Consider the following 54,896-nt stretch of genomic DNA (forward strand, 5'->3'; position numbering starts at 1 on the left):
GTGCGCACGGTCTTCGAGGAAAACAAGGACTGGTGGAACAAGGCCGGCAAGGTCGGCAACGTGACCGAAGTCGTGTTCACGCCGATCAAGCAGAACGCCACGCGCACCGCCGCGCTGTTGTCCGGCGAGATCGACTTCGTGCTGGATCCGGCCGCGCAAGACCTGGACCGCCTGCGTCAGTCGCAGAAGGTCGTCGAGGGCAACGAATACCGCACCATCTACCTGGGCCTGGACCAGAAGCGTCCGGAGCTGCAGTACTCCAACATCAAGGGCAAGAACCCGTTCCAGGACGTGCGCGTGCGCGAAGCGCTGTACCGTGCCATCGACGTCGACGCCATCAAGCGCGCCGTGATGCGCGGCCTGTCGGCGCCCACCGGCACGATGATCGCGCCGCAGGTGCATGGCTGGGCCGAATCGCTGCACAAGCGCGTGCCCTACGATCCGGAAAAGGCCCGCGCCCTGCTGAAGGAAGCCGGCTACGACGGCACGCTGAACTTCACGCTGGACTGCCCGAACAACCGCTACATCAACGACGAAGCCATCTGTCAGGCCGTCGTCGGCATGTGGGCCAAGGTCGGCGTCAAGGCCACCATGAATGCCATGCCGCGTTCCACCTACTTCCCGAAGGTGCAGTCGTTCGACACCAGCGCCTACCTGTTCGGCTGGGGCGTGCCCACGTTCGACGCCATGTACACGCTGCAGAACCTGATCCGCACCAAGGGCGAGGGCGCGGACGGCATGTACAACCTGGGCAACTACAGCAACAAGGAACTGGACGTCATCATCGACCGGATCAAGACCGAGACCGATCCGAAGAAGCGCGACGCCGACATCATCACCGTGCTGGAAGGGCACGCCAAGGACTTCGGGCACATCCCGCTGCATGATCAGGTCATCCCCTGGGCCATGCGCAAGAACGTCACGGTCATCCACCGTGCCGACAACCGCCTCGTTGCCGATTGGGTCAAGGTTGACTGATCCAGGCTAACCAGACGGCGGGACCTACCCGGTTCCGCCGTCTTGCTTTTTTCCGCCTATGTTCGCTTTCATACTGCGTCGCCTGTTGCAGGCCGTAGCGGTGATGCTCACCGTCGCGCTACTGGCCTTCGTGCTTTTTCAATACGTCGGCGACCCTGTCACCATCATGCTGGGACAGGACGCCACCGATGCCGAGCGCATCGAACTGCGTGAACGCCTGGGCCTGAACGAGCCCGCCATCGTTCAATTCGGCCATTTCGTGGCCAACGCCGTGCAGGGCAATTTCGGCATCTCCCTGCGCCAGAGCGAACCCGTTTCCACCCTGCTGAAATCCCGCCTGCCCGCCACGCTTGAGCTGTCGATGGTGGCTGCCTTGCTGGCGCTGGTCGTGGGTGTGCCGCTGGGCGTGTACACCGCGCTCAAGCGCAACAGTCTCGTCTCGCAGATGCTGCTGGCCGGGTCGCTGCTGGGCGTGTCGCTGCCGACCTTCCTGATCGGCATCCTGCTGATCCTGGTGTTCTCGGTGCAACTGGGCTGGCTGCCCAGCTATGGGCGCGGCGATACCGTCAGCCTGGGCTGGTGGACCTCGGGCCTGTTCACCGCCACGGGCTGGAAGCATCTCATCCTGCCGTCCATCACGTTGTCGCTCTTCCAGATGACGCTGGTGCTGCGGCTGGTGCGCTCCGAAATGCTGGAGGTCCTGCGCTCGGACTACATCAAGTTCGCGCGCGCCCGGGGCCTGAAGCGCCGCGCCATCCACTTCGGCCACGCGCTCAAGAACACGATGGTGCCCGTCATCACCATCACCGGCCTGCAGCTGGGCGGCATCATCGCCTTCGCCATCGTGACCGAGACCGTGTTCCAGTGGCCGGGCATGGGCCTGCTTTTCATCCAGGCCGTCCAATTCGCCGACGTGCCGGTGATGGCCGCGTACCTGTGCCTGATCGCGCTGGTGTTCGTGGTCATCAACCTGATCGTCGATCTTCTGTATTTCGTCGTGGACCCGCGGCTGCGTTCCGGGCTGACTCGCGGCGGGGGGGCTCACTGATGCGCGCCGTATTCAAACGCTGGTGGGACAGCGACATTGCCTGGGCCTGGCGCCGGGCGCCCGTGGCCATCGTGGCCACCCTGTTGCTCGCGGCCCTCCTGATCGGCTCCTTCGGGGCCGGCTGGGTCGCGCCGCACAATCCGTTCGACCTGACCAAGGTCGAACTGCTGGACGCGCTGTTGCCGCCGGCCTGGGAGCCCAACGGGCAGGCCACCTACCTGCTGGGCACCGACAGCCAGGGCCGCGACCTGTACTCGGCCATCCTGTACGGCACGCGCGTGTCGCTGCTGATCGGCCTGGCCTCGGTGCTGCTGTCCATGCTGATCGGCATCGTGCTCGGGCTGGTGTCGGGTTATGCCGGCGGCCGCATCGACGCCTTCATCATGCGTGTCGCCGACGTGCAGCTCTCGTTCCCCGCCATCCTGATCGCGCTCCTGATCGACGGCGTGGCGCGGGCGGCGGTGCCGCGCGAGATGCACGAGATGATCGCCTTCCCGGTGCTGATCGGCGCCATCGCGCTGGCCGGCTGGCCACAGTACGCCCGTACGGTGCGCGGTTCGACGCTGGTCGAAAAGAACCGCGAGTACGTGCAGGCCGCGCGCGTGATCGGCGTGGCCTCGCCCGTCATCATGTTCCGCCACGTGCTGCCCAACGTGCTGGGTCCGGTGCTGGTGCTGGCCACCGTGCACCTGGCCACCGCCATCATCACCGAGGCGACGCTGTCGTTCCTGGGGGTGGGGGTGCCGCCGACCGCGCCGTCGCTGGGCACGCTGATCCGGATTGGCAACGATTTCCTGTTTTCCGGAGAGTGGTGGATCACCATTTTCCCGGGCGCGGCGCTGGTGCTGCTGGTGCTGTCGGTCAACCTGCTGGGTGACTGGCTGCGCGATGCGCTCAATCCGCGACTGAACTGAGGTAACCATGAGCGCATTACTCGAAGTCCGCAACCTGCGCGTGGAATTTCCCACGCGCCGCGGCACGCTACGCGCCCTGGACGATGTGTCCTTTTCCATCCAGGCTGGCGAAGTCCTGGGCGTGGTGGGCGAATCCGGCGCCGGCAAATCGCTGACCGGCGCTTCCATCATCGGCCTGCTCGAACCGCCGGGCCGCATTGCCGCCGGCGAGATCCTGCTGGCGGGCCGGCGCATCGACAATCTGCCCGACGAACAGATGCGCCGCGTGCGCGGCCGCGAGATCGGCGCGGTGTTCCAGGACCCGCTGACCTCCCTGAACCCGCTGTACACGGTGGGCAGGCAACTGGCCGAAACCATCGTCACGCATCTGGACATGACGTGGTCGCAGGCGCGCAACCGCGCGGTGGAACTGCTGGCGTCCACTGGCATCCCCGCCGCGCGCGAGCGCATCGACCACTACCCGCACCAGTTTTCCGGCGGCATGCGCCAGCGCGTGGTGATCGCGCTGGCCCTGGCCGCCGAGCCGAAGCTGGTGGTGGCCGACGAACCCACCACCGCGCTGGACGTGTCGATCCAGGCGCAGATCATCGAACTGCTCAAGCGCCTGTGCCGCGAGCACGGCACGGCCGTCATGCTGATCACGCACGACATGGGCGTGATCGCCGAGACCGCCGACCGCGTGGCGGTGATGTACGCCGGCCGCGTGGCCGAGATCGGGCCGGTGGCCGACGTGATCCACAAGCCGCGCCACCCCTACACGGCGGGGCTGATGGGGTCCATTCCCACGCTCGAAGGCCATATCGAGCGGCTGGTGCAGATCGACGGCAGCATGCCGCGGCTGAACGCCATTCCGCCGGGCTGTGCGTTCAACCCGCGCTGCGGCCAGCGCCTGCCGCGCTGCGCGCACGACCGCCCCGAGCTGATGCCCGCGGGCACGTCGCGCGCGGCCTGTTGGCTGCATGACAATGGCAATACGTTGGAGGTGGCCGCATGAGCACGCCCTTGGTTCAAGTAAAGGACGCGGCGCGCTGGTTCGACGTGTCGCCGCCCTGGCTGGAGCGCACGCTGGCGCGCAAGCCCAAAGTGATGCTGCGCGCGGTGGACGGGGTGTCGTTCGACATCGCCCGCGGCGAGACGCTCGCATTGGTGGGCGAATCCGGCTGCGGAAAATCGACGGTCGCCCGCATGCTGGTGGGGCTGTACGGCCTGACCCGCGGCGACATCCAGTTCGATGGCCAGCCGCTGTCGCGCATGTCCGAGTCGGGCGGCCGCGCCCTGCGAAAGCGCCTGCAGATGATCTTCCAGGATCCCTATGCCAGCCTGAATCCGCGCTGGCGCGTGGGCCGCATCATCGCCGAGCCGATGCTGACCCACACACATATGACGCAAGACGAGCGCGTCGCGCGCGTGGGCGATCTGCTCCGGCATGTGGGGCTGGACCCGGCGGACCAGGGCCGCTACCCGCACCAGTTCTCGGGCGGACAGCGCCAGCGCATCTCGATTGCGCGGGCGCTGGCGGTGAATCCGGAATTCCTGGTGTGCGACGAGCCCACCTCGGCGCTGGACGTGTCGGTGCAGGCGCAGGTGCTGAACCTGATGAAGGACCTGCAACGCAAGCTGGGGCTGACGTACCTGTTCATTTCCCACAACCTGGCCGTCGTGCACCACGTGGCCGACCGCGTGGGGGTGATGTACCTGGGGCGCATGGTGGAAGTGGCGCCGCGCGACGAGCTGTTCGCGCGGCCGCGGCATCCCTACACGCGGATGCTGCTCGAGGCGATTCCGGACATCAACGGCGCGGGCAAGCCGCGCACGGCGGTGGCGGGCGAGGTGCCCAATCCCCTGAATCCGCCGTCCGGCTGCACCTTCCATCCGCGCTGCCCGCACGCCAATGACCGATGCAAGGCCGAGGCGCCGGCCGCGAAGCTGGCGGGGGTGTCGATCGTGGCCTGCCACGCCGTCGAGGAAGGCCGGATCACGGTGTGATCCTGCCGCCGCCGCGGACCGGGCGCCTGCCCGGGCTGCGGCGCGCCGCGCTCAATGGCGGTGGTTGTGGACGTCGTCGTAGGGCGTGTCGTCGTCCTCGTCGTCCGTGTCGTCGTCCTCTTCCTCGTCTTCTTCGTCTGGATCGGGCTGCGGTTCCTCGGTCAGGGCGAAAGGCAGGACTTCCTCAAGGTTGTCGGACCAGGCGGACTCTTCGCCGTCGTGGTCCAGCTTGATGAAACGCTCGCCGTCGTTCAGCGAGATCTGGATCGCCCACAGGTACAGGCAGTCGTAGGTGTCGTCATCGGACTGCGGCAGGCCGCCGCGGTTGCCGAGCAGGCGCGCGCCCGGCCCGCCCATCTGCACGTGCGTCTGTTCCTCGTCCGCCTCGGCTTTCTCGTCCATCGGGACGCCGTAGGTCACCCATTCGGTGCCTTCGTCGCCCAGCACCACTTCCGCCAGCACTGGCTTGCCCAGATAGGCGCTGAGGGCGTCCGCGGTCTTGGCCAGCATGTCCAGTTCGGGGGCGCTGAAATGGGTCAAGGAAGCGGGTGGAGTGGCAGAGGCGGACATGTTGGTTCCTGGGCGCGATGAAGCCGCGACGGCACGGCAGATACGTCAGGCGCTATTGTCGCGCGAACGGCGCTGCGTTGCATCGGGCGCTTGGATTACGAAGAAACGTGTGCGGTATCCGGATGGCGTGCTGGGGCGGCTGCATATCGGTGACGTATACATCAAGCCGGACGAGGCCTACACTTGCCTGCCTTCGTCTTCCTGCCTTTCCGTTTCAAACATGCGCGCCGACGCTCCGCAGCTTCCCCTCCGCTTTTTCCTGTTTCCCTTGCTGGCCGCCCTGATCTGGTCGGTCAACATGATCGTGACCAAGATGGCCGCCGGCGTGATCGCACCAGCCGCCATCGGCTTTTACCGCTGGGCGCTGGCGGGCATCGTGCTCACCCCCTTTGCATTGCCTGGCGTCTGGGCGCAGCGACGACAGGTGCTGGCGCATCTGCCGAAGTTCGCGGTGCTGGGCGGACTGGGCATGGCGCTGTACCAGGGCCTCGCCTACGTGGCGGCCGCCTCGACCACGGCCACCAACATGGGTTTCATCACCGCGATGATTCCGCTCATGACCATCGCCGTCATGGCGGTCATCATGCGTGAGCGGCCCTCGGCGATGGCGGTGCTGGGCAGCCTGGTCTCGCTGGCCGGGCTGGCGCTGCTGATCGGCGAGGGCGATCCGGCCCGGCTGCTGTCGGTGGGCGCCAACCATGGCGACGTGCTGATGGGGCTGGGCGCGCTGGCCTATGCGCTGTACGGCGTGCTGCTGCGGCGCTGGGCGCTGCCGGTGGGGCCGTGGCAGTCGCTGTATGTGCAGGTCGCGTTCGGCATCCTGTTCCAGCTTCCCGCCTTCCTGATGGCCGCGCCGTCGCCGCTCAATGCCGCCAACGTGCCGCTGGTGCTGTATGCCGCGGTGTTCCCGTCGCTGTTCGCGCCATATCTGTGGATGCAGGGCGTGCGCCATCTGGGGCCCAACCGCGCCAGCATCTTCCTGAACGTCATGCCCGTGTTCACGGTGGCCATCGCGGCGCTGTTCCTCGATGAAAAGCCGCATCTCTTTCACATTGCCGGCGGCGCGCTGGCGCTGGCCGGCGTGATGCTGGCGCAGATGCGCACGCCGGGCATGCCGGGGCGCGTGGCAAAAACCCGCTGACGCGGCATGGGGCCGGATCACGCTTGCCGCACGCCGGTCAGGGTTCCGGCCTACAATCAACGGTTTCTCAGCTATATCTCACCTACGAGCCCATGGCCCAATACGTCTACACCATGAACCGCGTCGGCAAGATCGTGCCGCCCAAGCGGCAGATCCTGCGCGATATCTCGCTTTCGTTTTTTCCTGGCGCCAAGATCGGCGTGCTGGGCCTGAACGGCTCGGGCAAGTCGACGCTGCTGAAGATCATGGCGGGCGTCGACCGCGAGATCGAAGGCGAAGCCGTGCCCATGCCCGGCCTGAACATCGGTTACCTGCCGCAGGAACCGCAGCTCAATCCCGAGCACACCGTCCGCCAGGCGGTCGAGGAAGGCCTGGGCGCCGTCGTCACCGCCAAGAAGCGCCTGGACGAGGTCTACGCCGCGTACGCGGAACCCGACGCCGACTTCGATGCGCTGGCCGCTGAACAGGCCGACCTCGAAGCCATCATCGCCGCCGCCGCTTCCAGCGGCGCGGACGACATCGAACACCAGATGGAAATCGCCGCCGACGCACTGCGCCTGCCGCCCTGGGACGCCATCGTCGGCAAGCTGTCCGGCGGTGAAAAGCGCCGCGTGGCCCTTTGCCGCCTGCTGCTGTCCAAGCCCGACATGCTGCTGCTGGACGAGCCCACCAACCACTTGGACGCCGAGAGCGTGGAGTGGCTGGAGCAATTCCTGCACAAGTTCCCTGGCACCGTCGTCGGCGTGACCCACGATCGCTACTTCCTGGACAACGCGGCCGAATGGATCCTGGAACTGGACCGCGGCTACGGCATCCCCTGGAAGGGCAACTACAGCTCGTGGCTGGAACAGAAGGAAGACCGCCTCAAGCAGGAAGAGTCCTCCGAATCGGCGCGCCAGAAGACCATCAAGAAGGAACTGGAGTGGGTGCGCCAGAACCCGAAGGGCCGCCAGGCCAAGGCCAAGGCGCGTCTGGCGCGTTTCGAGGAACTGTCTTCCTACGAATACCAGAAGCGCAACGAAACCCAGGAAATCTTCATTCCCGTGGGCGAGCGCCTGGGCAACGAGGTCATCGAGTTCAACAATGTCAGCAAGGCCTACGGCGACCGCCTGCTGATCGACAATCTCAGCTTCAAGGTGCCGCCGGGCGCCATCGTCGGCATCATCGGCGCGAACGGCGCCGGTAAGTCCACGCTGTTCCGCATGATCGCCGGCCGCGAGCAGCCGGATTCGGGCGAAGTGAAGATCGGCCAGACCGTCAAGCTGGCGTACGTCGACCAGTCGCGCGACGCGCTGGAAGACAAGAAGACCGTATTCGACGCGGTGGCTGACGGCGCCGACCTCTTGACCGTGGGCAAGTTCGAAATGTCGTCGCGCGCCTATCTGGGCCGCTTCAACTTCAAGGGCGGCGACCAGAACAAGGTCGTGGGCCAGCTCTCGGGCGGCGAACGCGGCCGCCTGCACATGGCCAAGACCCTGATCGCCGGCGGCAACGTCCTCTTGCTTGACGAACCGTCCAACGACCTCGACGTCGAAACCCTGCGCGCCCTGGAAGACGCGCTGCTCGAGTTCCCCGGCAGCGTCATGGTCATCAGCCACGATCGCTGGTTCCTGGACCGTATCGCCACGCACATCCTCGCGTTCGAAGGCGATTCGCAAGTCGTGTTCTTTGACGGCAACTACCAGGAATACGAAGCCGACAAGAAGCGCCGCCTGGGCGAAGAGGGCGCCAAGCCCAAGCGCCTGCGCTACAAGGCGCTGAAGTAAAAAGCCGAAAGCCGATTCCTCTGGTGTCTGACACCCAGGTGGCACAGCGGTCGATTCAGGACGCCGCCGCAAGGGTGTCAGACACCGGCCAGTAGGAATACACGCCAAGCATCCCGGCCAAGCGCCGGGATTTTTTTCGGCCAGGCGTTATGCTGACAGCTTGTCCTGGGAGTCCTCACCATGCTGCTGTCCGCCACCGATTCCACCCTGCTGATCGTCGACATGCAGGGCCGCCTGATGCCTGTCATCCACGACGGCGATGCCGTGCTCAACGCCGCGCACAAGCTGGCGCAGGCGGCGCGGCTGCTCGACGTGCCCGTGGTGGCCACGGAGCATCACAGCAAGATGCTCGGGGTCACGGTCGACCCGTTGCGCGAACTCATCCAGGCCACCTTCCAGAAGATGCACTTTTCCTCGGCCCGGGAACCGGGTTTCGACGGCTGGCTGCCGGCCTCGCGCCGCACGGTGCTGGTGGCGGGCTGCGAGGCGCACATCTGCGTGCTGCAAACCGTCATCGGCCTCGTGGAGCTGGGCTACAAGGCCGTGCTGGTCGCGGACGCGGCAGGTTCGCGCAAGTCCTCAGACCATCATGCCGCGTTGCGCCGGGCCCGCGCGCACGGCGCGGAAATCGTCACGTCGGAAATGGCGATTTTCGAATGGATGGAGACCTGCGAGCACCCGCGCTTTCGCGACGTGTTACGTCTGGTCAAATAGCGGCCCGCGCCTGCAACATGGTCCCCAGGAGAGCGCAACGATTTGCTCTCCCTTTGACACAATTCCTGGGCAAACCTAACACCATGTCCCCGGATATTTTGCGATCCTGAAGGCTCCTAACCCCAAAAAGGTCCGCGCGCTCGCGTTTGGTTTCACCGGTGCGGCCCCGGGTAAAAGAACAGGAGCTTCATCATGAAAATCGCATCGCTTTCCAAGATCTGTGCCGCCGTGGCGCTGGCTGCCACCATGGCGGGTTGTTCATCGTGGGATGGCATGAGCCATCGCCAGAAGAGTACCGTGGGCGGCGCCGCACTGGGCGGCGTGGCGGGCGCCGTCATCACCAACGGCGGCGTGCTGGGCACGGTCGGCGGCGCGGCGATCGGCGGTGTGATCGGCGACCAGGTGGGCAAGCGCTAAGCCTTCGTCGCCCCAAAAGCAACGCCCGGCAATGCCGGGCGTTTTTTTGCGCAATGCGCGCCGGCAAGGCCGGCGCACAGCAGAGACATCAGGTCTCGTTTTGCGGCATTTCGATCTTCACTTCCAACACCTCGAGCGTGTCCTGGCGTTCCAGGTGCACCTTGATGTCTTCGGGATTGATCTTCACGTACTTGGAAATGACCGCGATCAGTTCCTGCTGGAGTTGCGGCAGGTAATCGGGGGAATCCCCGCGGCCACGCTCGTGGGCAAGGATGATCTGCAACCGTTCTTTGGCGACGGACGCGGAGGTCTTCTTTTGACCGAGCAGAAACGACAGGAAGGACATCGCTTACTTGCCTCCGAACAGGCGTTTCAGGAAACCCGGCTTTTCGTAGTCGGTAAAGCGCAGGGCCTTGTCTTCGCCAAGGTAACGGCTGACCACGTCCTTGTAGGCTTCCGAGACGTCGGTGTCTTTCAGGTGGATGGCAGGCAAGCCCTGGTTCGAGGCCTGCAGCACGGCTTCCGATTCGGGAATCACACCGATGAGCTTGATGCGCAGGATGTCTTCGATGTCCGTCAGCGACAGCATTTCGCCGTCGGACACGCGCTTGGGGTTGTAGCGCGTGAGCAGCAGGTATTCCTTGACCGGCTCGTCACCCTCGACGGCGCGCTTGGACTTGGCGGCCAGGATGCCCAGGATGCGGTCGGAGTCGCGCACCGATGAGACTTCGGGGTTGGTGACCACCAGCGCGTCGTCGGCGAAGTAGGCCGCCATCAGCGCGCCGGTCTCGATGCCCGCGGGGGAGTCGCAGACGATGTAGTCGAAACCCATTTCCTTCAGGTCGTTGATGACCTTTTCCACGCCTTCCTGCGTCAGCGCATCCTTGTCGCGCGTTTGCGAAGCCGGCAGGATGAAAAGGTTTTCGAGCTGCTTGTCCTTGATGAGCGCTTGCTTGAGGGTCGCCTCGCCCTGGATCACATTGACGAAGTCATACACCACGCGACGCTCGCAACCCATGATGAGGTCGAGGTTGCGCAGGCCGACGTCGAAGTCGATGACAGCGGTCTTGTGGCCCCGCATCGCGAGGCCCGCGGAAAAACTGGCGCTCGTCGTGGTTTTGCCCACGCCGCCTTTGCCGGAAGTCACCACAACAATGCGTGTCATGACGATCAAACCCTTATGTTCGAATAAATCGCGTTATCGTAAAGCAAAAAGCCCGTGTAAGGCTTCTTACAGGATGTGTTGAGATTTGAGCGGGCCGCTGCCGGGCCGCCGTCTCGCAGGATGCCGCACACAGCGCGCGGCATCAGGCCTTCAGCGCTTCGATGCGCAGCGTGTCGCCATCCAGCCGGACCAGCGCGGGCTGATTCTGCAGCGTGCGGTCGAGCTTGTCCTCGACCACGCGGTACACGCCCGCCACTGCCAGCAGTTCCGCATCCAGATGCGTCGTGAAGATGCGCGCCGACGTATCGCCGCGCGCGCCGGCCATGGCCTTGCCGCGCAGCGGACCGTAGACGTGCACGTTGCCGTCGGCGATGACCTCGGCGCCCTGGCTGACCATGCCGATCACCACCAGGTCCGTGTGGCGGGCATAGACGCGTTGCCCCGAACGCAGCGGGCGCGTGATCACCAGCGCCGAAGACGAGTGCGGCGCCGCAGCCGTCGGACTGGACGCGGACGTGGTGCTGCTGGCCGCGCGGGCGGGCAGGGGATCCGCATCGGGCGCCGGGGCGGCAGCCTGCGCATCGGCGGCTTCATCGGCCGCAGGCTTGTCTTGCGCGGCCGCATCGGACGCAGGCGCCGGCGCGGCCTGGGCCGAGGTGTCGGTGGGCGCGGGCGCGATTTCGACCGCGGCCGCCGGCACGGACGGCACCGGCGTGGCGACGTCGTTGGGCGGCGCGGTGTCCACCACGGGGGCGGGGCGCGCTGCCGGCGTGGACAGTTCGACGGGCGTCAGGCCGGCTTCGCGCGCGGCCTGCAGGTTGGCGCCTTCGGCCACCACGCCGATCGGGGGCAGGTTGTGGCCGCGCAGCGCCGCCACCAATGCCGTCCAATCGATCTTTTCCTCGACGCGGCTGGCGTCGATGACGACAGGCTCGTTTTCAAAGAAGCTGCCGGCATCGGCCATGCGTTTGGCGAGCGCAGCGTTCAGGCGTTCGGGATCGGCACTATGCAAAACCACCCGGATGGCATAAAGGGTGGCGCTCTTGAAGTCCAGGGCTAGCGATTCAGTGTTCATCTTGATTTTGGCTGGCGGTCTGGACGCCGGAAAACGGCGTCCTCGACCGGCTGCGGGATGTCGGGGATGATAACCCGCCCGGGACGGCCTGCGCCGGGCGCACGGCGAAAGAAAAAGGCGCCGCAAGGCGCCTTTTCCCGGTATTGCGCGCGTGGGCGCGTCAACCCTGGGCCCAGGAATCGCGCAGGGTCACGATGCGGTTGAGCACCGGCGCGTCAGGCGTCGAGTCCTTCAGGTCGGCCGTGAAGTAGCCCAGGCGCTCGAATTGCCAGGTGGCGCCGGGCGTGGCCACGGTGCCGGGCTCCAGCCAGGCCGTGACGGTCTGCTTGGAGTTGGGGTTCAGGCAGGCCAGGAAGTCCTTGTCGCCGCCGTCCGGACGCGGATCGGCAAAGAGGCGGTCGTACAGGTGAATCTGGGCAGGCACCGCGTGCGCCGCGCTCACCCACGTGATGTTGCCCTTGACCTTGACGCTGTCCGCGCCGGGCGTGCCGCTCTTGGTGTCGGGCAGGTATTCGGCCTGCACTTCGACGACCTCGCCGGCTTCGTTCTTGGTAAAGCCGGTGCAGCGCACGACGTAGCCGTACTTCAGGCGCACGGTGTTGCCCGGGAACAGGCGGAAATACTTCTTGGGCGCTTCCTCGCGGAAGTCGTCGCGTTCGATCCACAGTTCGCGCGACAGCGGGAATTCACGCACGCCGGCCTCGGGGTCATGCGGATTGCGCGGCGCGGTGCAGGTCTCGGTATGGCCTTCGGGGTAGTTGGTGATGACCAGCTTGATCGGGTCCAGCACGGCGACCGAGCGCGGGGCGATGGGGTCCAGATCGTCGCGCACGGCTTGCTCCAGCAGGCTGTAGTCGATGCGCGAGTCGGACTTGGACACCGCGGTGCGGTCGCAGAACAGGCGGATCGACGCGGGCGTGTAGCCGCGGCGGCGCAGGCCGAAGATGGTGGGCATGCGCGGATCGTCCCAGCCGTCCACGTGGCCTTCCTTCACCAGTTGCAGCAGCTTGCGCTTGCTGGTGACCACGTAGCTCAGGTTCAGGCGGGCGAATTCGTATTGATGCGGCAGCGGCTGGGCCAGCTTGCCCAGTTCGGCCAGGCGCGCCAGGATCCAGTCGTAGAACGGACGCTGGTCTTCGAATTCCAGCGTGCAGACGCTGTGCGTGATGCCTTCCAGCGCGTCTTCCACCGGGTGCGCCCAGCTGTACATCGGGTAGATGCACCACTGGTCGCCGGTGCGGTGGTGCGTGGCGTGGCGGACGCGGTACATGACCGGGTCGCGCAGGTTGATGTTGGGCGAAGCCATGTTGATCTTCGCGCGCAGCACCAGGCTGCCGTCCGGATGCTTGCCGTCGCGCATCTCGCGCAACAGCGCGATGGACTCGGCGGCCGGGCGGTTGCGCCAGGGCGAGTCCGTGCCGGGTTCGGTCAGGGTGCCGCGATTGGCGCGGATCTCGTCGGCGCTTTGCTCGTCGACGTAGGCATGGCCGGCTTCGACCAGGGCTTCGGCGAACTCATACATATAGCCGAAGTAATCGCTGGCGAAATACAGGTTCTCGCGGCCGTCGGCCTTCCAGTCGAAGCCCAGCCAGTGGACGGCCTCGATGATGGCGTCGACGTATTCCTGGTCTTCCTTCTCGGGGTTGGTGTCGTCAAAGCGCAGGTGGCAGACGCCACCGAAGTCGCGCGCCAGGCCGAAGTTCACGCAGATGCTCTTGGCGTGGCCGATGTGCAGGTAGCCGTTGGGCTCCGGCGGAAAGCGCGTGCGGATGCGGGCCGGGTCCGCTTCCCCCTGCTGCTGCAAGGCCGCCGGGCCAGGCTTGCCCGCCCAGCGCTTGCCCTGGAAGCGGTTGGCTTCGAGGTCGTCTTGGACGATGTTGAGCAGGAAGTTTGATGCGGCGGGGGTCGGCGTCGTGGCGGAGGTCATTCTTGAAAGAATAGGAAAAAGCAGCGACAAAGCGTCAATTTTGCCACGTTCCGCACCGCGCCCCTTTTCGTCACGCCTGCAACCGGTTTCAATCCGCCCCCATAGTCGTGTAACTGGCTCTACACTACGGGCCATTATGGATATCTCGACCCTATCCCTGGCCCGGGCGCAGTTCATGGCCAGTCTTAGCTTCCTGGCGCTGTTTCTCGCCGTCTCCCTGGCCCTGGCCTGGGTGCTGCTGTTCTTCAAGATCCGCGCGCGGTGGTCCAGCCATGGCGGCTGGACGGGGGCCTACCGCTTCTGGGTCCGCATCTTCGCCCTGTCCTTCGTGCTGACGCTGGCCGCCAGCGTGCCCGTCCTGATCCAGATCGGCAGCCTGTGGGCGGGGTTGATGGACAAGATCGGCAACGTGGCCGGTCCGCTGCTGGGCTACGGCATCCTGTCGGTCTTCATTCTCAAATCCTGTTTCCTGGGCGTCATGCTGTTCGGCCAGCGCCGCGTGTCCGATGGCGCGCACACGCTGGCCGTCCTGATGGTGGCGGTGGGGCAGGTCGTGGCCGTGTTCTGGGTGCTGGCCCTGCAATCCTGGATGCAGACGCCCGATGGCGCGCTGCTGGTCGACGGCCGCTATCAGGTCTATGACTGGATGAAAGTGGTGCTCAATCCCTCGGTCGGCTGGCGCCTGGCCGTGGTGATGGTCGGCGCGGCGCTGGCCGCCTCGTTCCTGATGATGGGCGTGACCGCGCTGCAGGCGTTGCGCCGGCCGCTGGGCGAGGGCGAGCGCAGTGCGTTCAAGACGGCGCTGGTGGTGGCCGTGGTGGCCGCCTTCCTGCAAGTGCCGGTCGCAACCGGCGCGGGCCAGATGATGGCCAAGCTGCAACCTGCCAAGGCCGCCGCCGCGGCGGGCTTTTGGCAGAGCGGCCCCGTGCCGCAGCTGGTGCTGTTCGGCTGGCCGGACGCCCGGGCGCACGTCAATGTCGGCGACCTTACCTTCAACAATGCGGGCGGCATGTGGCTGCACCGCAATGCGGACGGCACCTATCAGGGCCTGGACAAGTATTCGGGCATGCTGCCCCCGGTGGCCGTGACCTTCTGGTCGGTGCGCGTGGCTGTGGGGCTGGGCCTGCTGATGCTGGCCGTGGCCTGCGTGACCTTCCTGTGGACCTTCCGCCGCGGCCTGGACCCGTCGGCCCTGCCGCCATGGTGGCAGCGGGTCCTGTGCGGCATGATGTTTTCCGGCGGCATCGCCGTCGTGGCGGGCTGGTGGGTGTCCATCATCGGACTGCAGCCCTTCGTCGTGAACGGCACGGTCACGCAATCCGAGGTCCTGGGTTCCATGCCGTCCAGCACCGTGCTGTATGGCCTGGCCGGTTACGGCGTCCTGTATGCGCTGCTGCTCGCCGCGTTCGCCGGCATGCTCTTCCATGCCGCGCGCTACGGCGTCGTGCCCGTGCGCAAGCTGAGCGGAGGTGCGCCATGATCGCCATGCTGGCGGCCTCCCAAGGCCTGAGCCCCGACGATCCTTCTTTCTGGATGCCGCTCGCCTTCATGGCGCTGCTGTTCGTCGTGATTGCCGCGGGCATGGTCCTGGACGGCTTCGATCTCGGCGTGGGCATCCTGCTGCAGATCGCGCCGGAGCACGAGCGCGGCCGCATGATGAGCCTGCTCAGCCCGTGGCGCGACGCCAATGAATTCTGGCTGCTGCTGGGGATGGGGTTGTTCGCGGCGGCGTTTCCGTTTGCCTGGGGCGCCGTGCTGGGCAAACTCTACGGACCGCTGACGCTCATGGTGCTGGGGGTGGTGCTGCGCAGCGTTGCGTTCGAATTCCGCATCCGCGCCCGCAACGAATTGAAGCCGCGCTGGATCTTCGCTTTCTGGGCGGGCTCGCTCATCACCGCCTTTGGCCAGGGCGTGCTGCTTGGCCGCATTGCCACGGGCTACCAGTCCGATGCCGGCTATGGCTGGTTCGCGATGTTCGTGGGCCTGTGCGCGGTGGCGGCCTACGTGTTGCTGGGCGCCGCGTGGCTGGTCATGCGCGTCGATGGCGACCTGCAGCGCCGCGCGGCCAACTGGGCGCGCCACGCGATCCGCTGGACCGCCGTGGGCATGGTGTCGATCGCGGTCACGCTGGGCCTGGCCAATGCCGGCATCTTCTACAAATGGAGCAACATCGCGCACCTTAGCCTCGCGGCGTCGGTGTGGGTGCTGATGCTGGCCGGTTTCGTGGCCGCGGAAATGCTGCTGGCGCGGCTGCCCGGCCGCGCCGACCGCTTCAGCTGGCTGCCGTTCGTGCTGACGGTCGCGCTGTTCCTGCTGATGCTGAGCGGACTGGCTTACAGCCTGTTCCCGTACCTGATCCTGGACGACATGACGCTGTGGGACGGCGCGGGTGCGCTGGGCTCGATGCGGCTCGTGATGGCCGGCGCGGTGGTGGGGATACCGGTGGTGCTGGTGTTCAACATCCTGGCGTACCGGTCCGTGTTCGGCAAGGAACGCCGCGGCGTGCCGCTGCTGCCGCCGCCGTCTTACTAAGGGTCTTTGCGGGCCGGGCGCCATGCCGCAAAGGCGTGGCGCCCGGGCCGGCGCTACAGCACCGGCCGCGCCACCCGCTGCAGGATTTCTTCGCCGTAGGCTTCCAGCTTGCGGGCCCCCACGCCGTTGATGTGGCTCAGGTCGTCCATGGACTCGGGCTGCGCCAGCGCGATCTCGCGCAGCGTGGCGTCGTGAAAGATCACGTAGGCGGGCACGCCGTGGCTCTTGGCGACTTCGCCGCGCCACGCGCGCAGGGCTTCGAACACGGGCTGCAATTCGGCCGGCAGGTCGATCGCCGCCGCCTTGGGCCGTCCGCTGCCCGTCTTGCCGGACCGCGGTTTCTTTTCGGACTCGCGTCGCAGCATGAGCTGGCGTTCGCCCTTGAGCACGGCGCGGCTGCCTTCGGTCAGGGCCAGCGTGCCGAAGCCTTCGTTGTCCACCGTCAGGAGGCCCTGCGCCAATAGCTGGCGCAGCACGCCGCGCCAGGCGGTGTCGGACAGGTCGGCGCCCACGCCGAATACGCTGAGCGTCTCGTGGCCATGCTGCTGGGTGCGATCGGTGACCTTGCCGCGCAGGATGTCGATGATGTGGCCGGCGCCATAGCGCTGGCCACGTTCCTTCCAGAGCCGGTACACCGCCGACAGCACCTTCTGCGCCGCGACGGTGCCGTCCCACGCCTGGGGCGGATCCAGGCAGACGTCGCAGTTGCCGCACGCGGTGATCTGCTGGCCAAAGTACGCCAGCAGGCGCACGCGCCGGCATTCCACGGTTTCGCACAGGCCCAGCATGGCGTCGAGCTGCTGGCCCAGGCGCCGGCGATAGGACTCGTCGCCAGGCGATTCGTCGATCATGCGGCGCTGCTGCACCACGTCCTGCAAGCCGTAGGCCAGCCATGCGGTGGCGGGCAGGCCGTCGCGGCCGGCGCGGCCCGTTTCCTGGTAGTAGCCTTCGACCGACTTGGGCAGGTCGATGTGCGCCACGAAGCGCACGTCCGGCTTGTCGATGCCCATGCCGAACGCAATGGTGGCGACCATCACCACGCCGTCCTCGCGCAGGAAGCGCGACTGGTTGGCCGCCCGCACCTGGGCGCTCAGCCCCGCGTGGTACGGCATCGCATCGATGCCCTGGTTGCACAGGAATTCGGCCGTTTCTTCCACCCGGGCGCGCGACAGGCAGTACACCACGCCGGATTCGCCTTCGTGCTCGGTGCGGATCATGTCCAGCAGCTGCTTGCGCACCTCGTTCTTTTCGACGATGCGGTAGCGGATGTTGGGGCGGTCGAAGCTCGAGACGAAATGGCGGGCTTCGTCCAGCGACAGACGCTGCGCGATCTCGGTACGGGTGACGGCGGTGGCGGTGGCCGTGAGCGCGATGCGCGGCACGTCCGGCCAGCGCTCGTGCAGCATGGACAGGCCCAGGTATTCGGGACGGAAATCGTGACCCCATTGGGACACGCAATGTGCTTCGTCGATCGCGAACAGCGCGATGCGGCCGCGGTCCAGCAACTGCAGGCAGCGGTCGGTCAGGAGGCGTTCGGGCGCGACATACAGCAGGTCGAGCTCGCCATCCAGGAACGCCTGCTCCACGTCGCGGGCCACGCGCCATTCCTGCGTCGAATTCAGGAACGCCGCGCGCACGCCCAGTTCCGTCAGGGCGTCGACCTGGTCCTGCATCAGCGCGATCAGGGGCGACACGACAATGCCCGTGCCTTCGCGCACCAGCGAGGGAATCTGGTAGCACAGCGACTTGCCGCCGCCGGTGGGAATGAGGACGAGGGCGTCGCCGCCGCCGATCACCTGATCGACAATGGCTTGCTGGTCGCCGCGGAAGGATTCGTAACCGAAAACGCGCTGCAACACGCCGAGGGCGCGCGCGTCAGACATGGGGGTAGGCCGGAAGCATCATGGCAGGGATTTTAAGCCCCAATTCCGGCCGGTCCCATCCCAGGGGGATTTTTTGGTCCGCGTTCCCGGCGCTTACCAGCTGAGCCAGGTGCCGCGCATGAAGGTGTCCACGGGCATGCTCAGGTTGGCGCGCCAGCCATAGTCGCCCGTCACGATGTCGCGGTCCGCGCCCACGGCCAGCTTGACCTTGGGGGCGACGAACATGCTGTGGGACAGGCCCACGCGCTGCTCGGCCAGCACCGACCCTTCACGCAGGCCGGAATACGTGCCGCTCAACGTGCCCCAGCCCGACAGCGGCACGCCCGCAGAGACCGTATTGCGGGTCTGCGGGGCGGACGCGACGCCGTCGGAATAGGTCGACAGGTCGCCGTAGCCCGCGCCGATCTGTTCGTTGGTGTAGCCCAGCGTCACGGTGTCGGCCACATCGACGCTGTAGCCGAAGCGGTAGCGGTAGCCGCTGGCCGCATCGAACGAACTTTGCGTGGCGCCTGCCCGGAAGGTGCCGAATTCGCCGGCGTTGTACGTGGTGCCCACGCCGCGCGTGGTGAGCGACGGCGCGCTCTGCATCTGGCCTTCCACCGTCAGCACCGGCGTGAGCCCGTAGCGCACGCTGCCGCTGCCGACGGACGCGCCGTAGTCCACGGCCCCGGACTGGGCGGCCGGGTCCATGAGGTTGAGCTTGCCCAGCGAGGACGAATAACCGAAGCTGCCTTCCGGCAATGTGGCGCCGCTGCCGCCCCAGTTGGCGATCTGCAGCCCGCCCACCGGTGCGCCGCTGCCCCAGGCGGGCGCATTGGGGTTGACGTTGCCCACCGTGAGGGACGGGCCCGAGGTATTGCGGTACACCCAGTTGCGGCTGCCGCCATAGCGCAGGCCGTCCTGTCCGCTCACGGACGAAAACCAGGGGCGCGAGGGGCGGGAGACGCCGGAAATCACCACGACCGGCACGCTCGGCAGGTCGCCGTCTTCAAGCGCAAAGGAATAATCCGGCGGGATGTCTGCCGCCGACGCGGGCGCCGCCAGCGGATCGCACGTCAGCGGAACGGGCGGCGCGCTGCCGGTCAGGTCCAGGCCCGTGCCGGGGATGAACCCGTCGGCCGCATCCGGGCCGCCGTCGCGCACCGAGGTGTCCATGCCGGGTTCGGTCGCGTGCAGGTCGCAGGGCGTGGGGTCCAGCGGCACGGCCCGGTCGTCGAGCGACGGGGCGGGGCGCACCGGCAGGGATTGAACCGGCGAGAGCACGCCAATGCCGCGCGCCACGCGCGTGACCTCGCCCGCCGGGGGCGGCGTCAAGGTAAACGGGGACACGTCGGGCTCGTCGCCAAACGCAGGCGCCATCGGCCAGGCAAGGCCCGCCGTCAATGCCGCGTGCAACAGCCCTCTGCGCCAGATGTTAGCTGTGGCGACCATGGGGACAGTGTAGAGAGCGCGCTGCCGCGCATCTGTAAAGGATCTTTAGAAAAGTCCACGAGGGGCGGCAGGCGAAGCGCCATTCTAGGGCAGTCGCGTGTCTGGGGCACGTCCGATCGCGAAAAGCCCGAAACATCCGGCCAACATCGTGCAACGGGTATATTTCAGATGATTTCCTGCCCCTTGCAGGCGAGCGCGCCGCGCCGCACTATCACGCCCATGGACAATTCCCACACCAAGCTGCTGGTCGTCGACGATGATCCGGCGCTGCGCCAGCTGCTGGCCGACTACCTGAACCGGCATGGCTACGACACGCTGCTGGCCCCGGACGCGACCGACCTCTCCTCGCGCATCACCCGTTACGCGCCCGATCTGCTGGTGCTGGACCGCATGCTGCCCGGCGGCGACGGCGCCGATGCCTGCCGCCGCCTGCGCGAGCAGGGCGAGGACATCCCCGTCATCCTGCTGACCGCGCGCGACGAAGCCGTGGACCGCATCATCGGCCTGGAGGCCGGCGCTGACGATTACGTCGGCAAGCCCTTCGACCCCCGCGAACTGCTGGCCCGCATCGAGGCCGTGTTGCGCCGCAAGCGCGGCCCGTCCGCGCTCACCAAGGACGCGCCGGTCGCTTTCGGCCCGTTTGTCTTTGACCCCTCCACGCGTCAGCTGTCCCGCGAGGGCACCGTGGTCAAGCTGACCGGCGGCGAAATCAACCTGCTTGAAGCCCTGGTGCGCAATGCGGGCAAGCCGCTGTCGCGCGAACGCCTGCTGGCGCTGGCCCGCGACGACGACGCCGGCGAGCGCAACGACCGCGCCATCGACATCGCGATCCTGCGCCTGCGCCGCGTGATCGAGGACGATCCCAAGCAGCCGCGCTGGATCCAGACCGTCTGGGGCATCGGTTACCGGTTCTCTCCCTGATGCGCTTTTCCCCCGGCATTCTCGTGCCCCGCTCGCTGCGGGCGCGGCTGATCCTGCTGATCCTCGGATCGGTCCTGCTGACGCAGGCCGCCACGCTGGTGACGGTGTCGTACTTCCGGCACAAGTTCATGGAAGACGTGGCCATCGGCTATATCGTCACCACCATCCGCACGCTGCGCGCCGCCGTGTCCCAGGTGCCGGCCGAAGACCGCGCCGACTTCGTGCGCGCCGCATCGCAGAACCAGTGGCGGTTGTGGTCACGAGTGTTGCCCGCCGAAGCCAAGCTGCAGCGCTTCAATGGCCGCCGTCCGCCGCCGCGTGCCGCGCCGCGCCCGCCGCCTCCCGCGCCTGCGCCCGCCCCGGATTCGCAACTGCACGGTCCGCCTCCACCGCCCCCGCCCGAGGTGCACGTCGACGAACGCGAAACCGATGCGGCGCAAGCAGATGCTCGCAGCGATGCCCAGCGCGAGGGCGACCGTGCCCGCGAGGAACATGCGCGCCGCCACAAGTCAGAGCCCGAGCCCGACGATATTCGCCGCGACCTGCGCGTGCTGGTCCAGCAGCTCAACGAACGCCTGAACGACGGCACGCGCGTGGCGCTGTCGCGCGGCCCCACGCCGGAGATCTTCATTTCGCTGGCGCCCAACCCGGCCACCGAAGACGCGCCGCGGTTGCGCGAGTGGCTGGTCATTCCGCTGGACCGGCTGGACCCGCCCGTCGCCACGCCCTTCATCGCCGCCTGGCTGGGCGGGCTGGGATTGCTGCTGCTGTTGGCCGTGGGTTTTTCGTGGCACATCACGCGCCCGATCACACGGCTGGCCGACGCCGCGGACCAGCTTGCCGCGGGCCAGCCCCAGCGCGTGGAACCCTCGGGTCCGCACGAAACCCGCGTGCTGGGCGAACGCTTCAATGCCATGCTGGACGCCTTGTCCGAGTCCGATTCCGTGCGGCGCACGCTGCTTTCCGGGCTGCCGCACGACCTGAAAGGGCCGCTGTCGCGCATGTGGCTGCGCGTCGAGATGGCCGACGATTCGACGCTGAAGGAAGGGCTGCGCACCGACCTGCGCGACATGCAGCACATGGTGGACCAGTTCATCGGTTTCGTGCGCGGCACCGATCCGGCGGCCTACCGCTATGCGCCCATCGTGCTGTCCGAATGGCTGACCGAGCGCGTGGGCGCCTGGCAGGGCGCCGGCACCGCGATCGGCCTGAACACCGATGCCCAGGCCAGCGGCGCCGTGGTGCAGGCCGACGCCGTGGCGTTGGGGCGCCTGCTGGACAACCTGATCGGCAACGCGCTGAATCACGGCGCGCCGCCGGTGGACGTCGCGCTACGGCGCGAGGAAGGCTACGCGGTGCTGGACGTGGCCGATCACGGGCCGGGCATCGTGCCGGAACGCCGCCAGGAAGCCTTGCGGCCGTTCAGCCGGCTTGACGACGCGCGTACCCGCACCGGCAGCGTGGGCCTGGGCCTGGCGCTGGCCGAGGCCATTGCGCGGGCGCATGGCGGATCGCTCGAATTGCGGGAAGCTCCGTCCGGCGGGTTGTGCGTGCGCGTGCGGCTGCCGCTTTCCCAGGCCGCCTGACCGACCTGGCCCCGGGGACGGCCCCGGGGCAGCCCGCGCTACGGTACGATTCATCCTGCTTCGTCCTTTGCCCGTACCCCGCACCATGGCCATCCAGTCCGATTCGCTTTCCTCCCGTCCCGACGCCCCCCGCATCGTGACGCCGCAGCCGGTGTCGCCCAACGAGGAGTCGATCGAACGCGCGTTGCGGCCCAAGGCGCTGGAAGAATATGTCGGGCAGCAGCGCGCCCGCGAACAGCTCGAAATCTTCATTGCCGCGGCCAGAAAGCGGGGCGAGGCGCTGGACCACGTGCTGCTGTTCGGCCCCCCGGGCCTGGGCAAGACGACGCTGGCGCACATCATTGCGCACGAAATGGGCGTGCAATTGCGTCAGACGTCCGGCCCCGTTCTCGAACGCCCGGGCGACCTGGCCGCGCTGCTGACCAACCTGGAAAAGAACGACGTCCTCTTCATCGACGAGATCCACCGCCTGTCGCCCGTGGTCGAGGAAATCCTTTACCCCGCGCTCGAAGACTTCCAGATCGACATCCTGATCGGCGAGGGGCCGGCCGCGCGCAGCGTGAAGCTGGACCTGCAGCCCTTCACGCTGGTGGGCGCCACGACCCGCGCGGGCATGCTGACCAATCCGCTGCGCGACCGCTTCGGCATCGTGTCGCGGCTCGAGTTCTACAACGCTGCCGATCTCGGCCGCATCGTGACGCGCAGCGCGGGCCTGCTCAATGCCGTCATCACGCCGGACGGCGCGGCCGAGGTGGCGCGCCGCGCCCGCGGCACGCCGCGTATCGCCAACCGCCTGCTGCGCCGGGTGCGCGACTACGCCGAGGTGAAGGCGGGCGGCACCATCGACGCCGACGTGGCGGGCCGCGCGCTCGCCATGCTGGAAGTCGATCCGCAGGGCCTGGACCTGATGGACCGCAAGCTGCTCGAAGCCATCGTCCACAAGTTCGATGGCGGTCCGGTCGGCGTGGACAGCCTGGCGGCAGCCATCGGCGAAGAGCGCGACACGATCGAGGACGTCATCGAGCCTTACCTGATCCAGCACGGTTATCTGCAACGCACGCCGCGCGGCCGCACGGCCACGCTGACCACGTGGCGCCACTTGGGCCTCGCGCCGCCCGCAGGCACCACGGGCGGCAGCGGCGACCTCTTCGGCAAATAGGCGGCCCGCGCGCCGTCATGCCTTCGGGCGGCGCGCAAATCGCGCCGGCGGGTTTATGATCCGAGGGTTTCGTTTCCCCTCGCGATCTAAGGACCTTATTCCATGCAGCCCGAATTGCCCTCCTATGATGATGTCGCGCGCGCCAGCGAGCGCCTGGCCGGCAACGCACACCGCACGCCCGTCCTGACCTCGGCCACCGCCGATGCCATCGCCGGCGCGTCGCTGTTCTTCAAGTGCGAGAACTTCCAGCGCATGGGCGCCTTCAAGTTCCGGGGCGGCTACAACGCGATCGCGCGCCTCACGCCAGAGCAACGGGCCGCGGGCGTCGTGACGTTCTCGTCGGGCAATCACGCGCAGGCCATCGCGCTGGCCTCCCGGCTGCAAGGGGTCCAGGCCACCATCATCATGCCGCTGGACGCGCCCGCGGCCAAACGCGCCGCCACGGAAGGCTACGGCGGCAAGATCGTCACGTACGACCGCTACACCGAAGACCGCGAGACCATCGCCCGCCGCATCCAGGCCGAAACCGGCGCCACGCTGATCCCGCCGTACGACCACGAGGACGTGATCGCGGGGCAGGGCACGGCCGCCAAGGAATTGTTCGAGGAAGTCGGCGAGCTCGATTACCTTTTCGTGTGCCTGGGCGGCGGCGGCCTGCTGTCGGGCTCGGCCCTGTCCGCCTTCGCGCTCAGCCCGCGCTGCCTGGTCTACGGCGTGGAACCCGAAGCCGGCAATGACGGGCAGCAGTCTCTGCGCAAGGGTGAAATCGTCCGAATCCCCGCGCCCAAGACGCTGGCGGACGGCGCCGCCACCACGCATCTGGGCAATCTCACCTTCCCCCTCATCCAGAAGTACGTGCGCGACATCGTCACGGTGACGGATGAACAGCTGGTGACGACCATGAAGTTCTTTGCCGAACGCATGAAGATGGTCGTGGAACCCACGGGCTGCCTGGCGGCGGCGGCCGTCATGCAGAACGTGGTGCCGGTGCGCGGGGCCCGGGTTGGCGTCATCATCAGCGGCGGCAACGTCGATCTTCCGGCCTACGCAAAGCTGCTGGCGGGCTGACGCGCATCAAGCGGCGCGCGCGGCGCCTCGCTCGCGCGCGCTTGCGCATGCCGACCTTGCAGGGCAGAATCGAACCTCGATCCTGACGAACCGGAGGCTACGCCATGCGTATCCTTGTCATTGGCGGCACGGGCTTCATCGGCCGCCACTTGGTAGCACGGCTTTGCGCGGACCCGCATCAGATCGTCGTGCCCACGCGGCTTCTTGCCCGCGGACGCGACCTGCAATTACTTCCCACCGTCACGCTGCTTCAGGCTGACATCCACGACGATGCCGCGCTCGATGGCATGGTGCAAGGGTGCGATGCCGTCGTGAACCTGGTGGGCATCCTGCACGGCAACGTGGGCCGGCCCTATGGGTCCGATTTCGCGCGCGCCCACGTGCATCTGCCGCAGCGCATTGCGCAGGCTTGTGTGCGTCATGGCGTGCGGCGTTTGCTTCACGTCAGCGCGCTGGGCGCCGATTCCAGCGGCGACAGCATGTACCAGCGTTCCAAGGGCGACGGCGAGGCCGCCATCAAAGCGGCCTACCAAGGCCGGCCCGACATCTGCTGGACCATCTTCCGCCCCTCGGTGCTTTTCGGACCCGACGACAACTTCACCAATATGTTCGCGTCGCTGGCGCGTTGGCTGCCGGTGCTGCCGCTGGCGGGCGCCAATGCGCGCATGCAGCCCATCTATGTGGGCGATGTGGTGACCGCCATGGTCAACGCGCTGGCCGACACCCACACCTGCGGCAAGACCTACGAACTGGGCGGACCGCAGGTCTACACGCTGGGCGAGATCGCGCGCCTGTGCGCCGCCTGGAGCGGGCATCCGCGCCCCGTCATCAGCATGCCGATGGGGGTGGGGCGCATGCAGGCCCGGCTATTCGAATGCATGCCGGGCACGCCGTTGATGTCGCGCGACAACCTGGACTCCCTGCGCCGCGACAACGTCTGCGGCGGGCCCATCGCCCCCGAGTTGCACGTGGTGCCCACGGGCCTTGAGGCCGTGGCGCCGCGCTACCTGCAGCACGGCAAGGCGGCGGCCTAGCGCCAGTTAGCGCACCAGCGCCTTCAGCGCCTGTTTGATGCCGTCGGACACGCCCACGCCTTCGGGCAGCGTCTTCAGCGCCGACAGCGATTCTTTTTCCGAGTAACCCAGCGCCAGCAAGGCATTCAGGATGTCGGACTGGTTGTCGTGCGTGACGTGCGCCGCTGCGCCGATGTCCGCGCCCAGCTTGCCGCGCATCTCCAGCAACAGCCGTTCCGCGGTCTTCTTGCCGATGCCGGGCACGCGGGTCAGGCGGCCGGACTCCTGCAAAGTGATGGCTTGCGCCAGGTCCGCGACCGACAGGCCGGACAGCACGGACAGCGCCGTGCGCGCACCGATGCCGCTGACCTTGATGAGTTCCCGGAACGCGCTGCGCTCGCCGGCCGAGGCAAATCCATACAGGATGTGCGCGTCTTCACGCACGGTCAGGTGCGTGTAGAGCGTGACGCGCGCGCCCGTCTCGGGCAGCGAATACAGCGTGCTCATGGGCACGTCGATGTCATACCCGATTCCGCCCACATCCACGCAGATCGTGGGGGGCAGTTTTTCGATCAGGGTTCCGGTGATTCTTCCGATCATGGTGAGAGGCCTGCAATGGTGGCGGCCGCGGAACGCGCGGCGAATGCGGGGATTCTATACGGGCGGGCGCTCAGCCGATCAGCCGGCCATTGCGGATGCGGGTCTTGCCGCCCATGCGCAGCGCGCTGCCCAGGCGTTCCAGCTTGTCCTGCAGTGGTCCCACGTGCGCGTGGCAGATGGCGCAGGCCAGCGCGTCGGCCGAGTCGGGGGCCGGCACGCCATCCAGCGCCAGCAGGTGCTGCACCATCATCTGCACCTGCTCTTTCGCGGCGCGGCCGGTGCCGACCACGGCCTTCTTGATCTGCAGCGCGGTGTACTCGTGCACGTCCAGCGAACTGTCGGCCAGCGCGCAAAGCGCCGCGCCGCGGGCCTGGCCCAGCAGCAGGGTGGATGCGGGATTGGTGTTCAGAAAGACGATTTCCAGCGCGGCCACGTCAGGTTGCGTGTCGCGGGCCACCTGGCGCAGGTTGTCCAGGATGACCTTCAGGCGTTCGGACAGCGTCAGCGCCGGCGGGACCACGATGGTCCCGCTGGCCACGTAACGCAGCCGCGAGCCTTCGGCATCGATCACACCGAAGCCGGTGCGGCGCAGGCCGGGATCGATGCCGAGGACGCGCATCAGTGGCGGAAGTGGCGGGTGCCGGTCAGCACCATGGCGATGCCGTGCTCGTCGGCGGCGGCGATGACTTCGTCATCGCGCACGCTGCCGCCGGGCTGGATCACGCAGGTTGCGCCCGCCGCCACCACCACGTCCAGGCCGTCACGGAACGGGAAGAACGCGTCGGATGCCACGGCCGAGCCCTTCAGGGTCAGGCCGGCGTTTTCCGCCTTGATGGACGCGATGCGCGCCGAGTCGATGCGGCTCATCTGGCCCGCACCCACGCCCAGGGTCATGCCGCCGCCCACGAACACGATGGCGTTGGACTTGACGTACTTGGCGACCTTCCAGGCGAACGACAGGTCGTTCATTTCCTGCTCGGTGGGTTGGCGCTTGGTGACGACCTTCAGGGCGTCGCGCGGCACGTTGTAGGCGTCCGGCGTCTGCACCAGCCAGCCGCCGCCCACGCGCTTGATGTCGAAGGCGTTCTGGCCGGTGCCCATCGGCACTTCCAGCACGCGCACGTTCTTCTTGGCGGCCAGGATGGCCAGCGCGGCGCCGTCGTAGGCGGGGGCGAGCAGCACCTCCAGGAACTGCGCGCTCACGGCCTCGGCCGTCGCGGCGTCAACCGGACGGTTGAAGGCGATGATGCCGCCGAAGGCCGACGTCGGGTCGGTTTTGAAGGCTTGCTGGTACGCGCCCAGCGTGTCGGCCGCAACGGCCACGCCGCAAGGGTTGGCATGCTTGACGATGACGCAGGCGGGCGCTTCGAAGCTGCGCGCGCATTCCCACGCCGCGTCGGCGTCGGCGATGTTGTTGTAGGACAGTTCCTTGCCCTGCAACTGGCGGTAGTTGCCCAGCAGGCCGGCCGGACGCTGCGCGTCCACGTAGAAGGCGGCGCTTTGATGGGGGTTCTCGCCGTAGCGCAGCGCCTGCTCCTGCTTGACCTGCAGGGTCAGCGTGCCGGGCCATTCGTTACGGGCGGGCACGGCGTCCTGCTCGGGCTCGGCCGCGGTCAGGCTGGTCAGGTAGGCGGCGATGGCGCCGTCGTAGGCGGCCGTGTGGGCGTAGACCTTGGCGGCCAGGGCGAGGCGCAGGCCGTAGGAGGTGGCGCCGCCCTTGTCCATTTCGGCCAGGACGCGCGAATAGTCGACCGGGTCGATCACGACCGTGACGCCGCCGGCTTCGGTGCCGTGGTTCTTGGCGGCGGCGCGCAGCATGGCGGGCCCGCCAATGTCGATGTTCTCTACGGCGTCGGCAAACGTGCAATCGGGCTTGGCCACGGTTTCACGGAACGGATACAGGTTGACCACCAGCATGTCGATGCGATCGATGCCTGCCGCCTTGATGGTGTCCATGTGCTCGGCGCTGTCGCGGCGGGCCAGCAGGCCGCCGTGGATCTTGGGGTGCAGCGTCTTCACGCGGCCGTCCAGGATCTCGGGCGAACCGGTGTGAGCGGCCACTTCGGTGACGGTCAGGCCGGAGTCGGCGAGCAGCTTGGCGGTGCCGCCGGTCGAGAGCAGGCGCACGCCACGCGCGGCCAGGGCGCGGGCAAATTCAACGATGCCGGTCTTGTCGGACACCGAAAGCAGGGCGGTTTCGATTTTCATGATGGGACGGAGTGGGGCGGGAGCGCCTTTCTCGTTCTGGTCGGATGGGAAATCTGGAAGCGGCGGCGGCGCGACGCGTGCGCCGCCCGCGCGAGCGAAATCTATACCTGGATATTGTGCGCCAGCAACTTCTTGCGCAGGGTGTTGCGGGTGATGCCCAGCATCTCGGACGCCCGGGACTGGTTGCCGCCCGACCGCTCCAACGCTACTTCAAGCACCGGGCGCTCCACGCAGCGCATGACCATGTCCCACATATCGTGGGGCTCGGACTCGCCCAAGTCTTCGAAATAGCGCTCCAGGCTGGCGCGCACGCATTCTTCCAGGACATCTTTCTTGCTCATTTGAGTACAGATATTTTTATGTTGGTGTTGAGGCGGTCATGCCGCCAGCAGGGCTTCTGCGGCCGGCGCCGGGGTACAGCTGCCGTCGCTTGAGAGGGTGTCGAACCAGTCCGCCACCGCCCGCCATTGGTCGCCGGTGTTGTCGATCAGGTTCATGCGGGCGCAAAACGAATCCGCGCCCGGCAGGCCGTCCACATACCAGCCTATGTGCTTGCGCGCGGTACGTACGCCGGTGTGCTCGCCATAGAAACGGTAGTGGTCGTCGAGATGTTCGAGCAGCAGCTCGCGCATTTCCCCATAAGAGGGAGGGGCCAGTGTTTCGCCCGTGCGCAGGTAGTGGTCGATTTCGCGGAAGATCCACGGGCGGCCCTGGGCCGCCCGGCCAATCATGACCGCATCGGCGCCAGTGTAATCCAGGACGTGCCTGGCCTTGGCGGGCGAGTCGATATCGCCGTTCGCGATCACGGGGATGCCGATTTCAGCCTTGACGGCGCGGATGGTGTCATATTCCGCCTCGCCCGTATAGAGGTCGGCCCGCGTGCGCCCGTGCAGGGTGAGGGCGGCGATGCCCGCGTTTTCGGCCAGCTTGGCCACGCGCAGCGCATTGCGGCTGCTGCGGTCCCAGCCGGTCCGGGTCTTCAGGGTGACGGGCACGCCAAGCGGCGCGCAGGCGGCCACCACGGCGTCCAGGATGCGGACGATCAGGTCTTCGTGGCGCAACAGCGCCGACCCGGACGCCACGTTGCACACTTTCTTGACCGGACAGCCCATGTTGATGTCGATGATCCGGGCGCCCTTGTTGGCGTTGAACGCCGCGGCCTCGGCCATCATGGCCGGATCCGCCCCCGCAATCTGCACGGAAATGGGGGCGATCTCGCCGTCGTGGTTCAGGCGGCGCGATGTCTTGACGCTATCCCACAGTTTGGGGTTGCTGGCGGCCATCTCGGACACCGCGTAACCCGCCCCCAGCTTCTTGCAAAGCTGGCGGAAAGGACGGTCCGTCACGCCCGCCATGGGCGCGACAAGAACGTTGTTGGGAAGGGTCCACTGGCCTATGCGCATGCTCACATTTTAACCGGCTCGATCGAACCCTCATTTTTGGAGGGGCGATGGCCTGGTAACAGATGGGGGGGAACGAGGGGAAGCCGGCCCCTGAACGGGGCCGGATCCGACGGGGGTTTACGCGCGGAATCCTTGCAGCAGGTGCTGGGCGAGCGGGGCGCGCAAGGGGGAGGCCAGATCCATCCCCAGCAAGGCGGCGCCGCAGGCGTGCTCCACGGGCGCCAGCCCCGTGGCGAAGATGCGCGGCATGAAATCGGTGAGTCCGGCCGTGATGAAGCGATCCAGATGGCGCGCGCTGGCGAACTCGGCCAGGGCCGGTCCGGGATTGGCGCCGGGACGGGCCAGCCAGCCGGTCAGCGTCTGGGCAAGGCGCGCCGCATCGCGCAGGCCGAGGTTCAATCCCTGGCCCGCCACCGGGTGCAGGGTCTGCGCGGCGTTGCCGATGGCCGCGACCCGGCCGTGCACCTGGGCGCGCCGGGCGGACAGCGCCAGCGGAAAGACATGGCGCGGCGCATGGCTGGTCAGGCGGCCCAGGCGGTCGCCAAAGGCCTGCGTCAGCGCATGCGAGAAAGCGACGTTGTCCAGGGCCGCGAGTTCGGCCGCGCGGTCCGGCGCGCTGCACCAGACGACGGAGAAGGCATCCGGGGTCTGCGGGTGCGGCAGCAGCGCCAGCGGACCTTCGGAGGTGAAGCGCTCCCAGGCCCAGCCGCGCCGCGGCAGGGTGGCGTGGGCGGTGGTCAGCACGGCGTGCTGGTCGTAATCGCGCCGCACATCCGTGGCGCCGGCGCCGTCGGACTGCACGGCGACGCCGCAGAGGATTTCCGTGTCGCCCTGCTGGATGCGCACGCCGTCGGCGTCCTGCATGCCGATCTGCGCCGGGGGGCCGGCCAGCACGGAGACGCCGCACGCGGCCACGCAGTCGTCCAGCTTGGCGTACAGGCCGGAATAGGCCACCACGCTGCCCAGCTGGGGCACGCCAAAATCGGTGTTCTGGATGAGCGTTCGGCCCAGCCGGCCGCGCTGCGACACGTGGATGTTGCGAATGTCGGCCGAGCGTTCGGGCCAGGCATGCAGCGACTCCAGCAGCACCCGGCTGCCGTGGTTCATGGCCAGCACGCGCGGATCGGCGGCGGGCACGGCCGCGGCCGGGGTGACGGGTGCCGGTGCGCTGCCCGCGAGCAGGGCGATGCGCGCCGGGTCCGGCGCCACGCGCGCCAGCATCAGGGCCAATACGCGGCCCACGGGGCCGGCGCCAAGAATCGCAATGTCGAAGGCGGAGGAAGTCATGCCCGGATTTTAACCGTCCACTACAATCGCGGCAGCCGCCGCCGCTTGGCGCCTACGCCCCTTTTCCGGTTGATTGACATGACGCAGGCTCAGGCTTCCTCTTCGCTTTCCGCCGTCTCCGCGCGCCGCCCCCGCAGCAAGGTCGCGGTGGGACTTCTGGCCTGCCTGTTCGGCGCGTTTGGCGCGCACTGGTGGTATCTGGGCCGGCGCCACGCCTGGCTGGTGACCATGTTCGCCGCCGTTTGCCTGTTCTGCGCCGTGCGCTTTTACCCGGTCTGGTACGACAACCCCGCGTTCTTCCTGCTGTTCATTCCCATGATCGACGGGTTCATCGAAAGCGCAGTCTATTCCCTGATGCCGGACGAGAAGTTCGACCGGATCTGCAATCCGGGCCTGGGCAAGGTGTCTTCGACAGGCTGGGGGCCGGTGCTGGTCGCCATTCTGGCGTGCCTGGTCGGCGCCATCGCCACCATGTTCGCCATCGCGATGGTGGTGGTCTATGTCTGGGTGGCCATGGGCTGGCTGGACGGCTACGTGCTGTAGGCCGCCGGCCGCGTCATTCGCGCATCAGCGCCTCGATCTCGCTGGCCTGCACCGGCACGCCGCGGGTGATCAGTTCACATCCTTCGTCCGTGACCAGCGCATCGTCTTCCGTGCGGATGCCGATGTTCCAGTAGGCCTCTGGCACGTCGTCGGCGGGGCGCACGTAGATGCCCGGCTCGATGGTCAGCATCATCCCGGTTTGCAGCGTGCGCCACGGCCGATCGGTGCCGGGCGCGCCGGGCTGGCGGTAGTCGCCGACGTCATGCACGTCCAGGCCCAGCCAGTGGCCGGTGCGGTGCATGTAGAAGCGGCTGTAGTCGCCCGATTCCAGCACGCCGTCCAGCGATCCCTTCAGCAGTTTCAGATCCAGCATGCCCTGCGCCAGGACGCGCAGCGCGGCCTCGTGCGCATCGTTGAAGCTGCGGCCGGGCGCGGTGGCCTGGGCGGCCGCGTCCTGCGCCGCGACGGTCAGGTCATAAAGCGCGCGCTGCGGGCCGCTGTAGCGGCCGTTCGCCGGAAAGGTGCGCGTGATGTCGCTGGCGTAGCTGTCCACTTCGCAGCCCGCATCGACCAGCACCAGATCGCCGTCGCGCAGCACGGCCTCGCCAGCCGGATAGTGCAGAACACAGGCGTTGGCCCCGGCCGCGACGATGCTGTTGTACGCCACGGACTGCGCGCCGTGGCGGCGGAATTCATAAAGCAGCTCGGCCTCGATCTCGTACTCGCGCATGCCGGGCCGCGCCACGCGCATGGCGCGCGCGTGCGCGCCGGCCGAAATCTTGGCCGCGCGCCGCATGGCGGCGATTTCCGAGGCGTCCTTGATGAGCCGCATGTCGGCCAGCAGCGGCCGCACGTCCTGCTGCCGGCTGGGCGGCAGGCGCCCGCCCCGGCTTTTCTCGCGCGCCGCCGCCAGCCAGCGGTGCAGGCGGCCGTCCGTGCGCTTGTCCCCGGCCAGCGGGGCGTACAGGGTCGGATGGTCCAGCATCAGCGCGGGCACCAGTTCGTCCAGCGCGTCGATGGGATGGGCGTCGTCGAAACCGAAGTGGGCGGCCGCGGCCTCGGGGCCAAAGCGCTTGCCCTCCCACAATTCATGCTCCACGTGACGCGGCCGGCAGAACAGCACGGCGCGGTCTGTCGCGCCCGCCACCAGCACCACCCAGGCATCGGGTTCGGTAAAGCCCGTCAGGTAGAAGAAATCGCTGTCGTGCCGGTAAGGAAATTCCGCGTCGCGGTTGCGGATGGCTTCCGTCGCGGTCGCCAGGATGGCGATGCCGCCGCCTTCCGCGCGCATGCGATCCATCAGGCGCTGGCGCCGCGCGGCGAAAGGGGCGAGGTCGTCGGGAGGCAGGCTCATGTCGGGCGGGCCGGGCGCGCAGCCCCGGCAAGGGCGGAAGATGGGGCTACTTTACCTGCCATCCCGCGAATGCAACACCCCGTGGCGTATCCGCGTTGGCCGTGCGGTGATGACTGGACAACGTGCCGGCCGCTGCTACAATCGCCGCTCTGTCATTGGGGAGTAGCCATCCTTTGTCCCCAAAGGAGTCAGCGTCAACAGACTTGGTGGTTCAGTGCTGCGGAGCAGCCGCTAGAACCCCATGGCGCTGACGGCACCCACGTCCGGCTTGCAGCCGCGTGGATCAGCCAGGCGAGACCTTTGGCCGCGTAGCGTTCACCCTTGGCCGGGCGAGCCGCTGCGTCGCGCCATCGGTATCCGCTCGTCCGGCCGCATTCCCATGTTGCTCACCCTTTTTCTGTTCTTCCTGTCCGCGGCAGTGATCTACGTCGCGTGCGAGTTCTTCGTCAATGGCGTCGAATGGGTCGGTCACCGCTTCCAGCTGGGCGCGACCGCCACCGGCACTGTGCTCGCCGCCTTCGGCACCGCGCTGCCGGAAAGCGCCGTCACCTTCATGGCCGTGGTCTTCGGCGATACCCCCGAACAAAAGGACATCGGCGTCGGCGCCGCGATGGGCGGTCCCCTGGTGCTTGCCACGCTGGCCTATGCGGTCGTCGGCCTGGCCCTGTGGCGCGCCCGCCGCGGCAAGCCCACGCAGGCGAACTGTATCAACGCGGACCAGCGCCGGCTGGCCCGCGACCAGGCCTGGTTCATGGGCATCTTCATCTTCAAGGTGGGCCTGGGCCTGCTGGCCTTTGCCTGGAAGCCCTGGCTGGGCTTCGTGTTCCTGGTCACCTATGCGCTCTACATCAAGCGTGAGCTCAGCAACGACGAGGCATCCCTGGACAGCGATGACCTCGAACCCCTGAAACTGCGGCCGCGCGACGAAGACCCCTCCATGTTCTGGGCCGTCACGCAGACTGTCATGGCGCTGGTCGTGATCGCCGGCGCCTCGCACGTGTTCGTGAACCAGATCGAATTGCTGGGCATCGCCATGGGCGCCTCGCCCCACGTGGCCGCGCTGCTGCTGGCCCCGGTGGCCACCGAGCTGCCGGAGATCATGAATGCGCTGATCTGGGTGCGCCAGGGCAAGGAACGCCTGGCGCTGGCCAACATTTCGGGCGCCATGATGATCCAGGCGACGATCCCCAGCGCGCTTGGCATCTTCATGACGCCGTGGCTGCTGGACGCCCCGCTGCTGGCGGCGGGCTTTTTCACGATGCTGTCGATCGGACTGCTGTGGCTGCGTTTCCGCCGGTCGGCCATGAGCGTGCCGGCGCTGTCGGCGGTGGGCGGGCTGTACGCGATTTTCGCGGGGTACCTGGGCTGGCACTTCTACGGGTAACGATGGGCAGGCCGGGCAGGCGTGCGCGCCTGTCCGGCTTTGGCGCTTTTCTGCGTCAAAAATGCACCCAACCCTTGTCCATCAGTACAAACCCGCGTAAAATTTCGCTGTTTTCCATCCCAGGAGCAGTCTTCGTGAATACCGATTCCGGCGAAAGTTGTCGATCTTGCATCGACGTCGCTGTCTGACAGGATCCACGCAGAACTCCGTCTGCCGCATCCTGTCATTTAGCAGGTTGCGGTGTATCCCAGGCGCCAGGCTTCAGCCCGGCCAGTAGCGCAGGCTCTCGGCCTGCCGGGACTCTCCCCAACGTAAACCGCCAGAACCGCCGCTAGTCGCAGCGCCAGCGTTCGTGCACGTTCGTCGTGTCCGCCGCCAGGGCGCTGTCCGGCTGCGCACGTGTTCGCGATCACGCTCCGCCTTCTTGTCATGGAGGTCGTTATGCGTTTCTTCGACTTGTTCCTGCGCCGTGCCGGCGTGGACCGCGCCACCGCCCTGGGCCGCCGCCGCGGCACTTCCCGGCTGACGGTGATCTGTCCGCGCGGCGAGCTCGGCGCACTGCGCAAGCAGATCTGCCTGGACTTCAGCGCCGCTGGCCTGGACGTCGCCCAAGTGCAGGTCGACCAAGGTCAGGATCCCGATCTCGCGTCGGCTTGCATCACGATCAATTGTCCGCCCGAACTGCGGGCTGAATTGATGACGCAAGCGCGCCGTTTGAGCGCCAATCCCGCTGTGCGCCACGTGCATTTCGGCGCGCAGGCCGCGATGGCCTGATCCCCCAAACATTTCCATCCCCCGGAGAAATCATGCCTAGCGCCTTAGACCCAGAGCCTCGATTGCGCCCTGTGCGCGGCTCCGGCATGCCTATCTGACCCGTCACTCACTGCGAGCCGACTGGCCGGATAGACATCCCGGTCCGTACGGAACCCGCAGCCTGGAATCCCCGGCCCCGCCCGCGTCCTGCGAGCATCGGCGTCCGGTCCCGGTTCCACCGCCCGCTTCCCTTCCGTTTTCCGCACCCGGCGCGCCATAGACGCGATCCGGACACCGGCAACATTGCTCCGGCGCCTTCGCACGCCCGTCAGCGGCGGCCTCACGGCATTTCCCAGGAAATGCCGCGGTCCGCTGCTGCCTGCGCGCGGCCGCCACCGGCAGGGTCGTCCGTGTCTCCCGCAACAACACCAATAAATGCGGAGCACTCCCATGTTTGCTTTCCTGAAATCCTTTTTTTCATCCGCCGCGCGTCTGCGCCGCACCGGCCGGCACTTTCGCCGCGCCCCCATCCTTGAACAAGGCGCGGACAACGCCGCGGTTTCCTCCGAAGCCGCCCGCCGCGCCAGCCAGCGCATGGTCGAGACATCCCGGCTGGGCTTCGATTCCCTGTTCGAGCGGTTCGGCAGCGGCTGGGGCGGGCTGTCCGACGCCCAGGCGCAGGCCGCCCGCGATCGGCATGGCGCCAATGAAGTCGACCACGAGAAGCCGCTCTCCTGGCCGCATCACCTGTGGCTGTCCTATCGCAATCCGTTCAACCTGCTGCTGACCGCGCTGGCCGTTCTGTCGTGGCTGACCGACGTGCGCATGGCGGCGCCCGAGGACCAGTCCTGGACGGCCGTTGCGATCATCGGCTCGATGGTGCTGATCTCGACCGTGCTGCGCTTTGTGCAGGAGCAGCGTTCGAACCGCGCCGCCGAAGCCCTGAAGGCGATGGTGCGCAACACCGCGACGGTTCTGCGCAGCGATGCCGGATCGCCCGACGCGGGCAATGGCCGGCGCTTCTTCGGCGCGGCCTTGCACTCCACCGGGTCGCAACAGCGCGAAGTACCGCTGGCCGATCTGGTGCCCGGCGACGTCGTGCTGCTCTCCGCCGGCGACATGGTCCCCGCCGACTGCCGCATTCTGAATGCCAAGGATCTCTTCGTGGCGCAGGCCGCGCTGACGGGCGAATCGCTGCCTGTTGAAAAGCATATGTCTCCGCGCGTGCAGTCGGCCAACCCGCTCGAACTGGAGAACATGGCCTTCATGGGCACCAACGTGGTCAGCGGCGCGGGCAGCGCGCTGGTGGTGGCGACCGGCTCGGACACGTACTTCGGCCAGTTGGCTGGCCGGGTCACGCAGACCTCGCGCGCGCCCACGCAATTCCAGCAAGGCATCAACCGCGTCAGCTGGATCCTGATCCGCTTCATGCTGGTGATGGCGCCGGTGGTGATGCTCATCAACGGCTTTACCAAGGGCGACTGGCTGGAGGCGCTGCTGTTCGCGCTGGCCATCGCCGTGGGCCTGACGCCCGAAATGCTGCCCATGATCGTCACGGCCACGCTGGCCAAGGGAGCCGTGCGCATGTCCCGCCGCAAGGTCGTCGTCAAACGTCTGGACGCGATCCAGAACCTGGGCGCCATGAACGTGCTGTGCACCGACAAGACCGGCACGCTGACGCAGGACCGCATCGTGCTCGAGCGTCACACCGACGTCTATGGCGCGGCCAGCGACGACGTGCTGGCCTATGCCTACCTGAACAGCTACTACCAGACGGGCCTGAAGAACCTGCTGGACGTGGCCGTGCTGGAGCATGCGGAAGTGGCGCGCAGCCTGGACCTGGCGGGCCGCTACCGCAAGATCGACGAGATTCCGTTCGACTTCTCGCGCCGCCGCATGTCCGTCGTGGTGAACGAGACCGAAAACGGCCGCGACCACCACGAACTGATCTGCAAGGGAGCGCTCGAGGAAATGCTGGAAGCCTGCACGCGTCTGCGCGTGGGCAGCGAAGTGCATCCGCTGACCGACGCGCGCCGCGCCGACATCCGTCACGTGACGGCGGGTCTGAACCGGGAGGGCCTGCGCGTCATTGCCGTCGCCGTGAAGGAACTGCCGCCCACGCAGCAGGCCTACGGCGTGGCGGACGAATCCGACCTGGTGCTGGTGGGATACATCGCGTTCCTGGATCCGCCCAAGGAGTCGACCGGGCCCGCGCTGGCCGCGTTGAAGGACTCGGGCATCGAGGTCAAGGTACTGACCGGCGACGTCGAACTCGTCACGCGCAAGGTCTGCCGCGAGGTGGGACTGGACGTGCGCAAGGTGTACCTGGGCGCCGAGATCGAGGCGATGGACGACGCCGCGCTGGCGGTCGCCGTGCGCGAGGCGAACGTGTTTGCCCGGCTGGCGCCGATTCACAAGGAACGCATCGTTCGCAGCCTGCGCGCGCAGGGCGACACGGTGGGCTTCATGGGAGACGGCATCAACGACGCCCCGGCGCTGCGCGCGGCGGACGTGGGCATCTCGGTGGATTCCGCGGTGGATATCTCGAAGGAGGCCGCCGACATCATCCTGCTGGAAAAGAGCCTGATGGTGCTGGAGGACGGCGTGATCGAAGGCCGCAAGACCTTCTGCAACATGCTCAAGTACCTGAAGATGACGGCCAGCTCGAATTTCGGCAACGTGTTTTCGGTGCTGGTCGCCAGCGCCTTCCTGCCCTTTCTGCCGATGCTGCCCATCCATCTGCTGCTGCAGAACCTGATGTACGACATCTCGCAGACGGCGATTCCGTTTGACAATGTCGACGAAGAATTGCTGAAGCAGCCGCAGCGCTGGGATCCGGAAGGCCTGGGCCGATTCATGGTGTTCTTCGGTCCGATCAGCTCGATCTTCGATATCGCGATGTACGCCGTCATGTGGTTCGTGTTCCAGGCCAATTCGCCCGAGCATCAGACGCTGTTCCAGTCCGGCTGGTTTGTCGAGGGCCTGTTGTCGCAGACGCTGATCGTGCATATGATCCGCACTCGCCGCATTCCTTTCCTGCAAAGCCGCGCGTCCTGGCCCCTGATGGGAATGACGCTGATGGTGATCACGTTGGGGCTGGTGCTGCCGTTCTCGCCGCTGGCGGAGTACTTCCAGTTGCAGGCGCTGCCCTGGAGCTACTTCCCCTGGCTGGTCGGCATCCTCCTGGGATATTGCGTGCTGACGCAGACGCTCAAGCATTTCTGGGTCCGCCGCTACGGCTGGCAGTAGGCTGATGCAACCGGCGGCGGGCTCCGCGCCCGCCGCCAACGCAAGGAAAGATCATGAGAATTGCATTTTTCGCCGCCTTGGCGGCGGCCGGCCTGATGCCCTCCTGCGCGGCGGTGGCTGCGGATGGCGGCACCAGCGTGCAGCTGTACGGCATTGTGGACGCCGGCGTTGCCGTGACCCGGGTGTCGGGGCAGGGCAGCCAGAGCGGCCTGCTGAACGGCGGCCTGACGGACTCGCTGTGGGGCCTGCAGGGGACGGAAGGCCTGGGCTCCGGGTGGACCGCCAGTTTCCAGCTTGAAAGCGGCTTTGACCCGTCCAGCGGCACCGCGGCCGACAGCAGCCGGCTCTTCAACTATGGCGCCTGGATCGGCTTGGCCCATGCCAGCTACGGCGACCTGCGCCTTGGCCGCCAGTACACGGTCGGCCAGACCTATGGCAACGCGCTTGAGATCGCCTCGTGGAAAGACATGGGCATGGGGGCGACCTTCAAGGCGTCCGACAATTACCAATTCAGCAACATGGTGAACTGGTATTCCCCGCAATGGCAGGGGTTCCAGGCCGGGGTCGGCTATGCCTTCGACGCGGATGGCCAGGACCAATTTCGCACCAACCAGAACACTCGTGCGATCAGTCTCGGCCTGAAGTATGAGGACGGGCCGCTCCTGGCCGTGGCCACCTGGGAGCAATTGCGCCTGGCTACCCCGCCCGCGCAGGCGGGCGGGCGTCCGCAGGCATTCCAGGTGGGCGCCTCGTACGACTTCGAGGTGGTCAAGGTGTCTCTTGCCTGGTCGCGCCAGCGCAACGGTTACGTGGGACTGGACGGCGGCGACCCCGACGGACTGGGCCTCGGGTTGGGACCCGCGGCCTTCGTGCAGGGCGGCACGGTCGACGCCTGGCTGGTCGGGGTCAGTGTTCCGGCCGGGCCGGGCGCCGTCCTGGTGCAATGGTCGCTGGCCCGGCCCGATTGGCGTTGGGACAATGGCATGACGGCGCGCAATGCGCAGGTTGCGACGCTGGGCTATACCTACGACCTGTCCCCGCGCACGACGCTCTATGCCTTCGCGGGCTACGCGTCGAACTACACGCTGGATAACCAGTTCGACCCCGGCAACGCCCACACCACGCGCATCGGCACGGGCGTGACACACCGTTTCTGACACGTTCCAGCCCGGGCAGGCGCCCGGCAGCGCGCGATGGCGGGGTCTACTACAATCGCCGAAAGACGGCGCCGGGCGCCGGCCCTTGTCTTCGCGTCGTTTCTCGGATGGCACGCATGGATAGTCTCGAATGGCTCGTACCCTGGGAGTTCTCTCCCACGCTGGTGGCTTCCTTCCTGGTGGCCATCGTGCTGTTCGTACGCGGCCAGCGGGTCCACCACGTCACGCGCGCGCGCCAGATCCTTTTCTGGACGGGGATGGTCCTCCTGTACCTGTCCCTGCACACCCGGCTCGACTACTACGCCGAGCGCATGTTCTTCATCCATCGCATCCAGCATCTGGTGCTGCACCATCTTGGGCCGCTGCTCGTCATGGCGGCCTTCCCGGGGCAGGTGATGCGGGCGGGTTTGCCGATGCGGTGGCGTTTGCGGCTGCGCGATTTCCTGCGCACCGGCACGGGCCGGGCCACGGTGGCGGTGCTGACCCACAAGATCTTCGTGCCGGCGCTTTTCGTGTTCCTGGTGCTGATCTGGCTGATTCCGTCGGTGCAGTTCTACTCGATGCTCGACTGGCGTCTTTACCGCCTCATGAACTGGTCGGTCGTGATCAGCGGGTTCATGTACTGGAACCTGATCCTGGACCGCCGTCCCGCGCCCCCCGCGGCCATGTCGCCGGGCGGACGGGTCATTTCGCCCGTGGCGACCATGCTGCCGCAAATGGTGGCGGGCGCCGTCATCGCTTTCACGGAAAGCGACATCTATCCGCTCTTTGAGCTATGCGGGCGGGCGATCGCCATGTCGGCGCAAACCGATCAGACGATCGGCGGGCTGACCATGTGGATTCCCGCTGCGCTCGTTGAGGTGATCGGGCTGATGGTGGCGTTGGGCACGCTGATGCGCCTGTCGGCCAAGGGGCGGCTGCGCAAGGCGGACCGCGATGCGCGCGCACGCGCCAAGTCGGGCGCGGCGCTGTCTTCCTGAACCCGGCGGTGAACGCGGCACTGATGTGCCCATTCCCGCCAGGCCGCGCCGGTCACTCCGGCAGCAGGCCGTGATACTTCTTGCCCAGCGCCACGGTGGCCTGGAACATCCCCGCCTTGTTGCCGCAGTCGTAGCGCACGCCATCGAAGCGGTGCGCATAGACCTCGCGCTCGCGCATCAGCGAGGCGATGCCGTCGGTTAACTGGATTTCATTGCCCGCACCCATCTTGGTCGAGCGCAGATGGTCGAAGATCGCCGCTTCCAGCACGTAGCGGCCCACCACGGCCAGCGTCGACGGCGCCGCTTCGGGATCCGGCTTTTCAACGATATGCGTGACGCGTTCCGTGCGGCCATCCGCCTGCGTGTCGCCCGTGTGCGTGGCCACGATGCCGTACTTGCGGGTGTCGGCGCGCGGCACGTCCTGCACACCCAGCACGCTGGCGTTGCGCGCCACGGCGACGTCCACCAGCTGCTTCATCGCGGGCGTATCGGCGTCGATCAGGTCGTCGGCCAGCAGGACCGCAAAGGGCTCGTCGCCCACGGCGGGGGCGGCCGACAGCACGGCATGGCCCAGGCCCAGCGGGGCCGATTGGCGAATATAGAGGCAATTGACGTGCGCGGGTAGAATGCCCCGCACCATCGCCAGCAGTTCATGCTTGCCCTTGCTTTCCAGGTCGGATTCCAGCTCGGGCGCGGAGTCGAAATGATCTTCGATGGCGCGCTTGTTTCGGCCAGTCACGAATATGAGATCGGTAATCCCCGCGGCGACGGCTTCTTCCACCGCGTACTGAATGAGGGGCTTGTCGACCACGGGCAGCATTTCCTTGGGCATCGCCTTGGTGGCGGGCAGGAAGCGGGTGCCCATGCCGGCGACAGGGAAAACGGCTTTACGGACGGGACGCATTGAGACCTCGTTGAGGATTCGATGAAACATTTTAAGCTCATCGCTATCATAGGCTTATGAACCGCAGGAAAATGCCATCCATTTGCTCGATTGCGAAACGGAGCGCGATAGCGAGCCTTTGCGCGGCGCTCGCCATGCCCGTTGCTCCCGTCACGGCATGGGCGCAGCCGGTCGGGCTGCCTTCCATGGGCGCCGCCTCGTCGTCCGACCTGTCGCCCATGCTGGAGCGCACGCTGGGTGAAGCGATCATGTCGCAGGGCCGCCGCGACCCTTCCTATATCGATGATTCCGAACTCAGCCAGTACCTCACGACGATGGGGCGCAAGCTTGCGGCGTTCGCGCCGGGCGGCGTGCCCGAGGTCGAGATGTTCGGCGTGCGGGATCCCGAGATCAACGCGTTCGCGATGCCGGGCGGCTTCATCGGGATCAATACGGGCCTGATCGTGTCGTCGGCCAGCGAATCCGAGCTGGCCGCCGTGGTGGCCCACGAAATCGGACACGTCGTGCAGCGCCACATTGCGCGCGGCATGACCCAGCAGAACCAGAACGGCATGCTGATGCTTGCCAGCCTGGCGGGCGCGCTGCTGGCGGCGTTGGCGGGCGGCGGCGGCAACCTGTCGATGGGCGTGGCCGCCTTCGGGCAGGCGGCGGCCATCAACCGCCAGCTAGGATTTTCGCGCGACGCGGAACGCGAGGCCGACCGCGCTGGCTTGCAGATGCTGACGAAGGCTGGCTACGACGCCGACGGCATGTCTCAGATGTTCGCGCGCCTGATGAACGCATCGCGCCTGAACGAAGGCGCGGGGGGCGGCTCTTGGGCCAGCACCCACCCGCTGTCGATCGAGCGTATGTCGGACGTGCAGAACCGCGCCCGCGCGCTGCCGGCCTCGCGGCATCTGGACAGCGACGACTTCTGGTACATCCGTGCCAAGATGCGCGTGGTGCAGGGCCGCGACACGGTTGGCCTGCGCACGGCCGGCCAGCAGTTGCAGGACGAGGCCCAGGCCCTTTCGGGCGTGCGGCAGTCCGCCGCGTATTACGGGCTGGCCCTGCAGAACTTCCAGCGCAACAACCTGCCGGAAGCGGAGCGCTACTGGAACCTGGCTTCCGCCAATGGCCGCAGTTCGCCGCAGCTGGCAAAGCTTGCCGTGGATATCGCGCTGGCGCGCAAGGATTATCCGCAGGCGATGTCGCTTGCCCAGGCGGGCACCAAGCGCTATCCCGATCATCGCGCGCTGGGCATTGCCTACGCCCAGGCGCTGCAGGCGAACGGCCGGCATGCCGAGGCGCAGGATTACCTGCGCGAGAAGATCAAGCAGTGGGGCAGCGACGAACCGAGCCTGTATCAGATGCTGGCGCAAAGCGAAGAGCGCAACGGCAAGCCGGTGCAGGCGCGCCGCGACCTGGCCCGCTACTACGTCATGACGGGTGCGTACGCCGCCGCGGAGTCGCAGCTGCAACAGGCGCGCGGCCTGTCCAACGACTTCTACGAGCAGTCGCAGATCGACGTGCAGATCAAGGAAGTCAAGGACAAGCTGGCCGAAGAGCGCCGGCTGCTCGAGCGCTTCAAGTCAGGTTGATACAAAGTGTCTGACACCCCTGAGGCAGCGTCGCAAGCCCGCGGTTGGCTCTCGCGGGTGTCAGACACCTACTGAGCTGGCCGCAGCTTTTACAGCCCGGTTTCGAAGAACCGTCCCAGGCGCTGGGGCAGCCAGTTCAGGTGCCCCGGAAAGCTGCCCGTGGGAAAGCCCGCGTGCCCGCCATCAGAAGGTTGATGCAGCAGGATGCCCGGCGCGCAGTCTTCCGGCTTGGGCAGCGAGGCGGCCGGGATGAACGGGTCGTTGCGCGCATTGAGCACCAGCGTCGGCACGGCGATCTTCGGCAGCCAGGGCTTGCTGGACGCGCGCGTCCAGTAATCCAGCGCATTGCGAAAGCCGTGCATCGGCGCGGTGTAGGTGTCGTCGAATTCGCGCAGGTCGTGCGCGTGCGCGATCCGCATGACATCGATGGAACCGGGAAAACGATGCGCTTTTTCCAGCACCTTGTGCTTGAGCGTCTTCAGGAAGTGCGCCGTGTAGACGCGCCGGTTGAAGATGCCGGTCGACAGCGTCTTGCCGCAGGCAACCAGATCCATCGGCGCCGACACGCCGGCGCAGGCGGTCAGCCAGGTGGTGTCTTCCTGGTGTTCTCCCAGATACTTCAGGAGCGCATTGCCACCCAATGACACGCCGACGGCGTGCCAGCGCGCGTGCGGAATGCGCTGGCGCACGGTGTTCAGCAGGAAGCCGACTTCGGCCGAGTCGCCGGAGTAATACGCGCGGGCCAGCCGGTTGGGCACACCCGAGCAACCCCGAAAGTGCGCGATCACCACGATCCAGCCGCGTGCCCGGAAGTAATGCGCGATGGACTGCGCATAGCGGCTGTTGCTGCCGCCTTCCAGGCCGTGGAACAGGATCAGGGCAGGGGTGTCGGGGGTTTGCGGCAGCGACTTCCAGTCGGCGTCCGTCATCCAGCGTGCCGCGGCGGTCTTGCCGTTGCCGACCGGGCGTTGCCCGCTTACCGGCGCGCCGTCGGCGGCCTTGTGCGGAAACAGCCCAGGGCCGGTCCAGTCGAAATCGACGAAGTCCGTGTCCGGCGTGTCGACGCGGTCGCGCACGAACGCGATGCGGTGATACTGCGCGAACAGGGCGGCGTAGACCGTCTGGCTGTCGCCCCCGGGAAGCCAGGGCGGGACGGGGCAGGGCGTTGTATCAAGACGAGCAGGGGCCAACTGGGAATCCACCCGGGTCAATGAAGCATGTCGGGCACGTCGTGCAGGTCGAGCACCCCGGCTTCCGAGGGCGCCTGCGAGGCATGGTGCATGACCATGCGCCAGCCGGTGGGGCCCTTGTGGTAGATGTTGGTGGCGTAGCAGTTGGCGAACTGCGTGCCCTCACGCGTGCGCACCGCCACCTGTTCGACCAGGACGTGCACCGCGCACATCATGCTGAGCATGACGAGCGGGCGCAGCGGACGCACATGCAGCGGACCGTTGGACAGCACCTGTTGCCAGGACTCGTGCACCGCGGAATGACCGACGACGCGCAGGCCTCCCGGATGGATGCATACGACTTCCTCGTCGTCGGCCCAGACCTGCATCAGGCGGACGGCGTCCGCCTGCTCAAGGGCTTCGTAGAACGCGTGTTCTGCTTCTTCGGGCGTGGCGAACATGGCTGCTGAAACGGTTAAGCGTGTTGTGGGGCGGCGAGGTCAGTGGTGGCCGTGCAGCACCGTGCCCGCCTTCAGGCGGTACTCGGCGCCACAGTAGGCGCAGCTTGCGGAACCCGTGCGGGCCACATCCAGGAAGACGCGGGGGTGCATGCTCCAGAGCGGGGCCTTGGGGCCGGGACAGAACACGGGCAGGTCTTCAGCGCCGACCTCGATGACTTCGTGAGCGCGGGAGACGGCGGCCGGGGCAGCAGCGGTCATGAATATTCCTGAAAAAAGAACCGATGAACGGCAGGTTGAAACAATGATGCGGTCTTGCTGGGCAAAAGCGCGCCAATCAGAATTGAAAATCAGACTTTACTTAGCCAGTGATGGTACTTCGGGTTGCGGCCATTCACCACGTCAAAAAACGCGTTCTGCAATTGTTCGGTGATTGGACCGCGCCGGCCCGAGCCGATCCGACGGTTGTCGACTTCGCGGATGGGCGTGACTTCGGCGGCCGTGCCGGTGAAGAAGGCCTCGTCCGCGATGTAGACGTCGTCGCGCGTCAGGCGCTTGGTCAACACGCGCAGGCCCAGGTCTGCCGCCAGGGCGTGAATGGTGGAGCGGGTGATGCCCGTCAGCGCCGAGGCGATCTCGGGCTCGCAGAGCACCCCGTCCTTGACGATGAACAGGTTCTCGCCGGAGCCTTCGGCGACAAAGCCGTCGGTGTCCAGCAGCAGGGCCTCGTCGTAGCCGTCCTGCAGGGCTTCGGTGTTGGCGAGGATGGAGTTGGCGTACGTGGTGGCGACCTTGGCGCGCGGCATGGTGACATTCACATGCTGGCGCGCGAACGACGACACCTTCACGCGGATGCCGTTGGACAGCGCCTCTTCGCCCAGGTACGCGCCCCACGGCCAGGCCGCGATGGCCACGTGCACCCGCGCGCCCTTGGGCGACACGCCCATTTTTTCGGGGCCATAGAACACGAGGGGACGCAGGTAGCCGGATTCCAGCTGGTTTTCGCGCACGACCATCCGTTGGGCTTCGTTGATCGTGTCGCGATCGAACGGCATGGGGATCTGGTAGATGTGCGCCGAATTGAAGAGCCGGTTGGTGTGGTCTTCGAGGCGGAAGATGGCGGTGCCGAGCGTGGAGCGATAGGCGCGCACGCCTTCGAACACGGACAGCCCGTAGTGCAGCGAGTGCGTCAGGACATGCGTGGTCGCGTCTCGCCATGGAACGAGCTTGCCGTCATACCAGATGAAACCGTCGCGGTCAGCCATCGACATGGTCTTCTCCACACAGTGCGCGCCAGACCTGCCGCCGCGCGCCAGGCCCCAAGGGGTCAAGAATCTTGAGGGCGCTATTGTATCAAGCAGCGAGGTTACAATACGCGCCTATTCGCGCACCGGTCTGGGGCCAACGGCCTTGCAGCATGATGCCGGCGGGCGAACGGGCCGTCGCGTGTTCATTCCATAGAGTTTCCATGTCGTCCTGTCTGCATCGCCAGGGGCCAGCCGTTGTCCTCTGAATCCGCGCTTCCTGAATCCGAAGACCCAGGCCTGGTTCGCCAGGAACGCCTGACCGCCTTTCGCGCCGGCGTCCACGCCATCGTGCCCGCCCTCATCGCCACCGCGACCTGGGGTCTGGTAACCGGCGTGGCCATGGTCAAGTCCGGACTGACCGAATCCATGGCGCTCGCCATGACGCTGCTGCTGTACGCCGGCTCGGCACAGCTCACCTCGTTGCCCCTGATCGCGGCGGGCGCGCCGCTGTGGCTGATCTTCGCCGCCGGCTGCGTGGTCAACCTGCGTTTCATCATCTTCGGCGCGGCCTTGCAACCGTACTTCCGCCATCTGTCCTGGCCCAAGCGCCTGGGACTCGGCTATTTCACGACCGACATGGGCTTCGTGCTCTTCATGCCGCGCTTTGGCGACTCGGTCGAGCGCGGCACGCGCGAGCAGCTCTGGTTCTTCCTGGGCTCCATCGTGCCGGGCTGGCTGGTCTGGCAGTCCTCGTCGATCATCGGGATTTATCTGGGCGCCCAGGTGCCGACCAATTGGTCCCTGGATTTCGCCGCCGTGCTGGCGCTGCTGGCCATCACGGTGCCGCTGGCCAGCTCCAAGCCCATGCTGGTGTCCATGCTGGCGGCCGGCGTCGTCGCCTGGGTGGGGCAAGCCATGCCCTTGCGCCTGGGACTGGCCGCGGCGGTCATCTCCGGCGTCATCGCCGGCATGTGGGCCGAACGCTTCTTCAAGGCGCGTCCATGACGAATTGGTCCTGGGAACTCTACGTCTATTCCGCCATTCTGCTGCTCGCGCTGTGCAGCGTCCTGACGCGGGCCGGCTTCATGCTGTTTGGCGACTACATTCCGTTGTCCGACAATGTGCGGCGTGCCTTGCGCTATGCGCCCGCCGCCGCGCTCACCGCCATCGTGGTCCCGGATCTGCTGCCCTGGAAAGCGGGACTCGGCCCCGTGTTCGATTACAAGCTGGTCGCCGGACTGGTCGCCATTCTGGTCTTTCTGCGCACCCGCAGCGCCGTATTGGTCATCGTGGTTGGCATGCTGGTGCTCTGGGGTTTGCGCTGGCTGGCCGGCTGACGGCCACGATTTGCCCGCCGATATGTCCACCTGATGGACGCTCGCAGTGTCTTTTTCGCCCCGGCGGGCGCTTTGAACGCGCGGCTAACCGGCCCTTGAAGGGGCCGTTTGACCGTGTGGTAAGGCGGCTGCGCTAAAATTCATCAATCCACAGCAATCCGGGCCTGGTACTGCCCACATAAGTATCGACTCCAGCATGGTTGCCCCGATGCTTATGTAGTGCAGTGCATGCAGCACTCTCGTTTTGTTCTTTTTCACTGGTCCCGGTACTTGCCTAACCCTGATGACTGAATCCACTCAAACCGTAGCACCCACCGCTGACGCGCCCGCGCCGACGTTCGACGATTTCGGGTTGCACCCCCTGTTGTTGCAGTCCATCGCCGAAACCGGCTACACCACCCCGACGCCCATCCAGGCGCAAGCCATTCCCGTGGTGGTGTCGGGCCGCGACGTCATGGGCGCTGCCCAGACCGGCACCGGCAAGACGGCGGCGTTCACGGTCCCGATCCTGCATCGCCTCATGCCGCTGGCCAACACCAGCGCTTCGCCCGCCCGGCATCCGGTGCGCGCGCTGATCCTGGCGCCCACGCGCGAACTCGCGGACCAGGTCTTCGAGAGCGTCAAGCGCTACAGCAAGAAGACGCCGCTGCGCTCGGCCGTGGTGTTCGGCGGCGTGGATATCGGTCCGCAAAAGGAAGCGCTGCGCCGCGGCTGCGAAGTGCTGGTTGCCACGCCGGGCCGTCTGCTCGATCACGTTGAACAGAAGAACGTGAACCTCAGCCAGGTCGGCATCCTGGTGCTGGACGAAGCGGACCGCATGCTCGACATGGGCTTCCTGCCCGATCTGGAACGCATCATCCGCCTGCTGCCCGCGCAGCGTCAGGGCCTTTTGTTCTCGGCCACTTTCAGCAACGAGATCCGCAAGCTGGGCCGGTCGTACCTGAACCACCCCGTCGAAATCGAAGTGGCGGCGCGCAACGCCACCGCCACGACCATCACGCAGATCGCCTACAAGATGACCAGCGACGCCAAGCGCGCCGCCGTCGTGCATCTGGTGAAGTCGCGCGGCCTCAATCAGGTCATCGTCTTCTCGAACACCAAGATCGGCACCGCACGCCTGGCGCGCGACCTGGAACGTGATGGCGTCAAGGCCGAATCGATCCACGGCGACAAGACCCAGGCCGACCGCATGAAGGCCCTTGAGGCCTTCAAGGCCGGCGAACTCGAAGTGCTGGTCGCCACCGACGTGGCGGCGCGTGGCCTGGATGTGGCCGGCGTGCCCTGCGTCATCAACTACGACCTGCCGTACAACGCCGAAGACTACGTGCACCGCATCGGCCGTACCGGCCGCGCGGGCGCATCGGGCGAAGCCATTGCGCTGTTTACCTCCGACGAAGAGCGCTTCCTGCTCGACATCGAGAAGCTCATCAAGCGCGAAGTGCCGCGCGGCACGCTCGACGTGCCGGCCGACCTGATCGCGCGCAGCCATCGCCGCAGCGACAGCAGCTCGCATTCGCGCGAAGGGCGCGAAGGCGGCCGCGAAAGCCGCGGCGACCGGGGCCGTTCTTCCGAGCGCCGTTCCAGTCACCATTCCGGCGGCTCGCGCCAGCCCGTGGACGACTTCTTCTTCAAGCCCTACGAGCCCTCGGCGCCCGTCGCGCCGGCCGAAGAACAGGAATCGCGCGGCAACGCCACGCCGTCGTCCGCGCCCAAGCGCCAATTGGCCGTTCTGCTTGGCGGCAGCCGCAAGCCCTGATCGCAATCGGGTTCCGGCCCATGAAAAAACCCGCAAGGCCAGCCGACGTTGCGGGTTTTTTGTTGGGGGCGACGCGCGTCAGGCGGCCAGCATCCGGGGCAGATCGGGCAGGGCGGTGTTCACCGCCGCGCTCTCCGCGTTCAGGCTTGCCAGAAGACGCTCCAGATGGCCGATATGCGGCAGCATGGGGCCGTAGAACACGACGCGATCGCCGATCTGCACCATCAGGGTCGGGAAGTTTTCGACGTCCACGTCGCCCAGCAGTTCGGCGTGGTCCTCGATGTCGATCCACGCAAAGACATGCTGCGGCATTGCGTCGGCCAAGGCTTGCAGCTTGGGCTTGTATTCTTCGCAGGTGTCGCACCAGGCGGCGCAGAAGCAGGCGATGAGCCAGGCGCCGGGTGTGGCGTCCAGCCGCGCGCGCAGCGGGGCAAGATCGGTACCGGGGGTGAGCAGTGACATGTGAGCGGATCGGGGCGGGTTTGACTATGATACCCGGGTTGTTCACCCCTCACTTCGACTGCCATGACCGCTCTGCGTACTGATCCTCCCACCCCCGGGAACGGCCGCCTGTCCGGCGCCGGCGCGGGCGCGGTAAGCGTGGGCCAGGCGTTCAAGCGCGCGCTGGTGTCGCAGTGCCACCCGACCATGCTGTTCGCGGTGTTGCTGCCCTTTCTGATCGCGCTGGTTGGCGCGATCCTGCTGCTCTGGTTTTTCTGGACGCCCCTGACCGACTGGCTGCGCGCCGAGGTCTCGCACTGGGATGTCGTCAATCGCGTTGACGAATGGCTGGTCGCGGTGGGCCTGTTCTCGCTCAAGATCTGGCTGATACCCGTCATCGCCGCAGCCATCCTGCTGCCGGTGTCCGGCATCCTGGGGTTGGCCATCGCCGCCGTGTTCGTCATGCCGCTGGTGTTGCGCCACGTCGGCCAGCGTGAATATTCCTCCGTCGCCCGCCGCGGCAAGTATTCGACGGCGGTCAGTGTGTGGAACGCGGTGTGGGTGTCCGCCGCCTTTGCCGCCGGCTGGGTGTTGACGCTGCCCCTCTGGCTGGTGCCGCCCATGGCCGTGGTGCTGTCGATCTTCTGGTGGGCCTTTGCGTTCTCGCGCATGATGCGCGTGGACGCCATCGTCGAACACGCCAGCCCGGAGGAACGCAAGCTGATCCTGGAACGGAACAACGGCGGCTTCTGGAGCATCGGCCTGATTTGCTCGCTCTTGAACCTGCTGCCGCCCGCGTGGATTATCCTGCCGGTGTTTTCCGCCCTGGTCTATGCGCATTACGGCCTGGAAGCTCTGAAGCGCCTGCGGCAGGACCGCGTCATCGACGTCTGACCGGCGTCATTTCTCACCTTTGGAATTGGACATGGCTGCAGAATCCACCGCCCGCCGTATCGGTCTCATCATCGTCGGCGATGAAATCCTGTCGGGACGACGTCAGGACAAGCATTTTTCCAAGATCGTCGAGATGCTGGGCGCGCGCGGCATGCACCTGAGCTGGGCCGAATTCCTGCCTGACGAGCGCGACCGCCTGGTGGACGCCTACAAGCGCAGCTTCGCCACTGGCGACGTCGTGTTTTCGTGCGGCGGCATCGGCGGCACGCCGGACGACCATACCCGCCAGGCCGCGGCCGCCGCGCTGGGCCTGCCGCTGGCGCTGCACCCGGAAGCCGAAGCCGCCATCGCGCTGCGCACCCGGGAAATGGCCGAGAAAGGCCAAGGCACCGCCGACATGAGCGCGCCCGAAAATCAGCAGCGCCTGCAGATGGGCATGTTCCCCGAGGGCTGCGAGATCGTTCCCAACCCTTACAACCGGATCCCCGGCTTCTTCATCAAGGACCACACCTTCGTGCCGGGCTTTCCCGTCATGGCGTGGCCGATGCTGGAATGGACCCTGGACACGCGCTATCGTGCGCTGCAGCATGTGCGCGTTCACGCCGAACACTCGTTCCTGGTTTTCAGCATGCCGGAATCACGCATCACGCCGTCGATGGTCAGCGTGGAATCCCGCTGGCCCGGCGTGCGCGCCTTCAGCCTGCCCAGCGTCGGCGAGGCGGGCGGAATGCCCCACATCGAGCTCGGCGTGAAGGGCGATCCCGAGGCAGCGGCCGAGGCGCTGGAGTTTTTGCGGGCGGAAGTGCTGCGCCTGGGCGGCAAGCTGGCGCCCCCGGCGGCCGCCTGACCGCGGGGCCGGCGGGACACCGCCGGTTGCAAGGACCGCTCAAATTCTGATTGCAAAACCGGCTCGTAAATTTCACAATACGGGAAAGAACCGTTTGCTGCAGTGCCGCAACGCACCCCCGTGCGCGGCGGCGCCAGCCCAAATCTTCCATGGCCCGTCTTCCAACGCCCCGCAATCCCCTGGACGCCGAAACCGAAGGCGCGTCCGCTCATCCGATCGCCATTCAGGTCATCGAACGCGCCATGCGGCTGCTCGACGCCCTGGCCGCGCAGCCCGATCCGGTCACGCTCAAAGAGCTGTCGGCAACCACCGGCCTGCACGCGTCCACCGCGCACCGCATCCTGAATGACCTCGTGGTGGGCCGCTACGTCGAGCGGGTCGACAACGGCCTGTATCAGCTTGGCATGCGCCTCCTGGAGCTGGGCTCGCTGGTGAAGGGGCGCCTGAACGTGCGCGAGGCCGCCATTCCCGCCATGCGGTCGCTTCACAAGCTGACGGGGCAGACGATCAATCTTTCCGTCCAGCAGGGCGACGAGATCGTCTATATCGACCGCGCCTGGAGCGAACGCTCCGGCATGCAGGTGGTGCGGGCCATCGGCGGCCGCGCGCCGCTGCACCTGACCTCCACCGGCAAGCTGTTCCTGTCCACGGGCGACACGCGTCAGGTGCGGGCTTATGCGCTGCGCACGGGGCTTGCCGGCCACACGCGCAACAGCCTGACCGATCTGGACAAGCTCGAACGCGAACTCGCCCTGGTGCGCCGCCATGGCTATGCGCGCGACAACGAAGAACTCGAACTCGGGGTGCGCTGCATCGCCGCGGGCATCTTCGATGACACCGGAAAACTGGTGGCGGGGCTGTCCATTTCCGCGCCGGCCGAACGCTTGCAGGACGACTGGATCAAGGCGCTGGTCGATACGGCTGCCAGCATTTCCGAGGCCTTGGGCTACGAGCCGTCGGTTTCCACCGGCTTCAACGGCCTGGGCATGGCGGCCGAAGCGATGCGCCCGTAGCGCAGTGCCTGGCCCCAAATACAAAAGCCCCCGCAAGGGAGCTTTCGTTTTTCCGGCATTGCCGCCCGAGGCCGCCACGGTCGTGGACGGCCCCATGGGCTGCGCTTATTGCTTTTCGATGCCGGCCTTCTTGAACAGCTCGGCCCATTGCGGGACTTGCTGCTTGACCTTGGCGGTCAGCGCGTCGGGATTGGCTTCCGAAGTCAGCACGGTGGCGCCCAGCTGCTTCATGCGCTCCTGGAACTTGGGATCGGCCAGGCCTGCCTGCAGGCTCTTGACCAGCTTGTCCACGACGGGCTTGGGCGTGCCCTTCGGCACCCACATGCCATGCCAGATGCCCACTTCGAAGCCCTTGTAGCCGGATTCGTCCATGGTCGGCAGCTTGGGCAGGGTGGGGACGCGCTGCAGGCTGGTCACGGCGTAGGCCTTCACCTTGCCGCCCTCGATCTGTTGCGTCGTGTTGGTGGTCTGGTCGCACATCAGGTCGACCTGCTTGCCCAGCAGGTCGTTCATGGCGGGCGCGGTGCCCTTGTACGGGATCGTCAGCAGTTGAACGCCAAGCGCTTCCACCAGCATGGTGCCGCACAGGTGGCTGGCCGCGCCGATGCCCGCGTTGGCCAGCGACACCTTGTCCTTGTTCTTTTTGACGTAGTCCGCCAGCTCGGCGATGTTGTTGGGCGGGAAGTCCGAGCGCGCGACGATCGTCATCGGCACGTCGACCACCAGACCGATCGGTTCGAAGCTGGTGAAGGGGTCGTACCCCGGATTCTTGTAGAGCGAAGGCGCGGTCGAGAAGCCGGCGTGCATCAACAGGATGGAATAGCCGTCCGGCTGCGCGCGGGCGACCTGGGTCGTGCCGATGGTGCCGCCGGCGCCGCCCTTGTTTTCGACCACGACCGTTTGGCCCAGGCTGGTGCGCATGGCTTCCGCGAGAGAGCGGGCGACGTTGTCGGTCGGGCCGCCTGCAGCGAACGGCACCACCATGTTGATGGGGCGTTCCGGGTATTCCGCGTGCGCGGCGCCGGCCGCGAACATGGCACCGGCCGCGAGCAGGGCCGAAAGCGTGCGGGGGATTAGGGTCATGAGGTCTCCGATTGCAGGGTTTTGCTTGCTGCGATTTAGTTATCAACCGCTGACATGTATTTGGTATTTGTCTGTCATCAGCGTGAAAGCAGTGTAGAAAAGAATTGATACCGCGTCATGTCCGGTATTTCCCGAGTTCGGGGAAATGATTGAGCGCAATCAAGCCGGGCAAGGCGCCGCACCGATAAAGTGCAAACACTTGTTGCGCCGCACAAAAAGCGCTTGACAAGTTTTTTACCGAGTCTAGAATGGCAATTGTGCAGTGCATCAAACGGGCCGGCGGTAGCTTGTAGTACCAGTTTCCGCGCACGTTTCTTATTTCGTCGCAGACAACCATCCTTATTGCCGGACAGCCTCCGGCTACCCTGAGAGGAGCATTCTATGAGCGCAATCCCGCAACAAGTCCTGGACCGCCAAAAGGCCAGCATCAACACCATCGTGGCTGCCCAGTCCGCCGTTTTCGCCGGCTTTGAAAAGCTGGTCGAACTGAACCTGAAGGTCGTGAAGGCCACCCTGGACGAAGTCGCCCAGAAGTCGCAGCAAGCTTCCGAAGTGAAGGATCCCCAGGAAGCCGCCGCGTTTGCCACCGGCCTGCTGCAACCGGGCGCCGAAAAGGCCCTGGCCTACACCAAGCACGTGTATGACATCGTTGCCGGCGTGCAAGGCAGCCTGGTCAAGCTGACCGAAGAACAGATCGCCGAAAGCCAGCAGCAGCTGAGCGAAGCCGTCGACCAGTTCTCCAAGAACGCCCCGACCGGTTCCGAAAGCGCCGTCGCCCTGATCAAGTCCTCGCTGGCCACCGCGACCAGCGCCTACGATTCGATGACCAAGGCCGCCAAGCAGGCCGCCGAAGTCGCCGAGTCGAACCTGAATGCCGCCGCCAACGCGACCTTCAAGGCTGCCACGGACGCTGCCGATGCCGCCACCAAGGTCGCCAGCCGCAGCCGCCGCAGCGCCTAAGTATTTGGCGCGCGGTGCTGCGCGAATCGCAGTAATGTAGTACTGTTGAGTGACAGAGCAGAGCTGGAATTAGGGCCACCCACAGGGTGGCCCCTTTTTTTTGCCTGTGTTTTGTGGGGCAGGTTTGCCGGGCAGGTTCCGCGGTCAGCGGCGCGCCACGGCGCGCACGCATTCGCCGACCAGCCCCGGGCCGCGGTAGATCAGGCCCGTGTAGAGCTGCACCGCGTCGGCGCCGGCGTCCATCTTTTCGCGGGCTTGCTGGCCAGACAGCACGCCGCCCACGCCGATGATGGCAAGGCTATTGCCCAGCCGCTCCTTCAGGCGGCGGATCACCGCCAGCGACAATTCATGCACGGGCGCGCCGGACAGGCCGCCTGCTTCTTGCGCGTGGGCCTGGCCTTGCACCGCGTCGCGCGACAGCGTGGTGTTGGTGGCGATGACGCCGTCGATGCCGTGGCGCGGCAGGATCTCGGCGATGGCGTCGATCTGCTCCTGCGTCAGGTCCGGCGCAATCTTCACGGCCATCGGCACCCGGCGCTGGTGCTGGTCTTCCAACGCGCGGCGCTTGTCGGCCAACTGCCCGAGCAGGGCAGAGAGCTCGTCGCCGCTTTGCAGCGCGCGCAGATTCTTGGTGTTGGGCGACGAGATGTTCACGGTGACGTAGTCGGCATGCGGGTACACCCCGTCCAGACCGATCAGGTAGTCGTCGGCCGCGCGTTCGATGGGGGTATCCGCGTTCTTGCCGATGTTCAGGCCCAGGATCCCGCCCTGCTTGCGCCACGTGCTGCGTTGCACATTGGCCAGGAACGCTTCCAGTCCCTGGTTGTTGAAGCCCAGCCGGTTGATCAGCGCATTGGCGCGCGGCAGGCGGAACATGCGGGGCTTGGGGTTGCCCGGCTGCGCGCGCGGCGTGACCGTGCCGACCTCGATGAAGCCGAAGCCCAGATTGCCCAGCGCGTCGATATAGGCGCCGTTCTTGTCCAGGCCGGCGGCCA

The 54,896-nt window shown here is 66.7% G+C and carries 52 protein-coding genes and 1 riboswitch (2 of these 53 cut by a window edge); of the genes, 30 read left to right on the forward strand and 22 right to left on the reverse strand.

Going from position 1 to position 54,896, the window contains the following annotated elements:
• The 5 genes in view from H4P35_RS04345 to H4P35_RS04365 are tightly spaced (at most 58 nt apart) and all read left to right on the forward strand, a layout consistent with a single transcriptional unit that may run on beyond the window.
• Nucleotides 1–978, forward strand: the 3' portion of a protein-coding gene (locus tag H4P35_RS04345; RefSeq protein ID WP_062840337.1) for an ABC transporter substrate-binding protein. Its footprint begins 594 nt before the window's first position; only the last 978 of its 1,572 coding nucleotides appear in the window; its start codon lies beyond the left edge, outside the window; the stop codon is at nt 976–978.
• A 58-nt stretch (nt 979–1,036) separates the two neighbouring features.
• Nucleotides 1,037–2,026 (forward strand): ABC transporter permease, encoded by a 990-nt coding sequence (locus H4P35_RS04350; protein WP_008158681.1) that lies wholly within the window; start codon nt 1,037–1,039, stop codon nt 2,024–2,026.
• Nucleotides 2,026–2,940: an ABC transporter permease gene (locus H4P35_RS04355; RefSeq protein ID WP_226848279.1), complete on the forward strand. Its 915-nt coding sequence runs from the start codon at nt 2,026–2,028 to the stop codon at nt 2,938–2,940. The genes H4P35_RS04350 and H4P35_RS04355 overlap by 1 nt, the downstream gene beginning before the upstream one ends.
• Before the next feature lie 7 nt (nt 2,941–2,947).
• Nucleotides 2,948–3,934 (forward strand): ABC transporter ATP-binding protein, encoded by a 987-nt coding sequence (locus H4P35_RS04360; RefSeq protein WP_226848280.1) that lies wholly within the window; start codon nt 2,948–2,950, stop codon nt 3,932–3,934.
• On the forward strand, nt 3,931–4,926 hold the full coding sequence (locus H4P35_RS04365) for an ABC transporter ATP-binding protein (protein WP_226848281.1): 996 nt from the start codon (nt 3,931–3,933) through the stop codon (nt 4,924–4,926). Before H4P35_RS04360 ends, H4P35_RS04365 begins: the two co-directional genes overlap by 4 nt.
• Nucleotides 4,927–4,977: 51 nt before the next feature.
• On the opposite strand, the gene H4P35_RS04370 is transcribed toward H4P35_RS04365, so the two are convergent.
• Nucleotides 4,978–5,496 carry a hypothetical protein gene (locus H4P35_RS04370; protein WP_226848282.1) on the reverse strand — a complete coding sequence of 173 codons (519 nt, stop codon included), beginning with the start codon at nt 5,494–5,496 and terminating at the stop codon, nt 4,978–4,980.
• Nucleotides 5,497–5,716: 220 nt separating this feature from the next.
• Here H4P35_RS04370 and H4P35_RS04375 point away from each other — a divergent pair, with 220 nt between their 5' ends.
• The 4 genes from H4P35_RS04375 to H4P35_RS04390 all read left to right on the forward strand — a co-directional run bounded on the left by H4P35_RS04375 (nt 5,717) and on the right by H4P35_RS04390 (nt 9,534).
• Nucleotides 5,717–6,637 carry a DMT family transporter gene (locus H4P35_RS04375; RefSeq protein WP_226848283.1) on the forward strand — a complete coding sequence of 307 codons (921 nt, stop codon included), beginning with the start codon at nt 5,717–5,719 and terminating at the stop codon, nt 6,635–6,637.
• A 92-nt stretch (nt 6,638–6,729) separates the two neighbouring features.
• Entirely contained in the window at nt 6,730–8,403 is a 1,674-nt protein-coding gene (ettA, locus tag H4P35_RS04380; protein WP_180098904.1) for an energy-dependent translational throttle protein EttA, read from the forward strand.
• Between the two features lie 180 nt (nt 8,404–8,583).
• Nucleotides 8,584–9,117 (forward strand): isochorismatase family protein, encoded by a 534-nt coding sequence (locus H4P35_RS04385; RefSeq protein WP_152383549.1) that lies wholly within the window; start codon nt 8,584–8,586, stop codon nt 9,115–9,117.
• Nucleotides 9,118–9,309: 192 nt separating this feature from the next.
• Nucleotides 9,310–9,534, forward strand: coding sequence for a glycine zipper 2TM domain-containing protein (locus H4P35_RS04390; protein ID WP_056321146.1), 225 nt, complete (start codon nt 9,310–9,312; stop codon nt 9,532–9,534).
• An 88-nt stretch (nt 9,535–9,622) separates the two neighbouring features.
• On the opposite strand, the gene minE is transcribed toward H4P35_RS04390, so the two are convergent.
• From minE to H4P35_RS04410, 4 genes are all read right to left on the reverse strand, one after another.
• The gene (gene minE, locus H4P35_RS04395) at nt 9,623–9,880 is read right to left on the reverse strand and encodes a cell division topological specificity factor MinE (protein WP_006217654.1); all 258 of its coding nucleotides are present in this window, start codon (nt 9,878–9,880) and stop codon (nt 9,623–9,625) included.
• A gap of 3 nt (nt 9,881–9,883) precedes the next feature.
• A complete protein-coding gene (minD, locus tag H4P35_RS04400; RefSeq protein WP_008158705.1) occupies nt 9,884–10,699 on the reverse strand; it encodes a septum site-determining protein MinD in 816 nt (271 codons plus the stop codon).
• 142 nt (nt 10,700–10,841) lie between these two features.
• Complete coding sequence (gene minC, locus H4P35_RS04405; protein ID WP_056321149.1) at nt 10,842–11,774, reverse strand: septum site-determining protein MinC; 933 nt, start codon at nt 11,772–11,774, stop codon at nt 10,842–10,844.
• Nucleotides 11,775–11,934: 160 nt separating this feature from the next.
• Nucleotides 11,935–13,701 (reverse strand): glutamine--tRNA ligase/YqeY domain fusion protein, encoded by a 1,767-nt coding sequence (locus H4P35_RS04410; protein ID WP_180098906.1) that lies wholly within the window; start codon nt 13,699–13,701, stop codon nt 11,935–11,937.
• Between the two features lie 136 nt (nt 13,702–13,837).
• On the opposite strand from H4P35_RS04410, the gene H4P35_RS04415 reads away from it, so the two are divergent.
• Both H4P35_RS04415 and H4P35_RS04420 read left to right on the forward strand, forming a co-directional pair.
• The gene (locus tag H4P35_RS04415; RefSeq protein ID WP_226848284.1) at nt 13,838–15,181 is read left to right on the forward strand and encodes a cytochrome ubiquinol oxidase subunit I; all 1,344 of its coding nucleotides are present in this window, start codon (nt 13,838–13,840) and stop codon (nt 15,179–15,181) included.
• Nucleotides 15,178–16,233, forward strand: coding sequence for a cytochrome d ubiquinol oxidase subunit II (locus tag H4P35_RS04420; RefSeq protein WP_226848285.1), 1,056 nt, complete (start codon nt 15,178–15,180; stop codon nt 16,231–16,233). Before H4P35_RS04415 ends, H4P35_RS04420 begins: the two co-directional genes overlap by 4 nt.
• Before the next feature lie 53 nt (nt 16,234–16,286).
• Here H4P35_RS04420 and recQ read toward each other — a convergent pair whose 3' ends face one another.
• Both recQ and H4P35_RS04430 read right to left on the reverse strand, forming a co-directional pair.
• Nucleotides 16,287–18,116 (reverse strand): DNA helicase RecQ, encoded by a 1,830-nt coding sequence (gene recQ / locus H4P35_RS04425; RefSeq protein WP_226848286.1) that lies wholly within the window; start codon nt 18,114–18,116, stop codon nt 16,287–16,289.
• Between the two features lie 93 nt (nt 18,117–18,209).
• A complete protein-coding gene (locus H4P35_RS04430) occupies nt 18,210–19,547 on the reverse strand; it encodes a fimbrial protein (RefSeq protein WP_226848287.1) in 1,338 nt (445 codons plus the stop codon).
• Nucleotides 19,548–19,766: 219 nt separating this feature from the next.
• On the opposite strand from H4P35_RS04430, the gene H4P35_RS04435 reads away from it, so the two are divergent.
• The 5 genes from H4P35_RS04435 (at nt 19,767) to H4P35_RS04455 (ending at nt 25,315) form a co-directional block, all read left to right on the forward strand.
• On the forward strand, nt 19,767–20,468 hold the full coding sequence (locus H4P35_RS04435) for a response regulator (RefSeq protein WP_056321163.1): 702 nt from the start codon (nt 19,767–19,769) through the stop codon (nt 20,466–20,468).
• A complete protein-coding gene (locus H4P35_RS04440; RefSeq protein ID WP_226848288.1) occupies nt 20,468–22,054 on the forward strand; it encodes an ATP-binding protein in 1,587 nt (528 codons plus the stop codon). Before H4P35_RS04435 ends, H4P35_RS04440 begins: the two co-directional genes overlap by 1 nt.
• A gap of 85 nt (nt 22,055–22,139) precedes the next feature.
• Nucleotides 22,140–23,213, forward strand: a complete 1,074-nt coding sequence (gene ruvB, locus H4P35_RS04445) for a Holliday junction branch migration DNA helicase RuvB (RefSeq protein ID WP_056321167.1) — start codon at nt 22,140–22,142, stop codon at nt 23,211–23,213.
• A 102-nt stretch (nt 23,214–23,315) separates the two neighbouring features.
• Entirely contained in the window at nt 23,316–24,281 is a 966-nt protein-coding gene (locus tag H4P35_RS04450) for a threo-3-hydroxy-L-aspartate ammonia-lyase (protein WP_056321169.1), read from the forward strand.
• A gap of 104 nt (nt 24,282–24,385) precedes the next feature.
• Entirely contained in the window at nt 24,386–25,315 is a 930-nt protein-coding gene (locus H4P35_RS04455; RefSeq protein ID WP_226848289.1) for a complex I NDUFA9 subunit family protein, read from the forward strand.
• A 6-nt stretch (nt 25,316–25,321) separates the two neighbouring features.
• Here the strand turns inward: H4P35_RS04455 and ruvA are convergent, their stop codons facing one another.
• The 6 genes from ruvA to H4P35_RS04485 all read right to left on the reverse strand — a co-directional run bounded on the left by ruvA (nt 25,322) and on the right by H4P35_RS04485 (nt 30,792).
• Nucleotides 25,322–25,894: a Holliday junction branch migration protein RuvA gene (gene ruvA / locus H4P35_RS04460; RefSeq protein ID WP_128830056.1), complete on the reverse strand. Its 573-nt coding sequence runs from the start codon at nt 25,892–25,894 to the stop codon at nt 25,322–25,324.
• A gap of 70 nt (nt 25,895–25,964) precedes the next feature.
• Nucleotides 25,965–26,513, reverse strand: coding sequence for a crossover junction endodeoxyribonuclease RuvC (ruvC, locus tag H4P35_RS04465; RefSeq protein WP_142050713.1), 549 nt, complete (start codon nt 26,511–26,513; stop codon nt 25,965–25,967).
• A complete protein-coding gene (gene purH / locus H4P35_RS04470; RefSeq protein ID WP_063953103.1) occupies nt 26,513–28,102 on the reverse strand; it encodes a bifunctional phosphoribosylaminoimidazolecarboxamide formyltransferase/IMP cyclohydrolase in 1,590 nt (529 codons plus the stop codon). The genes ruvC and purH overlap by 1 nt, the downstream gene beginning before the upstream one ends.
• A gap of 101 nt (nt 28,103–28,203) precedes the next feature.
• Nucleotides 28,204–28,443 carry a helix-turn-helix domain-containing protein gene (locus tag H4P35_RS04475; protein ID WP_006217670.1) on the reverse strand — a complete coding sequence of 80 codons (240 nt, stop codon included), beginning with the start codon at nt 28,441–28,443 and terminating at the stop codon, nt 28,204–28,206.
• A 36-nt stretch (nt 28,444–28,479) separates the two neighbouring features.
• Entirely contained in the window at nt 28,480–29,505 is a 1,026-nt protein-coding gene (dusB, locus tag H4P35_RS04480) for a tRNA dihydrouridine synthase DusB (RefSeq protein WP_226849436.1), read from the reverse strand.
• A 117-nt stretch (nt 29,506–29,622) separates the two neighbouring features.
• Nucleotides 29,623–30,792 (reverse strand): UbiH/UbiF/VisC/COQ6 family ubiquinone biosynthesis hydroxylase, encoded by a 1,170-nt coding sequence (locus tag H4P35_RS04485; RefSeq protein ID WP_175156628.1) that lies wholly within the window; start codon nt 30,790–30,792, stop codon nt 29,623–29,625.
• A gap of 78 nt (nt 30,793–30,870) precedes the next feature.
• On the opposite strand from H4P35_RS04485, the gene H4P35_RS04490 reads away from it, so the two are divergent.
• Nucleotides 30,871–31,335, forward strand: coding sequence for an NINE protein (locus H4P35_RS04490; protein WP_056321190.1), 465 nt, complete (start codon nt 30,871–30,873; stop codon nt 31,333–31,335).
• Between the two features lie 13 nt (nt 31,336–31,348).
• Here H4P35_RS04490 and H4P35_RS04495 read toward each other — a convergent pair whose 3' ends face one another.
• On the reverse strand, nt 31,349–32,689 hold the full coding sequence (locus H4P35_RS04495) for an aminopeptidase P N-terminal domain-containing protein (RefSeq protein ID WP_056321192.1): 1,341 nt from the start codon (nt 32,687–32,689) through the stop codon (nt 31,349–31,351).
• A gap of 145 nt (nt 32,690–32,834) precedes the next feature.
• A riboswitch (yybP-ykoY riboswitch) is annotated at nt 32,835–33,025 on the forward strand.
• 43 nt (nt 33,026–33,068) lie between these two features.
• Between H4P35_RS04495 and H4P35_RS04500 the strand changes: the two genes are divergently transcribed.
• From H4P35_RS04500 to H4P35_RS04520, 5 genes are all read left to right on the forward strand, one after another.
• Nucleotides 33,069–34,073 carry a sodium:calcium antiporter gene (locus H4P35_RS04500; RefSeq protein WP_056321193.1) on the forward strand — a complete coding sequence of 335 codons (1,005 nt, stop codon included), beginning with the start codon at nt 33,069–33,071 and terminating at the stop codon, nt 34,071–34,073.
• A gap of 441 nt (nt 34,074–34,514) precedes the next feature.
• Nucleotides 34,515–34,847: a hypothetical protein gene (locus H4P35_RS04505; protein ID WP_062840354.1), complete on the forward strand. Its 333-nt coding sequence runs from the start codon at nt 34,515–34,517 to the stop codon at nt 34,845–34,847.
• Nucleotides 34,848–35,276: 429 nt separating this feature from the next.
• Entirely contained in the window at nt 35,277–38,075 is a 2,799-nt protein-coding gene (gene mgtA / locus H4P35_RS04510; RefSeq protein ID WP_226848290.1) for a magnesium-translocating P-type ATPase, read from the forward strand.
• Nucleotides 38,076–38,128: 53 nt separating this feature from the next.
• A complete protein-coding gene (locus H4P35_RS04515; protein ID WP_226848291.1) occupies nt 38,129–39,232 on the forward strand; it encodes a porin in 1,104 nt (367 codons plus the stop codon).
• A gap of 107 nt (nt 39,233–39,339) precedes the next feature.
• Nucleotides 39,340–40,212, forward strand: coding sequence for a cytochrome c oxidase assembly protein (locus H4P35_RS04520; protein WP_142050699.1), 873 nt, complete (start codon nt 39,340–39,342; stop codon nt 40,210–40,212).
• A 52-nt stretch (nt 40,213–40,264) separates the two neighbouring features.
• Here the strand turns inward: H4P35_RS04520 and galU are convergent, their stop codons facing one another.
• On the reverse strand, nt 40,265–41,116 hold the full coding sequence (galU, locus tag H4P35_RS04525) for a UTP--glucose-1-phosphate uridylyltransferase GalU (protein ID WP_056322690.1): 852 nt from the start codon (nt 41,114–41,116) through the stop codon (nt 40,265–40,267).
• 56 nt (nt 41,117–41,172) lie between these two features.
• Between galU and H4P35_RS04530 the strand changes: the two genes are divergently transcribed.
• Nucleotides 41,173–42,696, forward strand: a complete 1,524-nt coding sequence (locus H4P35_RS04530; RefSeq protein ID WP_152383559.1) for a M48 family metalloprotease — start codon at nt 41,173–41,175, stop codon at nt 42,694–42,696.
• An 89-nt stretch (nt 42,697–42,785) separates the two neighbouring features.
• Here H4P35_RS04530 and H4P35_RS04535 read toward each other — a convergent pair whose 3' ends face one another.
• The 4 genes from H4P35_RS04535 to H4P35_RS04550 all read right to left on the reverse strand — a co-directional run bounded on the left by H4P35_RS04535 (nt 42,786) and on the right by H4P35_RS04550 (nt 45,594).
• Entirely contained in the window at nt 42,786–43,886 is a 1,101-nt protein-coding gene (locus H4P35_RS04535) for a YheT family hydrolase (protein ID WP_062840359.1), read from the reverse strand.
• Between the two features lie 17 nt (nt 43,887–43,903).
• On the reverse strand, nt 43,904–44,326 hold the full coding sequence (locus tag H4P35_RS04540; protein WP_056321209.1) for a nuclear transport factor 2 family protein: 423 nt from the start codon (nt 44,324–44,326) through the stop codon (nt 43,904–43,906).
• A gap of 39 nt (nt 44,327–44,365) precedes the next feature.
• Nucleotides 44,366–44,584 carry a zinc-finger domain-containing protein gene (locus tag H4P35_RS04545; RefSeq protein ID WP_056321210.1) on the reverse strand — a complete coding sequence of 73 codons (219 nt, stop codon included), beginning with the start codon at nt 44,582–44,584 and terminating at the stop codon, nt 44,366–44,368.
• Between the two features lie 89 nt (nt 44,585–44,673).
• Nucleotides 44,674–45,594 (reverse strand): branched-chain amino acid transaminase, encoded by a 921-nt coding sequence (locus tag H4P35_RS04550; protein WP_062840360.1) that lies wholly within the window; start codon nt 45,592–45,594, stop codon nt 44,674–44,676.
• A 231-nt stretch (nt 45,595–45,825) separates the two neighbouring features.
• On the opposite strand from H4P35_RS04550, the gene H4P35_RS04555 reads away from it, so the two are divergent.
• The 3 genes from H4P35_RS04555 (at nt 45,826) to H4P35_RS04565 (ending at nt 48,663) form a co-directional block, all read left to right on the forward strand.
• Complete coding sequence (locus tag H4P35_RS04555; RefSeq protein ID WP_062840361.1) at nt 45,826–46,575, forward strand: AzlC family ABC transporter permease; 750 nt, start codon at nt 45,826–45,828, stop codon at nt 46,573–46,575.
• Complete coding sequence (locus H4P35_RS04560) at nt 46,572–46,907, forward strand: AzlD domain-containing protein (RefSeq protein WP_056321218.1); 336 nt, start codon at nt 46,572–46,574, stop codon at nt 46,905–46,907. Before H4P35_RS04555 ends, H4P35_RS04560 begins: the two co-directional genes overlap by 4 nt.
• Before the next feature lie 283 nt (nt 46,908–47,190).
• A complete protein-coding gene (locus H4P35_RS04565) occupies nt 47,191–48,663 on the forward strand; it encodes a DEAD/DEAH box helicase (RefSeq protein ID WP_226848292.1) in 1,473 nt (490 codons plus the stop codon).
• A 78-nt stretch (nt 48,664–48,741) separates the two neighbouring features.
• On the opposite strand, the gene H4P35_RS04570 is transcribed toward H4P35_RS04565, so the two are convergent.
• A complete protein-coding gene (locus H4P35_RS04570; protein WP_062840363.1) occupies nt 48,742–49,125 on the reverse strand; it encodes a thioredoxin family protein in 384 nt (127 codons plus the stop codon).
• 63 nt (nt 49,126–49,188) lie between these two features.
• Between H4P35_RS04570 and H4P35_RS04575 the strand changes: the two genes are divergently transcribed.
• From H4P35_RS04575 to H4P35_RS04585, 3 genes are all read left to right on the forward strand, one after another.
• Nucleotides 49,189–49,998 (forward strand): EI24 domain-containing protein, encoded by an 810-nt coding sequence (locus tag H4P35_RS04575; RefSeq protein WP_152383561.1) that lies wholly within the window; start codon nt 49,189–49,191, stop codon nt 49,996–49,998.
• A 31-nt stretch (nt 49,999–50,029) separates the two neighbouring features.
• On the forward strand, nt 50,030–50,845 hold the full coding sequence (locus H4P35_RS04580; RefSeq protein ID WP_142050690.1) for a molybdopterin-binding protein: 816 nt from the start codon (nt 50,030–50,032) through the stop codon (nt 50,843–50,845).
• Between the two features lie 149 nt (nt 50,846–50,994).
• Nucleotides 50,995–51,858, forward strand: coding sequence for an IclR family transcriptional regulator (locus H4P35_RS04585; protein ID WP_056321230.1), 864 nt, complete (start codon nt 50,995–50,997; stop codon nt 51,856–51,858).
• A 105-nt stretch (nt 51,859–51,963) separates the two neighbouring features.
• Here H4P35_RS04585 and H4P35_RS04590 read toward each other — a convergent pair whose 3' ends face one another.
• Entirely contained in the window at nt 51,964–52,941 is a 978-nt protein-coding gene (locus H4P35_RS04590; protein ID WP_226848293.1) for a tripartite tricarboxylate transporter substrate binding protein BugD, read from the reverse strand.
• Nucleotides 52,942–53,322: 381 nt separating this feature from the next.
• Here H4P35_RS04590 and phaP point away from each other — a divergent pair, with 381 nt between their 5' ends.
• Nucleotides 53,323–53,901, forward strand: coding sequence for a TIGR01841 family phasin (gene phaP / locus H4P35_RS04595; RefSeq protein WP_056321236.1), 579 nt, complete (start codon nt 53,323–53,325; stop codon nt 53,899–53,901).
• Between the two features lie 144 nt (nt 53,902–54,045).
• Here the strand turns inward: phaP and H4P35_RS04600 are convergent, their stop codons facing one another.
• Nucleotides 54,046–54,896: the 3' portion of a quinone-dependent dihydroorotate dehydrogenase gene (locus H4P35_RS04600; protein ID WP_226848294.1), read on the reverse strand. It continues 193 nt past the right edge of the window; the window shows 851 of its 1,044 coding nt (coding positions 194–1,044); the start codon falls outside the window, past its right edge; the stop codon is at nt 54,046–54,048.

Source organism: Achromobacter sp. 77, assembly GCF_020541125.1.
Taxonomy (GTDB): domain Bacteria; phylum Pseudomonadota; class Gammaproteobacteria; order Burkholderiales; family Burkholderiaceae_B; genus Achromobacter; species Achromobacter mucicolens.

Excerpts from the sequence above, each read along its gene's own strand:
- H4P35_RS04350 (WP_008158681.1), top strand. The coding sequence starts at position 1,037 with ATGTTCGCTTTCATACTGCGTCGCCTGTTGCAGGCCGTAGCGGTGATG.
- H4P35_RS04355 (WP_226848279.1), top strand. The coding sequence starts at position 2,026 with ATGCGCGCCGTATTCAAACGCTGGTGGGACAGCGACATTGCCTGGGCC.
- H4P35_RS04360 (WP_226848280.1), top strand. The coding sequence starts at position 2,948 with ATGAGCGCATTACTCGAAGTCCGCAACCTGCGCGTGGAATTTCCCACG.
- H4P35_RS04365 (WP_226848281.1), top strand. The coding sequence starts at position 3,931 with ATGAGCACGCCCTTGGTTCAAGTAAAGGACGCGGCGCGCTGGTTCGAC.
- H4P35_RS04370 (WP_226848282.1), bottom strand. The coding sequence starts at position 5,496 with ATGTCCGCCTCTGCCACTCCACCCGCTTCCTTGACCCATTTCAGCGCC.
- H4P35_RS04375 (WP_226848283.1), top strand. The coding sequence starts at position 5,717 with ATGCGCGCCGACGCTCCGCAGCTTCCCCTCCGCTTTTTCCTGTTTCCC.
- ettA (WP_180098904.1), top strand. The coding sequence starts at position 6,730 with ATGGCCCAATACGTCTACACCATGAACCGCGTCGGCAAGATCGTGCCG.
- H4P35_RS04385 (WP_152383549.1), top strand. The coding sequence starts at position 8,584 with ATGCTGCTGTCCGCCACCGATTCCACCCTGCTGATCGTCGACATGCAG.
- H4P35_RS04390 (WP_056321146.1), top strand. The coding sequence starts at position 9,310 with ATGAAAATCGCATCGCTTTCCAAGATCTGTGCCGCCGTGGCGCTGGCT.
- minE (WP_006217654.1), bottom strand. The coding sequence starts at position 9,880 with ATGTCCTTCCTGTCGTTTCTGCTCGGTCAAAAGAAGACCTCCGCGTCC.
- minD (WP_008158705.1), bottom strand. The coding sequence starts at position 10,699 with ATGACACGCATTGTTGTGGTGACTTCCGGCAAAGGCGGCGTGGGCAAA.
- minC (WP_056321149.1), bottom strand. The coding sequence starts at position 11,774 with ATGAACACTGAATCGCTAGCCCTGGACTTCAAGAGCGCCACCCTTTAT.
- H4P35_RS04410 (WP_180098906.1), bottom strand. The coding sequence starts at position 13,701 with ATGACCTCCGCCACGACGCCGACCCCCGCCGCATCAAACTTCCTGCTC.
- H4P35_RS04415 (WP_226848284.1), top strand. The coding sequence starts at position 13,838 with ATGGATATCTCGACCCTATCCCTGGCCCGGGCGCAGTTCATGGCCAGT.
- H4P35_RS04420 (WP_226848285.1), top strand. The coding sequence starts at position 15,178 with ATGATCGCCATGCTGGCGGCCTCCCAAGGCCTGAGCCCCGACGATCCT.
- recQ (WP_226848286.1), bottom strand. The coding sequence starts at position 18,116 with ATGTCTGACGCGCGCGCCCTCGGCGTGTTGCAGCGCGTTTTCGGTTAC.
- H4P35_RS04430 (WP_226848287.1), bottom strand. The coding sequence starts at position 19,547 with ATGGTCGCCACAGCTAACATCTGGCGCAGAGGGCTGTTGCACGCGGCA.
- H4P35_RS04435 (WP_056321163.1), top strand. The coding sequence starts at position 19,767 with ATGGACAATTCCCACACCAAGCTGCTGGTCGTCGACGATGATCCGGCG.
- H4P35_RS04440 (WP_226848288.1), top strand. The coding sequence starts at position 20,468 with ATGCGCTTTTCCCCCGGCATTCTCGTGCCCCGCTCGCTGCGGGCGCGG.
- ruvB (WP_056321167.1), top strand. The coding sequence starts at position 22,140 with ATGGCCATCCAGTCCGATTCGCTTTCCTCCCGTCCCGACGCCCCCCGC.
- H4P35_RS04450 (WP_056321169.1), top strand. The coding sequence starts at position 23,316 with ATGCAGCCCGAATTGCCCTCCTATGATGATGTCGCGCGCGCCAGCGAG.
- H4P35_RS04455 (WP_226848289.1), top strand. The coding sequence starts at position 24,386 with ATGCGTATCCTTGTCATTGGCGGCACGGGCTTCATCGGCCGCCACTTG.
- ruvA (WP_128830056.1), bottom strand. The coding sequence starts at position 25,894 with ATGATCGGAAGAATCACCGGAACCCTGATCGAAAAACTGCCCCCCACG.
- ruvC (WP_142050713.1), bottom strand. The coding sequence starts at position 26,513 with ATGCGCGTCCTCGGCATCGATCCCGGCCTGCGCCGCACCGGCTTCGGT.
- purH (WP_063953103.1), bottom strand. The coding sequence starts at position 28,102 with ATGAAAATCGAAACCGCCCTGCTTTCGGTGTCCGACAAGACCGGCATC.
- H4P35_RS04475 (WP_006217670.1), bottom strand. The coding sequence starts at position 28,443 with ATGAGCAAGAAAGATGTCCTGGAAGAATGCGTGCGCGCCAGCCTGGAG.
- dusB (WP_226849436.1), bottom strand. The coding sequence starts at position 29,505 with ATGCGCATAGGCCAGTGGACCCTTCCCAACAACGTTCTTGTCGCGCCC.
- H4P35_RS04485 (WP_175156628.1), bottom strand. The coding sequence starts at position 30,792 with ATGACTTCCTCCGCCTTCGACATTGCGATTCTTGGCGCCGGCCCCGTG.
- H4P35_RS04490 (WP_056321190.1), top strand. The coding sequence starts at position 30,871 with ATGACGCAGGCTCAGGCTTCCTCTTCGCTTTCCGCCGTCTCCGCGCGC.
- H4P35_RS04495 (WP_056321192.1), bottom strand. The coding sequence starts at position 32,689 with ATGAGCCTGCCTCCCGACGACCTCGCCCCTTTCGCCGCGCGGCGCCAG.
- H4P35_RS04500 (WP_056321193.1), top strand. The coding sequence starts at position 33,069 with ATGTTGCTCACCCTTTTTCTGTTCTTCCTGTCCGCGGCAGTGATCTAC.
- H4P35_RS04505 (WP_062840354.1), top strand. The coding sequence starts at position 34,515 with ATGCGTTTCTTCGACTTGTTCCTGCGCCGTGCCGGCGTGGACCGCGCC.
- mgtA (WP_226848290.1), top strand. The coding sequence starts at position 35,277 with ATGTTTGCTTTCCTGAAATCCTTTTTTTCATCCGCCGCGCGTCTGCGC.
- H4P35_RS04515 (WP_226848291.1), top strand. The coding sequence starts at position 38,129 with ATGAGAATTGCATTTTTCGCCGCCTTGGCGGCGGCCGGCCTGATGCCC.
- H4P35_RS04520 (WP_142050699.1), top strand. The coding sequence starts at position 39,340 with ATGGCACGCATGGATAGTCTCGAATGGCTCGTACCCTGGGAGTTCTCT.
- galU (WP_056322690.1), bottom strand. The coding sequence starts at position 41,116 with ATGCGTCCCGTCCGTAAAGCCGTTTTCCCTGTCGCCGGCATGGGCACC.
- H4P35_RS04530 (WP_152383559.1), top strand. The coding sequence starts at position 41,173 with ATGAACCGCAGGAAAATGCCATCCATTTGCTCGATTGCGAAACGGAGC.
- H4P35_RS04540 (WP_056321209.1), bottom strand. The coding sequence starts at position 44,326 with ATGTTCGCCACGCCCGAAGAAGCAGAACACGCGTTCTACGAAGCCCTT.
- H4P35_RS04545 (WP_056321210.1), bottom strand. The coding sequence starts at position 44,584 with ATGACCGCTGCTGCCCCGGCCGCCGTCTCCCGCGCTCACGAAGTCATC.
- H4P35_RS04550 (WP_062840360.1), bottom strand. The coding sequence starts at position 45,594 with ATGTCGATGGCTGACCGCGACGGTTTCATCTGGTATGACGGCAAGCTC.
- H4P35_RS04560 (WP_056321218.1), top strand. The coding sequence starts at position 46,572 with ATGACGAATTGGTCCTGGGAACTCTACGTCTATTCCGCCATTCTGCTG.
- H4P35_RS04565 (WP_226848292.1), top strand. The coding sequence starts at position 47,191 with ATGACTGAATCCACTCAAACCGTAGCACCCACCGCTGACGCGCCCGCG.
- H4P35_RS04570 (WP_062840363.1), bottom strand. The coding sequence starts at position 49,125 with ATGTCACTGCTCACCCCCGGTACCGATCTTGCCCCGCTGCGCGCGCGG.
- H4P35_RS04575 (WP_152383561.1), top strand. The coding sequence starts at position 49,189 with ATGACCGCTCTGCGTACTGATCCTCCCACCCCCGGGAACGGCCGCCTG.
- H4P35_RS04580 (WP_142050690.1), top strand. The coding sequence starts at position 50,030 with ATGGCTGCAGAATCCACCGCCCGCCGTATCGGTCTCATCATCGTCGGC.
- H4P35_RS04585 (WP_056321230.1), top strand. The coding sequence starts at position 50,995 with ATGGCCCGTCTTCCAACGCCCCGCAATCCCCTGGACGCCGAAACCGAA.
- H4P35_RS04590 (WP_226848293.1), bottom strand. The coding sequence starts at position 52,941 with ATGACCCTAATCCCCCGCACGCTTTCGGCCCTGCTCGCGGCCGGTGCC.
- phaP (WP_056321236.1), top strand. The coding sequence starts at position 53,323 with ATGAGCGCAATCCCGCAACAAGTCCTGGACCGCCAAAAGGCCAGCATC.